The sequence below is a fragment of the Dyadobacter bucti genome (assembly GCF_005869225.1).
Taxonomy (GTDB): domain Bacteria; phylum Bacteroidota; class Bacteroidia; order Cytophagales; family Spirosomataceae; genus Dyadobacter; species Dyadobacter bucti.
The window spans coordinates 57,672-115,342 of the sequence record NZ_SWFP01000006.1 but is presented as its reverse complement, the minus strand read 5'-3'; the positions used below and the strand labels follow the sequence as shown (position 1 = coordinate 115,342).

The 57,671-nt window shown below is 46.0% G+C and carries 53 protein-coding genes and 1 pseudogene (2 of these 54 cut by a window edge); 29 read left to right on the top strand and 25 right to left on the bottom strand.

Annotation, left to right across the window (positions count from 1 at the left end):
* A protein-coding gene (locus FBF61_RS20250; RefSeq protein ID WP_138480730.1) for a cryptochrome/photolyase family protein crosses the window boundary here: on the top strand, positions 1-137 show its 3' end. Its footprint begins 1,192 nt before the window's first position; only the last 137 of its 1,329 coding nucleotides appear in the window; the start codon falls outside the window, past its left edge; it ends in the stop codon at positions 135-137.
* Between the two features lie 3 nt (positions 138-140).
* On the opposite strand, the gene FBF61_RS20245 is transcribed toward FBF61_RS20250, so the two are convergent.
* The 13 genes from FBF61_RS20245 to hisH all read right to left on the bottom strand — a co-directional run bounded on the left by FBF61_RS20245 (position 141) and on the right by hisH (position 11,971).
* A complete protein-coding gene (locus FBF61_RS20245) occupies positions 141-1,421 on the bottom strand; it encodes a M16 family metallopeptidase (protein WP_138480728.1) in 1,281 nt (426 codons plus the stop codon).
* A gap of 77 nt (positions 1,422-1,498) precedes the next feature.
* Positions 1,499-2,650 carry a type IX secretion system outer membrane channel protein PorV gene (gene porV / locus FBF61_RS20240; protein WP_138480726.1) on the bottom strand — a complete coding sequence of 384 codons (1,152 nt, stop codon included), beginning with the start codon at positions 2,648-2,650 and terminating at the stop codon, positions 1,499-1,501.
* Positions 2,651-2,748: 98 nt separating this feature from the next.
* The gene (gene porU / locus FBF61_RS20235) at positions 2,749-6,147 is read right to left on the bottom strand and encodes a type IX secretion system sortase PorU (protein ID WP_138480724.1); all 3,399 of its coding nucleotides are present in this window, start codon (positions 6,145-6,147) and stop codon (positions 2,749-2,751) included.
* On the bottom strand, positions 6,125-6,739 hold the full coding sequence (locus FBF61_RS20230) for a SprT family zinc-dependent metalloprotease (protein WP_138480722.1): 615 nt from the start codon (positions 6,737-6,739) through the stop codon (positions 6,125-6,127). The genes porU and FBF61_RS20230 overlap by 23 nt, the downstream gene beginning before the upstream one ends.
* Positions 6,740-6,808: 69 nt before the next feature.
* Positions 6,809-6,988 carry a hypothetical protein gene (locus tag FBF61_RS20225; RefSeq protein ID WP_138480720.1) on the bottom strand — a complete coding sequence of 60 codons (180 nt, stop codon included), beginning with the start codon at positions 6,986-6,988 and terminating at the stop codon, positions 6,809-6,811.
* 151 nt (positions 6,989-7,139) lie between these two features.
* The gene (locus tag FBF61_RS20220; RefSeq protein WP_138480718.1) at positions 7,140-7,913 is read right to left on the bottom strand and encodes a phosphoglycerol geranylgeranyltransferase; all 774 of its coding nucleotides are present in this window, start codon (positions 7,911-7,913) and stop codon (positions 7,140-7,142) included.
* Positions 7,910-8,320 carry a hypothetical protein gene (locus FBF61_RS20215; RefSeq protein ID WP_138480716.1) on the bottom strand — a complete coding sequence of 137 codons (411 nt, stop codon included), beginning with the start codon at positions 8,318-8,320 and terminating at the stop codon, positions 7,910-7,912. Before FBF61_RS20215 ends, FBF61_RS20220 begins: the two co-directional genes overlap by 4 nt.
* 95 nt (positions 8,321-8,415) lie before the next feature.
* Positions 8,416-8,754: a phage holin family protein gene (locus FBF61_RS20210; RefSeq protein WP_138480714.1), complete on the bottom strand. Its 339-nt coding sequence runs from the start codon at positions 8,752-8,754 to the stop codon at positions 8,416-8,418.
* Positions 8,755-8,817: 63 nt separating this feature from the next.
* Entirely contained in the window at positions 8,818-9,153 is a 336-nt protein-coding gene (locus tag FBF61_RS20205) for a phage holin family protein (RefSeq protein ID WP_138480712.1), read from the bottom strand.
* 13 nt (positions 9,154-9,166) lie between these two features.
* Positions 9,167-9,796, bottom strand: coding sequence for a bifunctional phosphoribosyl-AMP cyclohydrolase/phosphoribosyl-ATP diphosphatase HisIE (gene hisIE, locus FBF61_RS20200; RefSeq protein ID WP_138480710.1), 630 nt, complete (start codon positions 9,794-9,796; stop codon positions 9,167-9,169).
* A gap of 75 nt (positions 9,797-9,871) precedes the next feature.
* On the bottom strand, positions 9,872-10,645 hold the full coding sequence (gene hisF, locus FBF61_RS20195; protein WP_138480708.1) for an imidazole glycerol phosphate synthase subunit HisF: 774 nt from the start codon (positions 10,643-10,645) through the stop codon (positions 9,872-9,874).
* 2 nt (positions 10,646-10,647) lie between these two features.
* Positions 10,648-11,370 (bottom strand): 1-(5-phosphoribosyl)-5-[(5-phosphoribosylamino)methylideneamino]imidazole-4-carboxamide isomerase, encoded by a 723-nt coding sequence (hisA, locus tag FBF61_RS20190; RefSeq protein ID WP_138480706.1) that lies wholly within the window; start codon positions 11,368-11,370, stop codon positions 10,648-10,650.
* A 13-nt stretch (positions 11,371-11,383) separates the two neighbouring features.
* Positions 11,384-11,971 (bottom strand): imidazole glycerol phosphate synthase subunit HisH, encoded by a 588-nt coding sequence (hisH, locus tag FBF61_RS20185; protein ID WP_138480704.1) that lies wholly within the window; start codon positions 11,969-11,971, stop codon positions 11,384-11,386.
* A gap of 378 nt (positions 11,972-12,349) precedes the next feature.
* On the opposite strand from hisH, the gene FBF61_RS20180 reads away from it, so the two are divergent.
* The 13 genes from FBF61_RS20180 to FBF61_RS20120 all read left to right on the top strand — a co-directional run bounded on the left by FBF61_RS20180 (position 12,350) and on the right by FBF61_RS20120 (position 36,420).
* Positions 12,350-13,837, top strand: coding sequence for a M14 family zinc carboxypeptidase (locus FBF61_RS20180; protein ID WP_138480702.1), 1,488 nt, complete (start codon positions 12,350-12,352; stop codon positions 13,835-13,837).
* Positions 13,838-13,968: 131 nt separating this feature from the next.
* Positions 13,969-16,851, top strand: coding sequence for a TonB-dependent receptor (locus FBF61_RS20175; protein ID WP_138480700.1), 2,883 nt, complete (start codon positions 13,969-13,971; stop codon positions 16,849-16,851).
* A gap of 70 nt (positions 16,852-16,921) precedes the next feature.
* Entirely contained in the window at positions 16,922-18,613 is a 1,692-nt protein-coding gene (locus tag FBF61_RS20170) for a beta-helix domain-containing protein (protein ID WP_138480698.1), read from the top strand.
* A gap of 224 nt (positions 18,614-18,837) precedes the next feature.
* A complete protein-coding gene (locus tag FBF61_RS20165) occupies positions 18,838-19,461 on the top strand; it encodes a HupE/UreJ family protein (protein WP_138480696.1) in 624 nt (207 codons plus the stop codon).
* 31 nt (positions 19,462-19,492) lie between these two features.
* Positions 19,493-21,874, top strand: a complete 2,382-nt coding sequence (locus tag FBF61_RS20160) for a M1 family metallopeptidase (protein ID WP_138480694.1) — start codon at positions 19,493-19,495, stop codon at positions 21,872-21,874.
* Positions 21,875-22,273: 399 nt separating this feature from the next.
* On the top strand, positions 22,274-23,251 hold the full coding sequence (locus FBF61_RS20155) for a 3-keto-disaccharide hydrolase (protein ID WP_138480692.1): 978 nt from the start codon (positions 22,274-22,276) through the stop codon (positions 23,249-23,251).
* A gap of 161 nt (positions 23,252-23,412) precedes the next feature.
* Positions 23,413-24,027, top strand: coding sequence for an RNA polymerase sigma factor (locus FBF61_RS20150; protein WP_138480690.1), 615 nt, complete (start codon positions 23,413-23,415; stop codon positions 24,025-24,027).
* A 71-nt stretch (positions 24,028-24,098) separates the two neighbouring features.
* Entirely contained in the window at positions 24,099-25,193 is a 1,095-nt protein-coding gene (locus FBF61_RS20145) for a FecR family protein (RefSeq protein WP_138480688.1), read from the top strand.
* A 164-nt stretch (positions 25,194-25,357) separates the two neighbouring features.
* Positions 25,358-28,726 carry a TonB-dependent receptor gene (locus FBF61_RS20140; protein WP_138480686.1) on the top strand — a complete coding sequence of 1,123 codons (3,369 nt, stop codon included), beginning with the start codon at positions 25,358-25,360 and terminating at the stop codon, positions 28,724-28,726.
* 33 nt (positions 28,727-28,759) lie between these two features.
* A complete protein-coding gene (locus FBF61_RS20135; protein WP_138480684.1) occupies positions 28,760-30,250 on the top strand; it encodes a RagB/SusD family nutrient uptake outer membrane protein in 1,491 nt (496 codons plus the stop codon).
* A gap of 55 nt (positions 30,251-30,305) precedes the next feature.
* Positions 30,306-31,445 (top strand): FG-GAP repeat domain-containing protein, encoded by a 1,140-nt coding sequence (locus tag FBF61_RS20130; RefSeq protein WP_138480682.1) that lies wholly within the window; start codon positions 30,306-30,308, stop codon positions 31,443-31,445.
* Positions 31,446-31,629: 184 nt separating this feature from the next.
* Positions 31,630-32,853, top strand: coding sequence for a GDSL-type esterase/lipase family protein (locus tag FBF61_RS20125; RefSeq protein WP_138480680.1), 1,224 nt, complete (start codon positions 31,630-31,632; stop codon positions 32,851-32,853).
* Between the two features lie 111 nt (positions 32,854-32,964).
* The gene (locus tag FBF61_RS20120) at positions 32,965-36,420 is read left to right on the top strand and encodes a PVC-type heme-binding CxxCH protein (RefSeq protein WP_138480678.1); all 3,456 of its coding nucleotides are present in this window, start codon (positions 32,965-32,967) and stop codon (positions 36,418-36,420) included.
* 191 nt (positions 36,421-36,611) lie between these two features.
* Here FBF61_RS20120 and FBF61_RS34675 read toward each other — a convergent pair whose 3' ends face one another.
* On the bottom strand, positions 36,612-36,785 hold the full coding sequence (locus tag FBF61_RS34675; protein ID WP_166444575.1) for a hypothetical protein: 174 nt from the start codon (positions 36,783-36,785) through the stop codon (positions 36,612-36,614).
* A gap of 76 nt (positions 36,786-36,861) precedes the next feature.
* Positions 36,862-37,755 carry an NmrA family NAD(P)-binding protein gene (locus FBF61_RS20115; RefSeq protein WP_138480676.1) on the bottom strand — a complete coding sequence of 298 codons (894 nt, stop codon included), beginning with the start codon at positions 37,753-37,755 and terminating at the stop codon, positions 36,862-36,864.
* 79 nt (positions 37,756-37,834) lie between these two features.
* On the opposite strand from FBF61_RS20115, the gene FBF61_RS20110 reads away from it, so the two are divergent.
* The 5 genes from FBF61_RS20110 (at position 37,835) to FBF61_RS20090 (ending at position 45,220) form a co-directional block, all read left to right on the top strand.
* The gene (locus FBF61_RS20110; RefSeq protein ID WP_138480674.1) at positions 37,835-38,206 is read left to right on the top strand and encodes a winged helix-turn-helix transcriptional regulator; all 372 of its coding nucleotides are present in this window, start codon (positions 37,835-37,837) and stop codon (positions 38,204-38,206) included.
* A 344-nt stretch (positions 38,207-38,550) separates the two neighbouring features.
* A complete protein-coding gene (locus FBF61_RS20105; protein ID WP_229215141.1) occupies positions 38,551-41,754 on the top strand; it encodes a SusC/RagA family TonB-linked outer membrane protein in 3,204 nt (1,067 codons plus the stop codon).
* A gap of 38 nt (positions 41,755-41,792) precedes the next feature.
* Entirely contained in the window at positions 41,793-43,562 is a 1,770-nt protein-coding gene (locus FBF61_RS20100) for a RagB/SusD family nutrient uptake outer membrane protein (protein WP_138480672.1), read from the top strand.
* 90 nt (positions 43,563-43,652) lie between these two features.
* A complete protein-coding gene (locus FBF61_RS20095; protein WP_166444574.1) occupies positions 43,653-44,966 on the top strand; it encodes a BNR-4 repeat-containing protein in 1,314 nt (437 codons plus the stop codon).
* Between the two features lie 50 nt (positions 44,967-45,016).
* Positions 45,017-45,220 carry a hypothetical protein gene (locus FBF61_RS20090; protein WP_138480662.1) on the top strand — a complete coding sequence of 68 codons (204 nt, stop codon included), beginning with the start codon at positions 45,017-45,019 and terminating at the stop codon, positions 45,218-45,220.
* Here the strand turns inward: FBF61_RS20090 and FBF61_RS20085 are convergent, their stop codons facing one another.
* Positions 45,221-45,946 (bottom strand): tRNA threonylcarbamoyladenosine dehydratase, encoded by a 726-nt coding sequence (locus FBF61_RS20085; RefSeq protein ID WP_138480660.1) that lies wholly within the window; start codon positions 45,944-45,946, stop codon positions 45,221-45,223.
* A 3-nt stretch (positions 45,947-45,949) separates the two neighbouring features.
* Positions 45,950-46,594 (bottom strand): TatD family hydrolase, encoded by a 645-nt coding sequence (locus tag FBF61_RS20080; protein WP_138480658.1) that lies wholly within the window; start codon positions 46,592-46,594, stop codon positions 45,950-45,952.
* Positions 46,595-46,771: 177 nt separating this feature from the next.
* Here FBF61_RS20080 and FBF61_RS20075 point away from each other — a divergent pair, with 177 nt between their 5' ends.
* Positions 46,772-47,518 carry a ThuA domain-containing protein gene (locus tag FBF61_RS20075; protein WP_138480656.1) on the top strand — a complete coding sequence of 249 codons (747 nt, stop codon included), beginning with the start codon at positions 46,772-46,774 and terminating at the stop codon, positions 47,516-47,518.
* Positions 47,519-47,583: 65 nt separating this feature from the next.
* Here the strand turns inward: FBF61_RS20075 and bla are convergent, their stop codons facing one another.
* Complete coding sequence (bla, locus tag FBF61_RS20070) at positions 47,584-48,327, bottom strand: subclass B1 metallo-beta-lactamase (protein WP_138480654.1); 744 nt, start codon at positions 48,325-48,327, stop codon at positions 47,584-47,586.
* Positions 48,328-48,482: 155 nt separating this feature from the next.
* Between bla and FBF61_RS20065 the strand changes: the two genes are divergently transcribed.
* The 6 genes and pseudogenes from FBF61_RS20065 to FBF61_RS20045 all read left to right on the top strand — a co-directional run bounded on the left by FBF61_RS20065 (position 48,483) and on the right by FBF61_RS20045 (position 49,917).
* Positions 48,483-48,677 carry a hypothetical protein gene (locus tag FBF61_RS20065; RefSeq protein WP_138480652.1) on the top strand — a complete coding sequence of 65 codons (195 nt, stop codon included), beginning with the start codon at positions 48,483-48,485 and terminating at the stop codon, positions 48,675-48,677.
* Entirely contained in the window at positions 48,674-48,808 is a 135-nt protein-coding gene (locus FBF61_RS35290; RefSeq protein ID WP_262712824.1) for a type II toxin-antitoxin system RelE family toxin, read from the top strand. Before FBF61_RS20065 ends, FBF61_RS35290 begins: the two co-directional genes overlap by 4 nt.
* 17 nt (positions 48,809-48,825) lie before the next feature.
* Positions 48,826-48,930, top strand: a pseudogene (locus tag FBF61_RS35630) (type II toxin-antitoxin system RelE family toxin); the annotation flags it as partial.
* Between the two features lie 41 nt (positions 48,931-48,971).
* On the top strand, positions 48,972-49,337 hold the full coding sequence (locus FBF61_RS20055) for a DUF1304 domain-containing protein (RefSeq protein WP_138480650.1): 366 nt from the start codon (positions 48,972-48,974) through the stop codon (positions 49,335-49,337).
* Between the two features lie 36 nt (positions 49,338-49,373).
* The gene (locus FBF61_RS20050) at positions 49,374-49,604 is read left to right on the top strand and encodes a DUF2281 domain-containing protein (RefSeq protein WP_138480648.1); all 231 of its coding nucleotides are present in this window, start codon (positions 49,374-49,376) and stop codon (positions 49,602-49,604) included.
* A complete protein-coding gene (locus FBF61_RS20045) occupies positions 49,597-49,917 on the top strand; it encodes a type II toxin-antitoxin system PemK/MazF family toxin (RefSeq protein ID WP_138480646.1) in 321 nt (106 codons plus the stop codon). Before FBF61_RS20050 ends, FBF61_RS20045 begins: the two co-directional genes overlap by 8 nt.
* A gap of 110 nt (positions 49,918-50,027) precedes the next feature.
* On the opposite strand, the gene FBF61_RS20040 is transcribed toward FBF61_RS20045, so the two are convergent.
* Entirely contained in the window at positions 50,028-50,399 is a 372-nt protein-coding gene (locus tag FBF61_RS20040; protein WP_138480643.1) for a hypothetical protein, read from the bottom strand.
* Positions 50,400-50,859: 460 nt separating this feature from the next.
* Between FBF61_RS20040 and FBF61_RS20035 the strand changes: the two genes are divergently transcribed.
* Positions 50,860-52,113 (top strand): AAA family ATPase, encoded by a 1,254-nt coding sequence (locus tag FBF61_RS20035; RefSeq protein WP_138480641.1) that lies wholly within the window; start codon positions 50,860-50,862, stop codon positions 52,111-52,113.
* Positions 52,110-52,595 (top strand): hypothetical protein, encoded by a 486-nt coding sequence (locus FBF61_RS20030; protein WP_138480639.1) that lies wholly within the window; start codon positions 52,110-52,112, stop codon positions 52,593-52,595. Before FBF61_RS20035 ends, FBF61_RS20030 begins: the two co-directional genes overlap by 4 nt.
* Before the next feature lie 17 nt (positions 52,596-52,612).
* Here the strand turns inward: FBF61_RS20030 and FBF61_RS20025 are convergent, their stop codons facing one another.
* The 4 genes from FBF61_RS20025 to FBF61_RS20010 all read right to left on the bottom strand — a co-directional run bounded on the left by FBF61_RS20025 (position 52,613) and on the right by FBF61_RS20010 (position 55,373).
* Positions 52,613-53,473, bottom strand: coding sequence for a reverse transcriptase family protein (locus tag FBF61_RS20025; RefSeq protein WP_138480633.1), 861 nt, complete (start codon positions 53,471-53,473; stop codon positions 52,613-52,615).
* A complete protein-coding gene (locus tag FBF61_RS20020; protein WP_138480631.1) occupies positions 53,445-53,744 on the bottom strand; it encodes a helix-turn-helix domain-containing protein in 300 nt (99 codons plus the stop codon). The genes FBF61_RS20025 and FBF61_RS20020 overlap by 29 nt, the downstream gene beginning before the upstream one ends.
* A 697-nt stretch (positions 53,745-54,441) precedes the next feature.
* The gene (locus tag FBF61_RS20015) at positions 54,442-54,894 is read right to left on the bottom strand and encodes a HEPN domain-containing protein (RefSeq protein ID WP_166444573.1); all 453 of its coding nucleotides are present in this window, start codon (positions 54,892-54,894) and stop codon (positions 54,442-54,444) included.
* Positions 54,895-54,905: 11 nt separating this feature from the next.
* On the bottom strand, positions 54,906-55,373 hold the full coding sequence (locus FBF61_RS20010; protein WP_138480619.1) for a hypothetical protein: 468 nt from the start codon (positions 55,371-55,373) through the stop codon (positions 54,906-54,908).
* Between the two features lie 380 nt (positions 55,374-55,753).
* Here FBF61_RS20010 and FBF61_RS20005 point away from each other — a divergent pair, with 380 nt between their 5' ends.
* Positions 55,754-56,026 (top strand): SymE family type I addiction module toxin, encoded by a 273-nt coding sequence (locus FBF61_RS20005; protein ID WP_138480616.1) that lies wholly within the window; start codon positions 55,754-55,756, stop codon positions 56,024-56,026.
* Between the two features lie 896 nt (positions 56,027-56,922).
* Here FBF61_RS20005 and FBF61_RS20000 read toward each other — a convergent pair.
* Positions 56,923-57,522: a helix-turn-helix domain-containing protein gene (locus FBF61_RS20000; protein ID WP_138480614.1), complete on the bottom strand. Its 600-nt coding sequence runs from the start codon at positions 57,520-57,522 to the stop codon at positions 56,923-56,925.
* Positions 57,523-57,630: 108 nt separating this feature from the next.
* On the bottom strand, positions 57,631-57,671 hold the end of the coding sequence (locus FBF61_RS19995; protein ID WP_138480612.1) for a hypothetical protein. The gene runs 490 nt beyond the window's last position; only the last 41 of its 531 coding nucleotides appear in the window; its start codon lies off the right edge, out of view; its stop codon occupies positions 57,631-57,633.

Sequence of the window (57,671 nt, the reverse complement as noted above, 5' to 3'; positions counted from 1 at the left end):
CGCAAGGCGTGTACATCAAAAAATGGGTTCCGGAAATCGGTACTGACCAATATCCTGAACCCATTGTAGATCATAAAATAGCCCGGGAGCGCTGCCTCCTGGTATACAAGGAAGCGCTAAACCAGGACGAAAAATAAAATTTATTTTCCCCCGGCTATGATGGTAATCATGTCCTCAGTGCGTAAATACCGGTTCGCCATCTCCAGTACATCCTCACTGGTTGTAGCGTGGATCTGGTTAATGTAGCGGTTGAAAAAATCAGGAGCCAGACCATCGAGCAGCAAAATTTTCTGCCTGTCGGCTACTTCGAAAGCCGTATTCAGAGAACCGGCAAATTCTCCCGCCATAAAGTTTTTAACGGTCTGCAATTCATCGCTGCCTACCAGCTCTGTTTGCAAACGGTTGATCTCTTTTTTTATCTCGTCAATCGTCTGCTGCGTAAATTCTTTCTTCACGTCAGTGCCAATCATGAAATATCCCTCCTGCTTTAATGTTACCAAATGAGAAGAAATGCCATAGGTAAGCCCCTTTTCTTCTCGGATATTCTTCATAAGCCTCGACCCGAAATACCCGCCTAATATTTCATTGGTAACCAAGAATTTGAAATAATCAGGATGATGACGGTTGAAAAGAATCCTGCCCATACGAATGGACGACTGAACACTTTCCGGCCTTTCGACCACTACTTCCTTTTCTTTGTAATCTTCGGAAGGCGTATACGAAATTGCAGGGCAATGCTCTCCGCCCCGTTCCTGCCCAAGAAACTGGTTTACATAACTGATATGCTCGTCCTCTACCTTTCCGGCCAGCACAACGGTGTATTTGCCATTTTTAATAAACTGATCGTAGTGGGATACAATCGCGTCCAGGGGTAATTTGGCTATGTTGGCCTCCTCCTGGCTTTGCCCGTAAGGATGTCCACTACCGAATAGCTCTGCCCTGAATTTGGTAGTGGCCAGGTACGCAGTTTTCTCCTTATTGACCTTCAAATTCTGAATGGTTATATTCCTTAAATCCTGAAGCTCTTTTTCCGGAAAAACCGCCTTTTGAATAAGCCCGTTTACCATCGGTAAAACGTCCGGCAAAAAACGGGACAGACAGTACACTACTATTCCTATACGATCAGACGTATGCGTCATCTCCGTGAAAGCTCCGAGCCTGTCAAATGCTTCGCTTATCTCCTGGGATGTGAGATCGCTTGTTCCTTCGGAAAGCATTTTAATTGCAAAGAACGAAGCGCCAATTTCCTTTTCCAACCAGCTGCCTGCCTCAAAAATACATTCCAGCCTGATCACCGGCTGGTCACCAATATTGATGACATGGAGATCGGTTCCATTATCGAGTGTAAAAGTTTTGGGCTCGGGTAGATTTACGGCGTTGACAACCTTGAAATCAGGTGCTGTGGAACGGTCGATTAACATGTGCAGATTGAATAAAAAAAACGAATGACGTTGCAATAACGCCATTCGTTCTGTAAAAATTAAATTTCTTGTCTCAGTTAGTTCTCTGCATCGCCTACATCGAGTTTTTCAGCTTTGTTCAAACCCACAGAAAGTGTAATTCTCAACGTCTGCGCCAGCGGACTGCCTTGAGTTACAGGGAACAAATAGGCAAAGTCGACTGCATATTTATCCATAAAACGGGCACCCGCACCGGCAGTAAAGAATTTACGATTTCCCTTGTTTTTATTTTCACCGTAATATCCTGCGCGGAGTGCGAAAATATCGTTGTACCAATATTCCGCTCCTACTGCTAATGCTATTTCCTGCATTTCTTCTTTGAATCCGTCAGGAGCGTCCGAGAACGACCCGAAAACACCTTTCAGCAACGGATACTGGTTAAACTGTTTGGTAGAGTCGGGAGTTGGGACCATTAGTTTACTGGCATCTACAATGAAATTGAACCGGTTACGACCATCCGCAGTGAACGAAAGTCCACCACCCACTTTCAAGGTTGTCGGTATAAAATTCTCTGTGTCAGTTCCCGAACCGTAATTGATCTTACCACCAAGATTTGAAAGAACCGCCCCGAGAGACCAGGTCAGCTCGCTTCCTGTATCCTCGTTTTTTAAATCTTTTTTGTAAAAAGCACTGATATCCCCGGCGGCAACCCTGGCAGGATTCAATGAAACACCACTAATAACAGCTGTTCCGGCCAGGTTCGACGAAATGTATTTCAAAGTCAGGCCCATAGAGAAGTTCTTGCCGAGCTGGCGGGAATAGGTTCCGTTAATTGCCAGTTCCCTTGACGTGAAGTAACCATTTTGTGCACCTGTAGAAGTACGCAGGTCTAATTCACCATTATTGAAATAGTTGACCGATAAACCTACTGCCTGCCTGTCACCAAGTTTCTTATACGCAGTAAGATAACCCAGCCACATATCGTCAACAAGATTTCTCAGCCATGGCGTGTACGATGCCGAAGCTCCAAAGTCTTTTGTGTTATAGGGCAATTTAGCAGCATTCCAGTAGGTGGAGTTAGCATCGGGGCTAAGTGCAACTCCCGCTTCTCCCATGGCGGCACTCCGCGCGTCAGGAGCAAATGTTAAAAATGATAGTGGTGAGGACGGTATTCTCTGCGCAGATTGGGCAAATAGGGTGCCTGATGTCAAAAATACTGCAGAGAATAATGTAACAAAAAAAAGTCTCATAGAAATTGGATTTGCGATACTGCTTTAAATCAGCCTTTTTAAAGGGTCAAAAATACAAGAAAGATAGTTATTACTAAATAAATGATTGTTTTATTATACTACGGAGAACGTGCAAGCTGACCGGAACGCCGGTCAGTGGAATTGTCTTTTAGCGACCGTATCTGGATCTGATAAACAAACAAGCTTCCCTTCGAAAACCAGTGCCCCGGTCGTAAAGCCGTCATCGACTCCTGAATGGTTGGTTCACTGTTATAATATTGTTTTTTGAAAGTACCCAAGAGCTGCCCATTATTAAGCAATATATTAAAAACTATTTCTACATCTTCATTTACTCTGTTGTGGCTGAGTTCAAATGAAAGATCTTTATCAAATGGGTTAGGATAAATTTTAAGGGCGTTGAGTTTGATCCCGATTTCTGCACCTACTAGAAACCCGAACGCTATTTCAGAAAAGTTAGTATATGTATCCCATACTTTTACCCGAACTACATATTTCCCGGCGGGTAAATTATGAAAAGGAAACGTAATGGTTCCTGACCTGTAGTCGTCCATATCGGCGGTATAGTAATCATTCAATAAGACAGTCATCGTGTCATTGACCGTCATCGTGATGTCATGCCCGATTCCAGCCCTGGATATGCTTATTCCGTTTTCATCGCCGACTTTTACGAACAATACCGACGAGCCCGAAACAACATCACCATCCTGAAATGAAATTTCATTCAGATAGGCCGAAAGCCTTGGCGGTGTATTGTCCTCCCCCTGCGCCGCGCTTCCTCCCACAATAACATCCAATTGAGATGCTGCATCAATAAGACTGTCAGAACTTACAGCAAATACATTCGCCCTGCCAACTTCTATCCTATAATCGATATCCTTCGGGACAACAAATTCGCTTTTAAACTTCCCATCAACTACCGTTGCGCTACCATCAAACAATTTGCTCCTGTATTCCAGATAACTTTCCCGCGCGTCTTCACTTCCCAGTGTCTGGAAAGCCAGCTGCTTGTCGTAAACAGCAAGTTTAACAACACCAGCAAAGATACTGTCTCGTTTACCACTTATCTTGTCATAAACTTCACCTTCCAGCCTGACTTTTTGCAGTGCCCGGAGCGTATCCAGGGTCTGGGTCCATCTAATTCCCTTCTGCGGCCTGGCGAGCTTCATGGAAGGATCAGCCAAAAGCGTAAAATTCCGGTTGAAACTACCAACAAGTGATTTGTTTTTAGTTGCACGAAAAATATCCCCCATCCTACTTTCCGGACCCGCTTTTATCAAAGATTCATAAAAAGCTTTGCTAAGCGTAAAATTGGTACTGGAATAAACGGGACGGGTTGTACTGATAGCCCCTATTGCAGCGCCGCGCCGGCTTAAAACCATGAGCTCCGCTCCGGAAACCAAGGTGGGATCATCATACCTGCCAAAATCGCAAGTTGCCGTAAAGAGAAGCGGGAGGTTGTCCATTCCCCGCACCGACTGCATATCCTCCAATGTAAGTACCTGTTCTTCCGCCCAACCACTGACCCCACCATGCCCGGTATAATTAAGTATCAGCGTACCGCCATCAATGCTGTTCCGTATAGCCGCATTCACAGCAGGAACCTTTTGTCCGTTTGCAGTGGTCGTTTGAGGAAAAGCGTCAAGGAATATCCTGGAAGGCAAAAAATCCTTCTGGATCAACTGAGAAAGTTGATCGGCGTGCTGCTGATGCACATTATCATCTCCATCGTCGGCTACAAAATGAACTGTATTTCGCCAGTTACCAAAAGTCCGGGTTGAGGATGCATACCAGATCAGTTTGTCAACTACGACGCTCGCTTCGGACAGTGATTTTACCGGAAGTCTACCGACGCCAATATCCAGTGTGTGGTCGCCGGCGGTCGACTCCGTCCACACACCTTCTCCGGCTTCCATAAATCCGAAGTAATCATCAGAAGAATAAGTGTACACAGGGTTCAATGATTCACGGCTTTCATATACCGGAACCCAATTCAAATGCTGCGAAACAGACTGATTCTGAGACAAGTTTTTATAATCGAAGGCGGCATCTCCGAACAGCAGCAGGTACTTCAGCTTTCCGGGTGTTTTTGAAAAAAGATTACGGACAAAATCACGTATTGCGGAGACATCCGGTCTTCCGGAAGCATATTCATTGTAAATTTTTTGTGTTGTGACCACCAGCGTTTCCAGCCCGTCGTTGCTCTCCCGAAATGCTGCGAGTCGCGTCGCCTCACTTTCCCAGGCGTCTGGCGTTATAATGAGCAAATCAGGTGTCTCACTTTTGGCAATATCCTGGTTACCCACAAGCTGCCAGGAGAGTGGTGCGTAACTCTGCGAAAGCATGAATCCGACATACTGTTGCATTCTTTTGCCGGACGTGGTCGTTAAATTTACAGCAGAAACGCTGGCACCATTTTCAAAAACAGAAACAGGTTTAAATCGGTCCGTCACATTCCAGAGATGCCAGCCGGCAGAAATTTCCTGAAACCGGAAAGACAGCGTATCCGAAACATCGGGCAACAACCGGTATATCTGCTGATTATCATAAGCTTTTAATTGCCGCCTGACCTGCAAAGCGACGTAATTCAGATAAGCCTGCGCGGAGCTCTGCCCATTTTTATTATAGGAAATCCCGATGGATAACAGCGGGCCGGGAACAGCATCAGCTGTAAGATTATAGACAGCATCGGCACGTAATCCTTTGATGTCATACGTATTTGTCGAAACGGTTCCAATAGAAGATTCCCCTGCTGGTTTCCCATTGAGTTGCCAGGCGAACCTGGTAGGTACCTGGGCCGCTCCTATGGCTGAGGTTTTCAGTTTGATGCCGGAAGATGGTACTACTCCCGGAATATTTGCTTCTATATTTAATGCTGTCGATCCACCCAGAAATTCTCCCCACCATTCCCTGCCGGATTTCAACATATTGGATGTTTCCTGTTCGTGAAACCAGTAATCACTGAACTCACTTATCACTTTACCATTGACCCCGTTCAGAATTTCCCGGTTTTTGATCCTGAGTCCTTCCTTTTGCCCAAAATTCAGAAAATAGTAGCTGGTATCAGTGTAGGAATTCATCTGATGGGTCAATTCCAACTTTAGCGAATCATAAGTGACGCTATGCGGGCCTTCTGCGTAAAAGTAGACCGCATCATTATTATCAAATTTTCCATCTTCCTCTCCCTGTACCCAAATTGCGTTTTCAATTAAAGCATTGGTATAGCCGGCATTATTGGCCTGAGGAAGCATGCCGCCTCCATTGCCAAAAATCCTGATCTGATCCGGCGCAAGGCCATTGAGGTCAACACCCATTTCACGAAAAAGGCTGGCATCAATCCGGTACACCCCTGTCTGGTTAACAGCCAATTTATACCAAATTCCTGTTGATAACACAGAAGACTGCTGACCCAAAGAAGCAAAACTAAGGAGAAGTCCCCCGCAGCAGACTACCGAGAGAATAAGGAAATTTCGAAGTTCAACATGCTTCAACCAATGCATGGGCTGGGATGGTATAAAGACGTTGCGAGGCTTTGTCGGTACACAGAACACGCGTCCGTCTTAACGTACCGCGGACAAACTGTCTGTTCTGAAAAACAAAATTGGATCCTTCATTCAATTGCATAAGCGCAATTCTGCCGGAATTCAAAGCCTGGTCGTCGTACTTTCTGATCGCATTAAAAAGAATCTGATCTCCTCCTGTGGAAGCAGTGGGGTTTCTAGCATAACGTATTAATGCGCTCAGAATGTCTTCCGGGAAAATACTTTCGTTCAGAACAGGTTGTAACAATTCTCCAAACTCGCGTTTCCACTCCACTCCATGAGGCGCCACACGTTTCCTGCCACGACCTTTGTATTTATAATGTACCACGCAATGCGCTACTTCATGAATATAGGTAATCAGAAAGTTGTAGGGATTTAAATTAACGTTGACGGTAATTCTGGGTATGATGCCTGGTTTTACTGTGAAATCCCCGAGGCGGGTGCGGCGGGGCCGGGAAAGAAAGAAAGCGAATGTATTAGCCTGATACAATTGTTCGCAATAGGCAACGGCTGCCGGAGGAACATGCTGCTCAAAGGATATTTTTTTCATTCATTAAATAAAAAAGAAAAAGCCCTATTTTCATAGGGCTTTTTCAAGAATTTCGACTTGTAAGTCTGATTACTGAACTGAATCAGCAGCAGCTGTATCAGCAGCAGCAGTGTCAACTACAGTTGTATCAACTGCAGGAGTTTCAACTGTAACTGCAGTAGTATCAGCAGATTCGTCAGCAGGTTTGCTAGTACAAGCAGCGAAAGCTACCATCCCGGCAACAAACGCAAGTGCAAATATTTTTTTCATTTCTTGGGTGTAATTAAGGTTCGATACAAATGTAACAGGTTTAATTTAAATAATCCTAACCTTTGCGATTGTATTTTTCCAAGAACTTAAAATTTCCTTAGAAAACACCCAAATCCCTTTATTTTGTCCAATAAAATCTACGGTTGATATATTAAACACTTTCCGTTTTCCTATTGAACGCTTTCACACAGGCTGCGACCTCTGGTAACAGATCAGGGTTTTGTTCTATTCCGTTACCAACGACGATCACATCTGCTCCGGCATTCAATGCGATATCCGCTTTCTCGTACGAATCGATTCCGCCACCCACTATGATAGGTGTATCCACAGTAGCGCGTACGGCAGCAATCGTTTCGGCTGTAACGGGAAATTGAGCACCGCTTCCCGCGTCCAGAAAAATATGTTTTAGTCCAAGGTATTCTCCTGCCAGAGCGGTGCACGCCACAATACCAGGCTTGTCCCTTGGCAGCGGCGTCGTGTTGCTAATATATGAAACCGTGGTAAGCTTGCCACTTTCAATAAGAAGGTATCCCGTAGGCAATACCTCAATTCCGCTTCTTTTGAGCAGCGGCGCCGCAATTACATGCTGACCGATCAGCAACTCGGCATTGCGTCCTGAGATCAGTGAAAGCAACAAAATTGCGTCAGCAGACGGATCTATATGAAGGCTGCTCCCCGGAAAGAGGATCGCAGGTATTTTAGTATATTGGTGGATGGCCGCGATGAGCTGATCTATTGCGTAATTGGTAATGAGGCTGCCTCCTACAAAAAAGAAGTCAACGCCATGCGCCACCGCATATTCAAGGAATTTCGGAAATGTAGAAAAATTAACTTTATCCGGATCTAAGAGAACAGCAAACGATTTCCTTTTTTCTTGTCTTCTTTCTGAAAGGAGGTCTGCGATTTTATGATTCGCTGTTTTCATTCGGTTTTTTGGTCATCTGCAATTAAATGTTTTAGCTTTTGGCGTGCCCATCCCACTGCCAACGTCCAGGCTAAACTTTGAACAGCTTGTCCCACGGCAAACTGGGCTTTCTTTTTTGAACTCTTCTTTTTTTCAACCCGGATCTCAGGTTCTTCTTCAACGGTCTTTTTACCCTTTTTATAATCAGGGAGAACCGCGTTCATGATCACATAGGTGGTGGCTATCACGCCGCCTATGACCAGAGCTTGCTTGCCATAATTGGTAGCATCATGCTTAAGATCGCTCCATTGAAGCTCTAGTTTATCCCTGTAGAGTTCAGCATCCTGTTGCAAATCCCTCTTATCCAGGTCAGTATCTGAAGAAAATGGCTTGGTAAGCTTTACGGAAGAATCTATTGAAGAACTCATTTTGTTACCGTTTAATAGTGCCGTGAAATATTTTCAAAAGCAATTCAAAAATAGCAATTTGAGCCAAATAAACTCAAAATACCATTTCAAAAGCATTATTCGTCTTTTTCTTTGAGAATATTAACAATGCTCTTCCGTATAAACCGGATCAATTTTTCTTTCAGAGCGATGCATATAATCAGTTTGAGTACAAAAACTCCAAGCAGTATCAGATACCCCAGGTAATCGCTGTCAAGCCATTTGTTCAAAAATGTTCCCAACAAAATAACAACGAGTATCAGTATTGTTAACGCCAGGCATAGCAACACTGTTGCGTATACCGCCACGACTACTGCACGTTCTATTTTATCTCTTGTCTCTATCTTAAATAAATCGATCCTTGTTTCGAAATATTTAAATAGCGTTTCCTTAATTTCCTCGAGTTGACTCAACATAAGCGGTAGTTATCCAAATCATGTGTACACATTTTACCAGTTCATGCAGAACTGTATCTTACACTAATCCAAAAACATACCAAGTATTGCAGATACGACAGAAACTACCAAGCCAAATAGCAGGGCAGAGATAAATCCATTTATATAAAAACCCTCAACCAGATAACTTGCAAGGTAAATGATAAAGACATTGACCACGAAATAGAAGAGGCCCAGGGTAATAATTGTGATCGGGAGTGCAAGGATTTGCAACACCGGCTTCAGAAAAGTGTTTAGAATCCCCAATACAATGGCGACAATAATAGCGGTAGCTGTACCGTTCACCTCAACTCCCGGGACGAGATTTGCGGCAACAAGAACAGCCAAAGTACTGATTACAAGGCGTAAGAGTAATTTCATGCTGTATCCGTATTTATTTGTGACGGCTACGAAGTACGCTAATTACCTCATCTAAGTCAATGTTTTTTTGCTCCAAAAGAATCAAAAGGTGAAAAAGCAAGTCGGAAACCTCGTTCTTAAAAAGAGTATCGTCGGTATCCTTGGCTTCGATCACAACTTCCACAGCCTCCTCGCCAACCTTCTGCGCGATCTTGTTGATACCTCTTTTGAACAGGCTGCTTGTATAAGATTCTTCAGAAGGATTTAATTTTCTTTCCCGGATCACCTCTTTCTGAAGATAGTTGAGAAACGACGCCTCCCCGATTGGTGCAGGCTGGCTATTTTTTTCCCCAAAACAGGTGTCCGATCCGGTATGGCATGTGGGACCGGCAGGAGTAGCTTTGATCAGGATCGTGTCCCCGTCACAATCGGCTGCTATTTCATTTACGAAAAGGAAATTACCCGAAGTTTCACCTTTCGTCCACAAACGTTGTTTGCTCCGGCTGAAAAAAGTCACTGTCCCGTTTTTTTTGGTTTCCAGAAGTGCTTCCGCATTCATATAACCCAGCATCAGTACCTTGCTTGTATGCACATCCTGAATGATCGCCGGAACCAGGCCGTCCGAAGACTTATCAAAATCAATAGTTGAAAATGTATCGCTCATTGTAAATATTTATCGTGTGGACAAAGTTGTGTTCTTTCCGGCTAAATTCATTCTATCGCTAACCGGTACCCTCATTTATCTGGTCATGCGTATCGGCAGATGTTTATCGTTCAGATAATCTTTCAGGTCGGGAATATCTATTTCACGAAAATGAAAAATGCTCGCTGCAAGCCCGGCATCTGCTTTCCCGGCCGTAAAAACATCATAAAAATGTTCCATACTACCGGCACCCCCGGAAGCTATGACAGGGATATTGGCGTTACCCGACACAGTCGCGGTCAGTTCCAGCGCAAATCCGTTTTTGGTACCATCGGTATCCATGGAGGTCAGCAATATCTCGCCTGCCCCCCGCTCTTCGACCTCCCGCGCCCAGGGTATTGTCCTCAGTTCAGTCGGTTTTCTGCCCCCGTGGGTATGAACGATATGCTCGTAACCATTTTCAGTTTCAATATAACGTGTGTCAATAGCCACCACAATACACTGGCTTCCAAATTCCAGGGATAGCTCATTGATCAGGTCAGGATTTTTTACTGCCGCGGAATTGATGGACACTTTATCCGCACCTGCATGCAGCAAAGCCGAAACATCAGCAATAGATGAGATACCGCCACCTACCGTAAAAGGGATATTAATGGTATGCGCTACCCGCCGAACCAGATCGATAAAAGTTGATCTACCGTCGATGGTTGCTGTAATATCAAGATAAACCAGCTCATCGGCGCCCTGAGCAGCATATAATGCGCCTAATTCGACGGCATCGCCCGCATCTCTCAGGTTCACAAAATTGACCCCTTTGACGGTCCGGCCCTCTTTGACATCCAGACAGGGAATTATTCGTTTCGTAAGCATCTTTAAACTATAAAACGTTGCAAATCCGTAAGGCTTATCCGGTTCTCATAAATTGCTTTCCCGATGATCACGCCGTAAATATTCATTTCAGCAAGCTTTTCAACGTCTTCTAATCCGCTCACTCCGCCGCTGGCAATTATTTTCAGGTCAGGGCATTTATCCTGAAGATTTTTGTAAAGATCAAATGACGGGCCCTGCAGCAGCCCGTCTTTTGCTACATCCGTGCTGATCGCATACTTAACGCCTTTCTCTACATATTCTTCCACAAAATCATACACCCATATCTGCGTCCCTTCCTCCCAGCCGCTGACCGCTATTTTTTCATTTTTTGCATCCGCACCCAAAATGATTTTTTCACCCCCATAAACCGACAGCCAATGCTGAAAAAGTTCAGGCTGTTTTACCGCGATACTGCCTCCGGTCACCTGCTTCGCACCGCTCTCAAACACAACCCGCAAATCGTCCTCCGACTGCACGCCGCCGCCAAAATCGATATACAATTTGGTTTTGGAAGCAATTCTTTCCAGTACCTTCCAGTTGATCACCTTCTTTGCCTTGGCACCATCCAGATCTACCAAATGCAAGCGTTTCAGGCCTGCGTCCTCAAACTCCATCGCCACGTCCAGCGGGTTTTCGTTGTAAATGGTTTTCTGACCGTAGTCGCCCTGGGTAAGCCGCACACATTTGCCTTCAATAAGATCTATGGCAGGTATAATCTCAATCATTTTTGTAATTCAATTATATCTTCAAAAAATTTTCAATAATCTGCTGTCCCGCGTTTCCGCTGATCTCGCAGTGAAACTGTGCAGCATAAAAGTTATCCTTCTGGAGCATTGCACTGAACGGATGGATATATTCGCAGCTGGCTACCGTAAATTCGCAAACCGGCGCAGCATAGCTATGCACGAAATACATATAGGCATTGTCTGTCAGGTCCTTGGCAAGATCAGTTTGGTAACCTGAAATATTGTTCCAGCCCATGTGAGGCACCTTAAAACCGGGCGTAGCAGGAAACCTTTTCACATCCACATCAAAGATCCCCATACATTCCGTATTGTTTTCCTCGGAAAACCTGCACATCAGCTGCATCCCGATGCAAGTCCCGAAAACAGGCTGTGTCAAAGATGGTATCAGCTTATCCAAACCTGTTTTCCGCAGGTAATTCATGGTTGTACTCGCCTCTCCCACACCCGGGAAGATCACCTTGTCGGCGGAGCGTATTTCATCTGCATCGTCTGTATACAGATATCCTGCCCCAATGCGGTCGAGCGCATACATAACTGACTGAACATTCCCTGCATTGTACTTGATAATTACCGTTTTCATCTAAACCTGCTTGATATTGGCGCTACTGGATTTAAACATAAAAAAAGCCCGATTTACTGAAAAATCGGGCTTCTGGGATACTATGTATTCAACCTTATTACAACACTACTTGCAAAAACACATCACCCAAGACGTCCGAAGGCCAGATGACCTTGATGAAAACGATGATTTGTTTCAGCTTTAAACATGTCACAAATGTAATTAACTTTTCGGAAAGCGGAAAACCGGATTCTAAATAATTCATTAAAATTTGCTTAGAAAATCTACTACAAATCCGGATGCACGAAACCGTGCATCCGTTCATTTCAACCCAAGTCTTTTTAAACCCAAACATTCTCTTTGTACATTGCGATTTCATTGAGGATTTTTGAAAAAATCATGAGGATCTTTGTTTCAAAATTATTTTTCTTCTGTATTACCTTGACTACCGTTTCATCCATCGCGCAGTCCGATGAACTGGCAAAACGCCTTTTCGAAGTACATAAAACTTACCGGGAAGGATCGCTGAACCAGCGCCGTTTCAAACAAAAAGACATTCTTCCGCTCATTGCCCGACGTCAGGGCAACCCACTTTACAAAATTGAAAGCGTGGGCGAATCCTTTGAAGGCCGCACGATCCAGATGATCAAAGTTGGTAACGGCAAGAAAAAGGTGCTGCTTTGGACACAAATGCATGGCGACGAACCTACGGCCACCATGGCCAGTTTTGATATCTTCAATTTTATGGAAGGCAAAAACGATGGTTTCGACGATTACCGCAAAAAACTTCTTGAAAATACTACCTTGTACTTTGTCCCTATGCTCAATCCAGACGGGGCCGAGCGCTACCAGCGGAGGACAATGCAGGGTATTGATATGAACCGCGACGCCGCTTCCCGCCAGACGCCCGAAGCAGTGATATTGAAAGGACTTGTGGACAGGCTGAAACCCGACTTCGGTTTTAACCTCCATGATCAAATGCGCTACTCAGCCGGCCGCAGCCCGAAAGTAGCCACCATATCATTTCTGGCTACTTCTTATGACTACGAGCTTTCGATTAATCCCGTCCGCGAACGATCTATGCAGCTGATCGTCGGCATGAACAAGATTTTACAAAAATACATCCCCGGCCAGGTAGCTCGGTACGCCGACGACCATGAACCGCGCGGGTTTGGTGATAACGTTCAAAAATGGGGGACAACGCTTGTACTCATTGAATCGGGAGTGTATGTGGGAGATCCAGAAAAGCAGTTTATCCGCCAGCTTAATTTCATGGCCATTTTATCCGCACTGGACAAGATTTCCGATAATTCGCTGACCAAAGAGAAACGGGATGAATATTACGATATCCCCGAAAACGGTCGCTGGGTTTACGACCTGGTGGTACGCAATGCAACCGTCAGGCAATCGGGCAAATCGTTCCTGGCCGACCTGGGAATCAACCGGACCGAGGTCAATTATGCCAATGCCACCAAGTTTTTCTATTACAGCAAAATTGAAGATTTCGGGGATTTGCATCCTCAGTACGGCAGCGAGGAAATCGACGCAACCGGCCTTACCATTGAAAAAGGAAAGGTATATCCAACAACCTACAAGAACGTCAGCGAAGTAAGCAAGCTGAATGCACTGAATCTCCTCAGAGAAGGTTATACGTATGTTCGCCTCGCAACTGATAGCAACACCCGCGCGCTCGGACTTTACTTCACTACCTCACCCTTGCACATTTTGCGCGGAGGCCAGCCTGCACCTTCCGGAACACCCGGGTTAGGCAATACGGCAACTTTTATTCTGAAGAAGGCTGGAAAAGTAAAATATGCAGTCATAAACGGCTTCGTGTATGACCTCGACAATTTTAACGGCGGGAAGGGTCAAGGAATCATAGAATAGGTTTTTAAAATGACGCAAGTGCCTGATTTTTAATAAAAAACATCATTCCGAAATAACCAAGCCATAATATAGGCTTAACATTGGGGTAACATTGCCGGTCTACTTTTGTGTCGAAAATTTGACACCTAAGTATGAAAACCAATCTATTTACAATTCTCTTCTTCCTCTCCGCTATTACCTCAGCGTTTGCCGATCCCGGCATCATCAGGGGTTCCATCAAAGACGCAAAATCAAAAGAAGCGCTGATCGGCGCTTCCGTCATGATCGAAGGCACGCAGATAGGCGCCGCAGCCGATGTCGACGGAAACTTCGTGCTGACCAATGTTCCGGTCGGCAGTCACAAGGTCATTATCTCTTTTGTATCATACCAAACCAAAGAAATCCCCAACGTCAGAGTCGAGTCCGGCAACACTACGGTGATCGACACAGAATTGGACGAAGAAGGGAAAGCGCTTCAGGAAGTAGTAGTGCGTGGGGCACGTGCAACCAATACCGAGGTAGCGGTGATCAGCGAGATCAAACAGCTGAAACCGATCGCAGTAGGTATATCGGCGCAGCAAATCCAGAAGTCGCAGGACCGCGACGCCGCAGCGGCTATCCGCCGGGTACCTGGTGTTAGTATTGTTGATAACCGTTTCGTAATGATCCGCGGGTTAGGTTCACGCTACAACGCAGTACTGATCAACGATGTGATCACACCTTCCAGCGAAGTGGATACCCGTTCGTTCTCTTTTGATCTCGTTCCAAGTAATATCATCGACCGGATGATTGTATACAAATCCGGTTCTGCAGAATCACCTGGCGATTTTGCCGGTGGTATCATCAAGATTTACACCAAACGCCGCCCGGACCAGAACTTCACGGAAGGTGCTGCCACAATCGGCTATCGTGCCAATACAACTTTTCAAAACTTACAAACGCACACCCGCAGCGGCGCAAACTGGCTGGGGTTGTGGGGAGCAGATCAGCAGCTTTCTAGCGCATTCCCAAAAAGATCGGCCGACTTCAACATACTGAGTGCTCCTGAAAGGGCATCTTATGCACAGTTATTGCCCAATACATGGGCTTTAAAGGAGGTCACTGCGAATCCTGATATGCGTTTTGCCCTGAATATGGGAAGACGTTTTGACATCGGAAATGTGAATGTCAGCAATCTTACCAATGTCAACTATTCATTAACGAACCAATATGCAGAGGTTGGCCTGAAATTGTACCAGAACGGACTAACTGCAAACGATGTTTTTGAAAACTACACAGACAAGAACTATCAGCGTCAGTCACGGATCGGTGTATTGCACAACTGGACATTCCATTTCTCGCCGGTTTTCAACCTGGAGTGGAAAACTTTGTTCAACCAGCTTGGGAATACCGAAACCGTTGTTCGTGAAGGACAAAGAGTGATCGATGAATACGATGTCCGCAATTATTCGCAACGTTTTGAAAACCGCACCATTGTCACCACTCAGGTTGCGGGTGACCACAAATTTGGGGATCTTACCAAGCTGAACTGGATCGCTGGCTACGGTTACACCGGCCGCTGGGAGCCCGACTGGAAACGCATCCGTTTCCAACGCTCAACGCCAACAGGAAGCGATGAACCTGCACCTTTTCAGATCGTAGCACCTACCGACCCTAACCCGATCGACCTGGGACGTTTTTTCTCTAAATTGAACGAACAGGTACTGACCCTTTCGGTAAACGGCGAACATGCACTGGGTAATCCAACCGACCGTGAGCCTAACAAAATCCGGTTCGGCGTGTACGGCGAACGCAAGGACCGCGATTACTCTGCACGTTTTTATGGATATAACAGCGTTGGAAATGCTTCAGCTGTACTCCGCAGCGAATTAGGATCCGTTTTTACGCCTGAAAATTTAACGGGACGCACCGGCGGGCTGACAATCAAAGACGGTACCAAGGACCTGGATTCATACCAGGGTATCAATAACTACTATGCTGCTTACCTGAGCGGTGATGTGAATTTCGGATCAAAAGCAATTCTGACGGTAGGTTTCAGAGGTGAATACAATAACCAACAACTTCATTCTTATGTTGTAAACGAAAGAAAAGAGCTTGTTAACAATAAATTGTTCATCCCGCTTCCTTCGCTGAACTTCACATATAAGGTCTCCGAAAAACAAAACCTGAGGCTCGCGTTCTCTTCCACACTCAACAGAGCGGAATTCCGGGAACTTGCACCGTTCACTTATTTTGACTTCAATCTGCAGGCTGACATCCGCGGAAATACTGCACTTAAAACAGCTAAAATTCAGAACATCGATGCAAAATGGGAATTTTACCCAAGCACAAATGAGCTGATCTCGGTAACTGGTTTTTACAAGTATTTCAAAAACCCGATCGAAACGTTCCTGCTTCCAACCGGTAATGGTCTTGCTTATACTTTTATCAATGCCGACAACTCCACCAACTACGGGGTTGAACTTGAAATCCGTAAAGGCTTCCAGGAAGCTGCAAGTCCATTCCTGCAGAACCTGACATTGGTTGGAAATGCTTCTTTTATCAAAAGTACTGTAAACCTTGGCCAGTTTGTGGAAGGCCCTGACCTGAGCGGCGCAAATGTAAAATACGACCTCACAGGTATTGCAGACACAAAACGTCCAATGGCAAACCAGTCCCCATACCTGATCAACACAGGGGTTTACTATGCGGCACCATCAGGATGGCAGTGGAACATTCTTTACAACATCTTCGGCCAGCGGATCTTCGCGGTCGGTAATATCGAAAATCCGACGGTTTATGAAATGCCCCGCAACGTACTTGATCTGAATATCAGCAAGAAATTCAAGAACAACCTTGAAATCCGTCTGGGTATCCAGGACATCCTGAACCAGCCGGTAAGATTCTCACAAGACTTTAACCGCGATGGGAAGATAGGCAGCGACGTAACTTCAAAATCAGCCTCCGCCGACCAGGATATCCGCAGGTTCAAAAGAGGCAGCTATTACACGATCACCGCCGCCTACACCTTTGGCAAAAGAACGGTTATACCATAAACAGAACCTGGCAAGCTTCACCAACAAGTAAAACCCAATTGTTTTTATTACAAACCAAATGAAGTCCACTATGAATATTTTAAAAACAAGACAGAATCTATTTCTCCTGGTATTATGTCTTTTTGCGGCACTATCAGGGTGCAAAAATGACGAAGAGCCAACGCCCGTTCCCGAGGTACTTTCAGTATCCTCATTTGCGCCATCATCCGGCCTAGCAGGGACGAAGATTGTAATAACAGGGACAAAATTTGATCCAACTCCTGCAAACAATAAAGTTTTATTTAATACAACTCCTGCCACAGTCACTGCCGCCACCACCAACAGTCTGGAAGTAACAGTTCCTGCGGGTGCAACAACTGGTGCAATTTCTGTCACAGTAGGTACTACAACTGTAAAAAGCACCGCAAGCTTCACCGTTTCGGACCGTGCATCGGTTGATGTTACAGGTGAAATTACGGCAAACACTACCTGGACTTCGGATAAGATATATGTACTGAAAGGTTTTGTATATGTAACAGCAGGCAACACGCTTACTATTCAGCCTGGTACGATCATCAAAGGTGCTGGAAAAGAGGCCGATCCTACCGCATCGGGCAAAGGTGGTTCTTTGATCATTGAAGCCGGTGCCAAGATTATGGCTGTGGGTACAGCTGAACAGCCAATCGTATTTACTTCTATGAAAGAGCCTGGCGAGCGTTACTATGGCGACTGGGGCGGCGTAGTGCTGATCGGAAAAGCTCCGCACAATCAGGCCAGCAGCAAAGGAGCAGAAGGCGGTATCCGTACAGGAGTAGGCAATGCCGGTTTGGGAACAGACAATATCGCTGACGATAACTCCGGTACATTGAAATACGTTCGCATCGAATTTGCAGGTATCGCCCTGAGCAACACAGCAAATAGTGAAATCAATGGTCTTACACTCTATGCTGTTGGATCAGGAACTACGATCGACCACGTACAGGTTTCGTACAGCGGTGATGATTCGTTCGAATGGTTTGGAGGAACTGTGAATGCAAAAAATCTGATCGCCTTCCGTGGTTGGGACGACGATTGGGATACCGACTGGGGCTTTACGGGTAAAGTACAGTATGCACTATCACTGCGCGATCCTGAATTTGCAGATCAATCAGGTTCTAACGGGTTTGAATCAGATAACTTTGCAGGCGCTGGCGAACCGGCTACCGCACCTAACAACGGCCTGCCTTTTACAGCACCCGTATTTGCCAATGTAAGTAACTTCGTTTTCAGTGGAACGCCAAGCACGGCCACGCAGTCAGGTTCAGGTGGTTACCAGTCAGCTATGCACTTGCGTCGTAATACAGACATCAGCATTTTCAACTCCCTGTTTGCCGGATATCCTGAGGGACTTCGTCTGGATGGTGCTAACACCCTTTCACATGCTACTGCCGGAACGTTGGATCTGAAAGGAATTATCCTTGCCAACACGACCATCCCTGTACGCGGTGACCGCGCCGCAACCGGTGTATCCGATGAGCAGGCGCTGGCTTACTTTAGCGCAGCTACCCGTAAGAATACAATTCTTGCTGACGCTTCCACATTGCTGTTCAACGCCGCTAATTTCAATCTGGCCGCGCCGGCATTCTTGCCACAGGCAACTTCACCTTTGTTGAAAGATGCAGTTTGGGAAGGCAAAGGGGCCGATGCGTTTTTTACCAAAGAAACTTTCAGAGGTGCTTTCGGTACCGAGGACTGGACCAAAACATGGGCCAACTTCGATCCGCAAAACACGATCTACAAATAATCTGATATAAAAATCTTATATAATTGGTGTCAGAATTTAAAAAGGCCGGGAGCACATGCTTCCGGTCTTTTTTGTTTCCGGAAACGACGACAGAATTATCTGCTGATTTTCTCCCGTTTTCATCAGCAATCTTGTAATACTGCCTCGAAAACAATATCTTCGGATTCCCTATTAACCTCCGATAATCAGTTGTTTTTTCTAGCCAATTAACCTAAAATACCTTAATGTCCGAATTCCAGGCTTACCTCCAGTTAGGTTTTAATCACATTACAGATTCAAACGGCTACGACCATATTCTATTCATCATGGCGCTTTGTACTGTTTACACTTTAATAGACTGGAAAAGGGTCGTCATCCTCGTTACGGCTTTTACAATCGGGCATTCTATTACATTGGCCCTGGCCACCACAGGTGTAGTAACCGTTAACCCCGACTGGATCGAACTGCTTATTCCGGTTACCATTGTTGTTACTGCTTTTCTCAATTTTTTTTACAAACCACCCAAAAGCCTTTTCAGTCAAAAAGAAAAGACTTCTTCTTTCAGATATCCGCTTGCATTGTTTTTTGGACTGATCCATGGACTCGGGTTTTCCAATTACCTTCGCGCACTCCTGGGCAAGGAAGCGGAGATTTTCAATCCCCTCCTCGGCTTTAATATCGGTCTCGAACTCGGCCAGCTTATCATTGTTTTTATCATTCTTTCCATCGCATTTGTGATGATAGAATTACTACGGATACAACGAATGACCTGGATCAATATCCTTTCAGGGATCATCGTAGGGATGTCTCTTTCGTTGATCATCAACAATGAGTTTTTTAAAAGTCTTTTGAATACATCGCCAAACTAACTGCGAATAACCAACAAGGATCACCAATTTCATGAAAAAGGTATTACTCCCGTTACTGGCAGCATTGACGTCTGTTTTTTCGCAGGCGCAAAAGCTTCCCACATCTCCCAATTACCAGGCCAACGACCGTTTTGAACAATTGGGAACAGTGCTTCCAACTCCTAATCCGTACAGGGCCGCATCCGGGGCGCCGGGACGCGACTACTGGCAGCAACGCGCAGATTATGATATCAAAGTCGAGCTGGACGATGATAACCGCCGGATCATCGGTTCGGAAACCGTTACATTTTTTAACAACTCTCCGGACGAACTGAAATACATCTGGCTGCAGCTTGACCAGAACCTTTTCAAAAAGGACGGTATCGGTGCTACTTCCCGCACAGGCACTGTTAATGAAAAAGGGATGAACACCGCCCAGCTTCAGGAAATGAATAATGCAAGAGGCGCTACCCTCGACCCAAAAATTGAATACGGTTACAAGATCGGGGCTGTCAAAGACAAGGCCGGAAAGCCATTATCCTATAAGATCAACGGCACCATGATGCGGATCGACCTGCCCACGGCCATGAAACCAGGAACCAATTTTGTTTTCGGCGTGGAATGGAGTTATAACATTACCGAATATTACGGCCGCAGCGGCTACGAATATTTCCCAAAAGATGGTAACGCCAATTATTTCATCGCACACTGGTTCCCGCGCCTGGCGCCCTACGATGATGTAAATGGCTGGAACCACAAACAGTTTCTCGGGCAAGGTGAATTTGCGTTGATATTTGGTAACTATAAAGTAGCTATCACGGTACCTGCCGACCACGTGGTGGCAGCCAGCGGCGAGTGCCAGAATTATGCACAAGTACTGACTCCGGCCCAAAAACAGCGCCTCAAACAAGCTGAAACTGCAAAAACGCCGGTATTGATCGTCACACAGGCCGAAGCCGAAAAAGCAGAGAAACGCGAAAACAAGGCGCCCGGAAAGAAAACATGGATATACAAAGCCGATAACGTCCGGGACTTTGCCTTCGCCAGCAGCCGTAAGTTCATCTGGGATGCTATGCAAAGCGATGTTTACAAAGACGGCCGCAAGATCTGGTGCATGTCTATTTATCCAAAAGAAGGCAATCCCTTATGGGAACAATACTCAACCCGCGCGATTGCCCATACTTTAAAATCTTATGGTGCCCGCACTTTTGAATACCCGTATCCTGTTGCGATTTCATGCCATGGCGTTGCCGGCGGAGGTATGGAATACCCGATGATCAGCTTCAACGGTGGTCGCCCGGAAGAGGACGGAACATATAGTGAATCCACAAAATATGGTATGATCGGGGTGATCATCCACGAAGTCGGGCATAACTTCTTCCCGATGATCGTGAATTCCGACGAACGTCAGTGGGCCTGGATGGATGAAGGACTGAATACTTTCTGTCAGTACCTGGCCGAAAAAGAATGGGACTACAATTTCCCTACCCGCCGCGGCGAGCCCAACCAGATAACAGACTATATGTCTTCCGACAAATCAATGCTGTCCCCGATCATGTCGTCGGCAGAAAATGTGATCGGTCTGGGGCCTAATGCCTATGCAAAACCTGCCACCGCATTGAATATCCTGCGCGAAACAGTAATGGGTCGTGAGCTTTTCGATCATGCATTCAAGGAATATGCAACCCGCTGGAAATTCAAAAGCCCTACTCCTTCTGACTTTTTCCGTACCATGGAAGACGCCTCGGGTGTAGATCTGGACTGGTTCTGGAAAGGGTGGTTTTATGGAACAGAACCTGTTGACCAGGATATTGTGAGTGTGGACTGGTTCAGCGTCGATACGCAAAACCCTGAAATTGAAAAAGAGATTGCCCGGAAGGAAGCCGCCCGAAAACAGGGTACGATCAGCAAGATGCGTGACGAAAAAACCAAAGGCGAAACGGTAGTCGGCCAGGATTCTACCATGGCTGATTTTTACAATCGCTATGACCCGTTCAAAGTAACAGAAGCTGACCGCCAGAGGTACCAGCAGTATCTTGCAGGATTGTCGGAAAGTGAAAGGGAAATTGTGCAGGGCAACCCCAATTTTTACACGCTTTCATTAAAAAATAAAGGTGGCTTGCCAATGCCGGTGATCGTTAAAATGGATTTTGAAGACGGTACAGATTCGGTAGCTGTGTTCCCGGCCGAAATCTGGCGTTTCAATGACCAGCAGATCAACAAGGTCATTACGACAAGCAAGAAAGTGACCCAATGGACGCTGGACCCTTATTTTCAGATTGCCGATATCGACACCGAAAATAACTCGTTTCCCCGCGTTGCCAAACCAACCCGCTTTCAGATTTTCAAACAGCAGCAGCTAAGACGTACCCCTAACCCGATGCAGCTGGAAGGAGCCGGCGCCGGGAAGATCGGCAGCGACCCCAAGAATTAGATATCATTTCTTAAATTCAAAAAACCTCCCGGACGATGCTCCGGGAGGTTTTTTGTTATACATTTCCGAAGCACATTCACGTTTCGAACATACCCGTGCGTCATGCCACCCCTCCGGGGCTCCCCAATCCATTTCCATAACATTTTTGCTAGTAATATGTGGCCCCCAAGGGGCCGCGCCGCCATTCCAAAAATGCTCCGTAGGAGCTACCCATTACTAGCCCGTGGAGCGGGCGGCGGATGTAAAAAATGCTCCGTAGGAGCTACCCATTACTAGCCCGTGGAGCGGGCGGCGGATGTAAAAAATGCTCCGTAGGAGCTACCTGTTGATTACAAGGGCAGACAATTAAACATTTATTGTTTTTTATGGTAAATTGACGCCTTCAAGATCAAAACAATTATGAAAAGACCATCCCAGACCAACCTAGATTATTTTTCACGGCTCTTTGTGATTTCCGCCGTAACATTATTATCCGCTCTTTTTGCTGTCGCAGCAAACGGAAATACCGCCAAACCCCTGGCTTCCCCCCTCGAAGGCCGGTGGGACATTACGGTTGATGTAAACGGCAAACCTGCCCCGTCGTGGCTGGAAGTAAGACATTCCGGGACCAAGACCTTGGTAGGTGCGTTTGTCAGCGTCTCAGGAAGTGCCCGCCCTATTTCTGTAGTAAACTTCAAAGACGGCAAATTCAGTTTCGCAATACCGCCGCAGTGGGAACAAGGCGACAAGGATTTCACCGTAGAAGGAACACTTGCCGGTGATAAGATCAGTGGTACACTCACAACCCCCGAGGGCAAAACCCATAATTGGACGGGAGTTCGCGCACCAGCCTTAAGAAGACAGACTCCGCCAGTGTGGGGAAAACCTATCAAGTTGACCGAAGGAAATGAAATGAAAGGCTGGCACGCAGAAGGCCCCAATCAATGGATTGCAGAAAACGGTATTTTACGCAGCCCGAAATCGGGTGCTAACCTCGTTACAGATCAGAAATTCACCGACTTCAAACTGCATGCTGAATTCCGTATACCGAAAGGAAGCAACAGCGGCGTATATCTGCGGGGAAGATATGAAGTACAGGTGACCGACGCCAAAGGAATGGAGCCTTCGCTGGATCAGCTGGGCGCTATCTACGGATTTCTTACACCCAGCGAGATGGTGGCAAAAGAAGCCGGAGAGTGGAATTCATTCGACGTTACACTTGTCGGAAGAATGATCACTGTTGCTGTGAACGGCAAAACCGTGATCACCAATCAGGAAATTCCCGGCATAACCGGCGGCGCCATCGACAGCAACGAAGCCGAACCCGGACCGCTGCTGATCCAGGGCGACCACGGCCCGGTGGAATACCGCAACCTGGTTATTACGCCGGCAAAATAACATACGTAAAAAGGCGCTGGGTGACAGCGCCTTTTTTATGCTTAGACAATCCGTTCCCGCTTTTCCCGCACAAGCACTTCCCCAAATAATTCTAAGAATTAGAAAAAACTTAACATCTATTTGTAACTTACGATTTGTTTTAAATAGTAAATGCGTTTCTGATGCTTGCAAAACCTTATTTGGATGAGTCGGATCTTTGGGATTCATTACAAAATGGTAGTGAAGAAGCACTTACTGAACTGATGAAACGGTACAGCAAAGCGCTGGCTTACTATGGCAGGAAAATGGTCAGGGACGACAGCCTGATCCAGGATTGCATTCAGGAAACATTTATCCAGCTCTGGCAATACAGGACCGGGCTAAGGAAAGTAACAGAGATACGGCCGTATCTTTTTACCTGCCTGAGAAGAAAAATCATTTATTCCATAAAAAACCGTCCAAATTTCGAAACCACGGACGCAGATACCGATTCAATTTTCTATATCGATTTTTCAATTGAAGAAACACTGATCGAAAATGAGAACGAAGCCATCCGGATAAGAACGCTGAACAGGCTCATTAACAACCTCCCTAAACGTCAGAAAGAAGCCGTTTATCTCAAATTTTACGAAAACCTGGGAAACAATGAAATCGCCCTGGTAATGGGTATCCGCTACCAGACAGCCACCAACCTGATCCACGAAGCGCTTTCCTCATTGCGCGAATGGCTGCCTTCCCAGTCCCTCACTTTTATAAATATCCTGTTGTCTTTTTGGGCTGCGAAAATAGTACACTAAAAAAATTTACAAAAAACCAGTATATAGTCCTGAATAACCTGCTACTGTCCATGTAAGCAATATGTTATTCCATGAAAGACTTTTCTGAGTACGAAGTTGATGATTATCTGGGTGATCCTTCTTTCAGGGAATGGGTTTCAAATGGCGGGTTCCGGCAGCAGCAGGCAGTATGGACCAAGCGGCTGCAAAATAACCCCGAACAAAAAGAGATTGCCACGCAGGCCCGCCAACTATTAATTGCTACCGCCGTAAAGGAGGCCGATTTGCCGGAAAGGTTTGTTGAAAACATTATAGACAACACTCTTTATGAGATCCGCAACCCGCGCGAAGAACAGCCGGTGTATCCATTGAGGTCATTCAGGCCTGTCTGGGCAGCCGCATCTGTTGTTTTGCTGATCCTGGCAGGTTTGTGGTTTTTCAGACAAAACGACACGCCCCGGAAAGACTTGCTGGCAGATAGAAAAGCGGTACCCGCCAATGTAGCAATGGTGGAGAAAAACAACCTTACTGCGCATGTGATCCCTGTGGCGCTGCCCGACGGAAGCACCGTTTTGCTGCAGCCCGCCAGCAGGATCAGCTTTCCGGAAGCGTTCGGCGACGAAAAGCGGGACGTATACCTCTCCGGGCAGGCGTTTTTTGAAGTAACCAAAGATCCGCAACGGCCTTTTTATGTGTTTGCCAATGAAATGGTGACGCGGGTATTGGGTACCAGTTTTACAGTAAGCGCCTTCGACGACCGTTCCAGTTTTACAGTCATTGTAAAAACCGGGAAGGTCAATGTTTCTTCCAGCAACAAAGGAAAAGGACAAAAAACGGCTCCGGCCATCGACCTGACCCCTAATCAGCAGGTTACTTTTCACCGGAAGGAATTATCACTGGTACGCTCAGATGTCAAAATATCAGCAGCCCCCGTCCCTGCCACAGAAAATTTTTATGCATTTAATGATGCTCCCGTTACGGAGATTTTTAAAAAGCTCAGCAAAGAGTACGATGTCAATATCCAGATTGAAGAAAAACTACTAGCTGACTGCGCCCTGACCACGACACTGATGGATGAACCGCTTTTTGTGAAACTGAAGATTATCTGTGAAGCAATAGGGCCGGGAACCAACTTTAGTGTATTGAATGACACGATTATTATCAATTCAAAAGGCTGTAACCAATAACCATTTCAACCATGTAAATACTCCGGCTGTTTCCTAAACCCATGAAAAAAGGCCAATTATGCTGCAAACATAATTGGCCTCAAAAAACCCGCTTGCCGTCAAACAAGGTGCACATTGTGCACACGGGGATGTTCTGCTTTCCAAATCACAAAACCTTTAAATTTATGAAAAAAAATCAAAATGCCGCCAGTCGCTGGCGAACCATTATGAAAATCACCACCGTTCAGATTTTGATCACACTCCTGCTGTCAGGCGTTTCCTGGGCACATTCCTCGGCGCAGGAAATGCTCAACAAACGTCTCAGTGTTGCTTTGGAGAAAACGGATTTACGAACAGCGCTTAATCAGATCAGCAAGACCGCCCAGGTACGCATAACCTTTAATTCTCAGGTTATTCCAAAAGGCAGGCCTGTTAACGTCAATTTTAAAAATGAACGGCTGTCGGATATACTCGATCAGCTGCTGACACCTCTTCAGGTTTCCTACCTCGTCCTCGACCAGCAGATTATCCTGCGCAAATCAGAGATCCCCGCAGAAGAAAAAACCACCATACCTGCGGCTCCGGCCAACCCTCTGCCTGATAAGCGTATAGAGGGTTCCGTTAAGGACGAAAAAGGTGATAACCTGCCTGGCGTGAGCGTCATTTTGAAAGGTACCCAGAAAGGTACTATCACGGATATAGAAGGAAAATTCTCGATAGAACTCCCCGAAGAGTCATCTTCACTGATCTTCTCTTTTGTAGGCTACCTGCCTCAGGAAGTGTTTGTGGGCGCCCAGACTTCGCTGGATATTGTGCTCAAACCCGATACCAAATCCCTGGATGAAATAGTGGTCGTCGGTTATGGAAAACAATCCACCCGCCAACTTTCCAGCTCCGTTTCAACGGTTAATTCCAAAGACTTTGCTGACCTTCCGGTATCCCAGTTTTCCCAGAAATTACAAGGTAAGCTGGCTGGTGTGCAAATTTCCCAGACCACAGGTACGCCAGGGAGCGGAATGAAAGTGAGGATCAGAGGCGCCGCGTCGATCACGGCTGGCGCTGACCCGCTTTACGTTGTAGACGGTAACCCGATCGTGGGAGGTATCAGCAATATCAACCCCAATGAAATTGAAAGCATAAGCGTACTCAAAGATGCATCCGCAACTGCATTATACGGTTCCAGGGCGGCTAACGGGGTTGTTTTGATTGAAACCAAAAAGGCGGTGCCCGGCAAAACCCGCGTCGATTACAGCACTTACTTCGGAATACAGCAAGTTCCCCAGCGAGGACGTCCCGACATGATGAATGCACGTGAGTTTGCCACATGGCGCAAGGAAATGGCCGAGGAAAGAGGCTTGCCTGTAGATCCGGTTTATCAGAACCCGGAACAATATGGAGAGAGTACCAACTGGTATGATGCCATTACCCGCACAGCGCCCATGACCGACCACAGCCTTTCGCTGAGTACAGGTTCCGAGAAATTCAGCACGACTGCAACGGCTGGTTTTTTGAGCCAGGATGGGGTGATAGTTGGCTCGGGGTACAAAAGATATTCTTTGAGGGTTAACACGAATTTCCGGCCGCACGAAAAAGTGAACATCGGCCTGAATGTAGCGCCTACCTACTCCACGAATACCAATAGCGGTGTCGACGGCGTGGGAAGTGTCATCAATGAAACCCTGCAGACTTCCCCCCTCGCGCCTTTGAGAAACCCCGACGGCAGCCTGACGCTCACGGCTACCTCCCCCGGAATGTTTCCGACACCCAACTACGTGAGAACGCAGACCGACCGCGTGGTGGATAACAGCGACACAAGAATCCTGGCCAACATGTTCCTGGAATACCAGATCATCGACGGTCTTTATTTCAAAACTTCCGGCAACATCGATAAAGGAAATCTGCGGAACTTCAATTTCAACGGTACTACCACAGGTACCCGCGGGACAGGTCTTTATAAAACCCCTTTTTCACAGCTTGATCAGGACTCATATCTTTCGTGGGTCAATGAAAATATATTGAGCTACCAAAAAACAGCGGGAAACCATAATTTCGACGCGGTACTTGGTTTCACGGCACAAAAATTCCACCAGGACCGGAGCACTGTAAGAGGAAGTAATTATCCCGATGACAAGGTACAAACCATCAGTGCTGCCGGTACTATTACTGCAACCAGTGAGGTTCAGGAATGGAGCCTGCTGTCCTATCTTGCCCGGTTGAATTACAATTACAAAGGCAAGTACCTGATTTCCGCCTCCATACGCCGTGACGGATCTTCCCGGTTTGGCGTCGAAAACAGATGGGGTAACTTTCCATCCGTTTCTCTGGGCTGGATCGTGTCCGAGGAAAGCTTCCTGGCGAACATAAAAACCATATCTTTCCTTAAACTCAGGGCCAGCTACGGGATCACAGGGAATTTCAATATTGGTAACTATACGCACATTCCTACGATTTCGACCGCCAATTATGTTTTTGGTAAAAACATTGCTGCCGGAAGAAGGGTCGATAATCTCGCCGACAGAGGTATCGGCTGGGAGTCCAATGAACAATATAACCTCGGGCTGGACCTGAACCTGTTGAACGACCGCATCAATTTTACTTATAACTTTTACCGCAAAAATACGAGCGACCTGCTGTTCAATGTCAATGTGCCCCGCGCTTCCGGATATTCCAATATCCAGACCAATATCGGCAGCCTGAAATTCTGGGGACATGAATTCTCGGTGAGCACGGCCAACATCCGCAAGAGCGATTTCAAATGGAATACCGATTTCAATATTTCATTTGACCGCAACCGGGTTGTCTCGATGGGTACCAAAACATCGCGCCTCATTACCCCGCCAAGTACGCTCCTCGGAGGTTCGCACGTCACTACTGTGGGTCAGCCGATCGGCATGCTTTACGGTATGGACCATCTCGGCGTATACAAAGACCAGGCCGATTTCGACAGTTCTCCGAAGCATACCACCTCGCAGGTCGGTACGGCAAAGTTCCGGGACGTGAACAATGACGGCATCATTACAGTGGATGACGCCACCATCATCGGTAACCCGCATCCGGATTTCATTTTTGGTATGACCAACACGATTCAGTATAAAAACTTCGATTTCTCCGCCACTTTTTCAGGGACTTTTGGAAATGATATCGTTCGCGGTGCCGAGCAGACATTAACCAACCTGGACGGGGTGTTTAACGTTCTTGCCAATGTTAAGGACAGATGGAGATCTCCGGAAAATCCAGGCAACGGACGCTACGGCAGCCTGGCAGCAGGTACGACCTACCTCGAACGCGACTGGTGGGGCAGCCAGATGCTGTATGATGCAAGCCATCTTTCCATCAATAACGTGACCCTCGGCTACGCGATTCCTCTGAAAAGCAGCAGTGTTATCAAAAGACTAAGGGCGTATGCGAGCGTTCAGCAGCTTTACACAATTACAAGCTATCCCGGGGCCAATCCGCAGGTAGGTGTAAGCCAGGCCTCCACTGAGCTGGGGATAGACGGCGGCTCTTACCCGGTACCGCGCACCTTCACATTGGGCGTAAATGTTGGATTTTAATATTTAGACTAAAATTTAAATCAATATAAGGTCATGAGAATTAAGACCGTATTAGCAATCATTATATCAGGCGCACTGGGATCGTGCAGCGATTTTCTGGACGTCGCGCCAAAGAATGCAGTAGTTCCTTCCAATTTTTTCCAGTCGGAATCTGACTTCAGGCAGGCCGTTGATGGTACGTATGCACCTTTGCAGGGATTATACAATGCAGAAGGAAGCTGGGCTATGGGCGAAATGCGCTCAGACAACACGCACTTTTTCTATAACACTGATTACCGCTCCCCAAACCCGGAAGAAATCGATGAGTTTGTGAACGGATCTGAAAATCCAGTGACAGCCGGCCGCTACTTTTCCGATTTCGATATCATTGCCCGGGCTAATCAGGTGATCGCGGAAATTGACAAGGTCACATTGGAAAAGACCGTAGGCGACAATCTCAAAGGTCAGGCGCTTTTTCTACGGGCCCTCGCCTATTTTGACCTTGTCCGTTATTTCGGAGGGGTACCGCTTCCGCTGGTACCGGCTGTTGATCTGGGCTCCGCTTCGCTTCCCCGGTCCACTGCAGAGCAGGTTTATGCGCAGATCATCGCAGATGCTACACTTGCGGCAAGCATTTTGCCTGGGAAAGCTACCCAGGAAGCAGGACGCGCAACATCAGGAGCCGCCTGGATGCTATTGGGCGACGTATACCTGACCCAGAAAAAATGGCCCGAAGCAGAAAGCGCACTGGCCAAAGTAACGGGTTACTCACTCATGAGCGATTATGCCGCGGTTTTTAATCCCAATAACAAAAATAACCAGGAGTCCGTTTTTGAAGTCCAGTACCTGGAAGGCACTTCATTAAACCTGCACAGCGTTTTTCCATACTTTTTTATTCCGCTTACGACCAACCATGCGCAATATACCCTCGGGCCGACAGGCTCTCAAAATGCGCCAAGAGCCGGATGGAATATCCCTACCCAGGATTTGTTGACTGCCTATGAAGACCGGGTGAAAGACAAACGCTTTGCTGCTTCTATCGGATTTGTTAATGGGCCTTCGCTGGTTTCAGACACAACTTATGTGAATTTACCTTACATCAAAAAGTACCAGTACCCTCACTCGGTTTTTGAGCAGACCAATGAAAATTTCCCCATTTACAGATATGCAGAAACATTGCTGATGCTGGCCGAAGCTGCCAACGAGCAGGGAAAAGTAGCCGACGCGCAACGCTACCTCGATCAGGTGAGGACCAGGGCAGGATTGGCGAATTCGACAGCCACGTCGCAAACAGCCCTCCGAACCGCCATTTTGCAGGAACGCAGGATAGAGCTCGCTTTTGAAAACAAACGCTGGCTGGATCTCGTCCGCACGGGCAATGCAATTACTGTAATGAATGCGCACGGTGCAAAATTGAAAGCGGATCCGGCTTACTATTATCTTACTCCGGCCACGTACAGCCTTGAACAGAAGCACCTGCTGTTCCCGATCCCATTCCTGGAAATACAGGTCAACCCCGATCTTCAGCAGAACACAGGATATTGATAAATTCAGGATAAATGGCTGAGATACTAAAATAAAAACCTCTAAAAACGCGGGAATGAACAAATTAGCAGCACCACTGATCTTGATAATATTGTCAACGGAGCTCATCGCACAACCTTTAAAACAGCTCACCTTTCGGAAACAGATGATCGCTTCGGAAAGCGCCGAATCAGTGGGAGTATTTGATGTCAATGGTGACAAACAACTTGATATCGTTTCGGGAAGTTACTGGTATGAAGGCCCTGGATTCAAAAAACGGCATCTGATCGGTCAGGGCAAACGTGTGAATGAGTATTTCGATGATTTTTCCACGATACCCATGGATGTGAACGGGGATGGAAAAATGGACTACATTACCGGCGGGTGGTTTAATAAAAAACTGCTCTGGCGGGAAAATCCCGGAACCAACGGAGAATGGAAAGAGCACGAGTGGGCCGAGACCGGTAATATTGAAACGACGCGCGCCTGGGATGTGGACGGTGACGGGTTCCTCGAAATTGTGCCCAATACCCCCAGCCTGCCTTTGGTATATTATACATTGCAAAGAGACCAGGCTGGCAAACCGAACGGACAGATCATTGGTACCAAAGTAGCCGAAAAACACGGGCACGGACTTGGATTCGGAGATATCAACGGCGACGGCCGGGGCGATTTCATTACCACCGACGGCTGGCTCGAAGCGCCGCAAGACCGTAAAAACACGCCCTGGAAACTGCACCCGGATTTCAAATTCGACCACGGTAGCGTCCCGGTTATCGTGGCGGATGTGAATAAGGATGGATTAAATGATCTGATCGTGGGCCAGGGACATGATTATGGCCTTAATTGGTTCGAACAAAATCGCACGGGCAAAACGATCACTTTCGTCAAACATCCGATCGATCCTTTTCAGTCGCAGTACCATACCATGGAATGGGTGGACATTGATAACGACGGAGAAATGGAACTGGTTACGGGCAAACGTTTCCGGGCCCACAACGATGGAGACCCGGGTGCCTACGATCCGTCTGGCCTGTACTATTTCAAATGGAACGGAGAATCTTTTACCAAAAACTTCATCAGCTACGGACCGTACGGTGAAGGGAAAGGTGCAGGTATTTTCTTCTCCGTCGCCGACCTGCTGAACTCGGGTAAAAAAGATATTATCGTGGCCGGCAAAGACGGACTGGCGATTTTCTTTAACGAAGGACATTGATAATCAGCAAATAATGTATGCAAAAAAGAGTAACCCGACAGCTATTTTGTTTTTAACCGACACCACAGGTTAATTTATTCAATAATTGTCCTTTTATTTAAATCGGAATTAATGGCAGTAAATGTGGCGCCGGAGATCGGACATTTGCTGCCATTTTTCCCAAAATTACCTAAACCCAAAATGCATGAGAAAGATCAGAGCACTGACCACTCTTGGTTACTTTTTATTATTCTTCATTACCCTATCGGCAGGAACTGTCAGCGCGCAGGGAGCCGGCAGCTTTTCGCTGAAAGACGGTGACCGCGTTGTTTTTCTTGGCAATTCGATCTTCGAGAACGACTTTCAGTTTGGCTATCTCGAACTGGCCCTTACCACCCGCTTCGCCGACAAAGGCATCACCTTCCGCAACCTTGGCTGGACAGGCGATAATGTGTGGGGAGAAGGACGCAGCACATACACCAATCCGCCTACTCCCTACGAGCACCTGATGGAAGACATTACCAAAACCCAGCCGACGGTTGTTTTTCTGGGTTACGGAGGAGTGGAGGCACAGGACGGGCAGGCCGGTTTGCCTCATTTCAAAGAAGGGCTGAACAAATTGCTGGACAAGCTAGATGAACTCGGTGCCAAAACGGTTTTATTATCCACCATACCCGTCGTTTCTACCGACACCGCCCAGCGTATCAGTCAGCGCAACGCTGATCTTGAATTGTATTCCAAAGCCATTTCGGAAGTAGCCGGGCAGCGTAAGAAGCAGTTTATCGACATTTACAACCCGATATTGGCCGCCACGAAGAAAGAGGAGATCATTGAAAATACCGTTCATTTGAACGAAGCCGGCTATTATTACCTCGCTAAAATCCTCGAAAAAGCCCTTGGCCTGGAAACCAGCCCGAAAACCACCACCATTACTGTATCCAAAACCGGTGCGCAGGCGGACAATGCCCGCATATTACCGGCAGGACAGGAAAAAACACTTGCAAAATTCATCATTGACGAAAAATACCTGCCGCTACCAGCACCCCGCAAAAGCGGCCAGATTGCCGAAAACGCACAGATCATCAAGGCATCAGGTTTGAAAAAAGGATTTTACTCGCTGACTGCCGACAACGCTGAAGTAGTAACTGCCTCCGCTGCCGAATGGGCGAAAGGTGTTGCTATCACGCAGGGCCCGCAATTCACGCAGGCAGAAGAAATACGCACCATGATCCTGAAAAAGAACGAACTGCACTTTTTTCAGTACCGCCCGCTCAACCAGACTTATATCATCGGTTTCCGCAGATACGAACAAGGCCGTCATGTGAAGGGGCTGGAAGAGCAGAATATCCTGATCAAATGGCTGGAAGGACAGATCATACTGAACAGCGAACCGAAGGAAGTAGTATATGAGCTGAAAAAGCTGGAATGAGGGCTGTCGGCCTCGGCAACCCTCTCTGAAAACAAAAGAACATCACTTAGTCAGTTACTATAAACGGCCTACCACTATCGAATGCCGATAGCCGACAGCCGACAGCCAACTATGAAAGCATCAAAGTTACTATACGGAGCAATTCTCCTTCCTATCATATTCCTGACCACCTCCTCCACCAAAACGGAGATGGTGAAAGAAGACCCGGATCCCGATGTCCAGAAAGAGCTGGCATCCTTCAAAGTTGCCGAGGGATTTGAGGTAACCCTTTTTGCAGCCGATCCGATGGTCGCCAAGCCGATCCAGATGAACTGGGACGCGGAAGGTCGTCTGTGGGTGGTCAGCAGCACGGTATACCCACATTTGAAAACCGGCGAATCGGCCAATGACAAGATATTTGTTTTGGAAGATACAGACGGCGACGGCAAGGCAGACAAGTCTACGGTATTTGCCGAAGGATTAATCCAGCCAACCGGTATTTTGCCGGGTGACGGCGGGGTATATGTAGCCAATTCCACGGAGATCCTGCATTTTTCCGACACCGACGGCGACGGCAAAGCGGACAAAAAACGCCGCGTGCTGAACGGTTTCGGAACCGGCGATACCCACCATTTGATCCATACTTTCCGCTGGGGGCCGGAGGGAAGGATGTACTTCAACCAGTCTATCTACATTTACAGTCACGTAGAAACACCTTTTGGGATCAAACGCCTCGAAGGTGGCGGTGTGTGGGCATTGAATACGCGTAACCTCGACATGGATGTATATGCCAAAGGTTTGGTCAACCCATGGGGACTGCAGTTTGACCGCTGGGGACAATCGTTCCTGACAGATGGTGCCGGCGGCGAGGGTATCAACTACGCATTTCCGGGAGCCACTTTTGTAACGGCTCCTGGCGCAGCGCGCATTATGCGCGGACTGAACCCCGGCCAGCCGAAACATAGCGGTCTGGATGTGGTATCAGGAAAACATTTGCCGGATGCATGGCAGGGACGGATGATCACCAACGATTTCCGCGCGAACCGGATCAACAGTTTCAAACTTGAAGAACAAGGTGCAGGCTATGCTTCCAAGCAGGCCGATGACCTGATGTGGACGGATAATGTAGCTTTCCGCCCGGTGGATATCAATGTAGGGCCCGATGGAGCAATATATGTTGCAGACTGGTACAATCCGATCATCCAGCACGGGGAAGTGGATTTTCACGATCCCCGCCGCGACCAGCAGCACGGACGGATCTGGCGTATCGTTGCTAAAAACCGTCCGCTCGTTAAAAAACCGCAACTGGCCAAAGCCAGTACCAGCGAACTGCTCGAATCCCTGAAACTTCCGGAGGAATGGACACGTCTTCAGGCCAAGCAGGTTTTGAAAGCGAAAGGCGCCAAAGAAGTAATTCCAGCCCTTGAAAAATGGGTGCAGGCCCTTGACAAAAACGATGCAGGATATGAACATAATCTGCTCGAAGCATTATGGGTTTATCAAACTTTAGAAACCGTAAATGAGCCGATATTGCTGAACCTGCTTTCTGCGAAAAGCCATAATGCCCGTGCGGCCGCTTTGCGTGCGCTGGAATTGTGGTATCCAAAAATAGGGAACGTTCCAGCGCTGCTGGCCAAAGCGGTAAAAGATGAGCATGCACAGGTTCGCCTTGAAGGAGTGATCGCGCTACGTAAAACGAAAACAGCCGAAGCTGCACGCACTGCATTAAACGTATTGGATGCCCAGATGGACGAATTCCTGGATTTCGCATTATGGCAAACTGTACGCGAACTGGAACCGGTCTGGCTGGCAAAACTGAAATCCGAACCGGGATTTTTGGGTGATGCTAAAAAAACTGCCTATGCCTTGAAATCAGCTACGAGTCCGCAGGCTGCCTCATTATTAATTGCGCTTTATCAAAAAGGACAGGTTCCCGACGAATACCAGAAAGATGTACTGAGCAGCATCTCAGCCCTCGGACAGACCGCCGATCTGAACATGCTGCTGGATCTGGCAGTTCAGAACAAGGATAAAAATCTGGCGGGACAGCTTTCCGCTTTGGAGAGTGCCGCCAGCCAACGCCATGTACAGCCAGATAAAAACCCGGAGCGTATTGCTTCTCTGATCACCAATGAAGAAGATCCGGCTAGTTTGAGCGCTATCCGACTTGCAGGCCTGTGGAAACTTGGCCAGCTCAACGACCGTCTTACCACCCTGATCCAGACCGGAAACCCCAATACTAAAAAAGCAGCACTCGCGTCACTGGCGACCATCGACAAGCAGAAGGCGCTGAAACTCATGACGGAAATGACCGGCCCGAAAAATGAGCCCGAAGTACGCGTCATTGCGGCCGCTCAGTTGGCCTCACTGGATGCCAGAGAAGCTGCGCGCATAGGATCTGAATTGATGCGTACTTTGCCTGCCGATACCGATATGTCAGAGCTTTTCCTTGCATTTATCCCTACCAATCCAGGTGCAGCAGCCCTGGCCGAAGCCATCGCCGCCAAAAAAATACCGGCACCGATTGCGAAAGTCGGGCGTCAGCTTGTACAGCAACGCGCCGGCTGGACACGTCAGAATCTCGACGAAGTACTTGCCTTGAAAAAAGCATTGGAAGCATCGGGCGGCTCTTTGCCTACGCAGAAAATGCCGCAGGATTTGAGCGATGAAAACATTGCCAGTCTCGCCAAACTGGTAAGCCAAAAAGCTGATCCTGTAAAAGGAGAGCAGATTTTCCGGAGAGCAGAAGCCAGTTGTACAACTTGCCACGCGATTGGCGGTGCAGGCGGATTAATCGGCCCCGACCTGAGCAGCCTGGGTACCAGTTCACCGGCGGAAACCATTATCCGTTCGATACTATACCCTAACCTTTCCATCAAGGAAGGGTATGACCTGAAACGTGTTGTGAAAAAAGACGGTTCGGAAATGCTTGGTTACCTGGCCAGCGACGGCGCTACCGAAGTGGTGATCCGTGATGTAACGGGTAAAGAAGTATCTATAGCGAAAAGCCAGGTACAGGTAATGGAAAAAGTACCGGGCTCACTCATGCCTCCTGGCCTCACCGCCAGCCTCGACCAGACCGAATTCATTAACCTGATCGGATTCCTGACGAAACTCGGCGAATCAGGCGACTTCCGCGTTCCGAATACACGGTTTGTAAGACGTTGGGAAAGTGTCACAGGTGATAAACAAGCCGCGGCCAAAATGTCCGAAGGATCATTCCTCGTAGCGAAAGGTCAGAAAATCATTGCCCAGCCGGTTTACAGCAAAGTATCCGGAGAATTGCCGATTGACGAACTCTCCGAAATGGAAAGTGGCGCCAAGCAATTCAGTGTTGTAAGATTTGAAATTGAGGTACTTACAAAAGGAAATGTAACCCTGGCACTGAATACCCCAAGCGGAGTTACTGCCTACGCAGGTGGCAAACCACTCAAAATAACAGATGGCAGCATCACCACAGCATTACCGCAGGGAATCCAGCCGATCACACTCATGATCGACCGGAAAGTGGTAAAAGACGGTGGCCTGAAAGTAGAACTTAAAGACGCCGAAGGCGGCGCCCAGACGAGGTTAAGAATGGGACGATAGCCTACACAATATGTAACGCTCGTACGGAGCTTCTCGTTGCCACACGGGACGCTCCGCAGGAGCGTTACAAATGGGTAGTCCCTCTGGACTATTCACTCGCAGCCCAAGCGGGGCTACCTATTCCTAGAAAAAAAACGCGTATTGGGAATCGGATGCTCCGTAGGAGCTACCCATTATCGGGATAACCGCTATTATCTGGAAAAAATCGTGTAGCCTAGAATGAGCGAAAATTTGGTATAATCGGCATCAATATTCATAAAAGACGATTCGACATTCCTCTTCAGATAATACCGGGCTTCCACGCTGAGCTTGCCTGCCGCAAAACCTGCACCGAAAGCTGCGTTGGAACCTGTGCCGATTTCCATCGAAAAAACTACACCTATCTAATAAGTACGACAAAGAGCCGGCTCTCATTGAACCAGCTCTTTCTGCTTTTTAATCTCAGCTATGTTGATACACCGCCGCGAAATCCTTCGCGAAGTTTTCCAGCTTATAATTCCCCAGCGTTTCCGGGCGGTTTTTCCAATAATCCTCCTGAAGTTTGCCGCTGCGGATTGCCTGTCCCATCGCCAGGTACATAGAGGCGAAACTTTGGTTCAGACCTGCACCCAACATTCCTTCCAATGCCTGCTCATCAGAAAAAGTGATCCAGGGAGTATTTTCCTTTTCAACTGCATTTCCTAAAACCGTTGCAATTTCATTCGGATGAACTTCGTCACTTGCTATATAAGTTATACTGTTACCTGTAAACGAAAGGCTCAGCAAGTTTTCAATTGCGACTGTTGCGATGTCATCTGTATGCACCAGCACCAGTTTTTCGTCGGTATCCCCAAAATTATTTCCCGCAATACCGGCATGTTTGATCATCCCAGCAAGGCTGTACAGGTTGGTAAAGAAATAAGACGGACGAAGGAATTTCAGATGGAGCCCAGGCAACGTTAGCAACCTTTCTTCCAGATATCCCAGCGCATCGATCGGCCCCGCCCCTTTCCGCAAATGTGCGCCTACGCTGCTCAGCAACACTACATGTTTGATGTTGCTTCCCTCCAAAGCCTGAATGTAATTGTCGGCTACTTCCTGCTGGAATTTACCATAATCCGGAATCGAAAAACTGCTCGGGATCATCAGATAGGCCACATCGGCGTCTTTGAATGTTTCTTTCAGAAACGTTGCGTCGGTGGCCGAACCTATGGCTGCATGTGCGCCCAGCGATTCGATCTCCGCCTTTTTGTCCTGGCTGCTGCTGATAACGGTAACGTCATGACCGGCTCCCGTCAATGCTTTGGTCACGGGTAAGCTTATATTTCCCAATGAACCTGTGATGATATATTTCATAGTTGTAAGTTGTTTTTGTTGGGTACAAAGCTATATTTGCACTTACTTTTAGGCAAGTACTTACCCCAAAGTATGTATCATGACAAAGATTAAAGAAAGCTCGACTTACAATGCCAACCGGGAGATCGTCATGCAGGAATGCCCGGTAACTTACGTGATGAACAAGATCGGCGGACACTGGAAACCCATTATCCTTTACCACCTCCTGGCAGGCAGCAAGCGGTATTCCGAGATCAAAAAGTCGATGCCGCACATTACGGAAAAAATGCTGATCCAACATCTTAAACAGCTCGAAGGAGATAACTTGCTTGTACGCGAAGCCAGGCCGGTCGTGCCGCCTTATGTTACTTACACTTTAACAGAAGCGGGCCGCGACCTCGAAACGGTGATCAACGCCATGGCAGCCTGGGCGTACAAGGATATGGATAGGAAAACACAAATTATTCCATAGCAAATTGCTGCAATGTTCCTTTCTTAAAAATTTTATTCTAGTAAAGTCCATATTTACAGAAATAACATTTTTATATTAAAAGTTGATGTTTATATTTACGGGTACGTACACATTTTAAAGTTTCATCGCGGTAACGTAACCGGAAATTAGGTTTGAAAAAATAGCAAAGACGAAACGTATACATCAATACGTAATGGTTTTTTATTGTCATAGTCTAAACTTTAACCCGCTTTTTTAACCAAAACAATTGCCTGATAAACCCTGAGAATCCCCCTTCGCAATGCATCTGTACGCATCGTTGAAAGGCTTTCTTTTTCCCACTAAAACCAAACCACTTTACCTACATGGCAATACAACTTTTATTAAACCCTATTGCGCCCCACCTCAGCAAATCCCTGAAACAGATCCGAAAGGTGATAGGATTTTCGATGGTACTCACGGGCGCCGCCTGCTTGCCAATACTCGCCCACGCCGGGCCTGCAGCACGTTTTGGTACTCACGTGAGCACCAGGGCCGCTATCAATGTTACCGGAAAAGTTACCGATGAAAAAGGCGAAGGATTGCCGGGAGTAAGCATTATGATCAAAGGGACCCAGACGGGAACCTTGACCGACGCCGAAGGAAAATATTCGCTGGAAGTGGCAGACGGAAAGGCGGTTCTCCTGTTTTCTTATGTCGGCTACAAGCCTAGTGAAGTGATGCTGAACGAACGGTCGATCCTGGATGTGCAGCTTGAGTCAGACTCGAAAGCGCTGGACGAACTCGTGGTGGTGGGCTACGGTACTGCCAAAAAAAGCGACCTTACGGGTTCTGTGGCACGGATCAGCGCCAATACCTTCAAAAGCCAGTCGGTTACCCAGCTCACTGATGTGCTGGCTGGTACGGTTGCCGGATTTCAGGCTAACCAGGGTACTTCGGCAGCCGGCGGAAGCTCGATGGAGATCAGGGGTTCCAACTCCCTGAACGCCGCCACTTCACCGATGATCATTCTGGACGGTGTGATTTTTAATGGCGAACTAAGGGATATCAACTCTTCCGATATCGAAACGATGGACATCCTGAAAGATGCCAGCTCCTCGGCGATTTATGGTGCCAGGGCCGCGAATGGTGTCATTCTGATCACAACGACAAAAGGCAAGTCAGGAAAGCCGACGATCAATTTTTCTACCAAGCTCGGGATTTCCGAGGCACTCAACAAAAATTTCGGTGCACGCGGGCCGCAGGGTTACCTGGACTTCCGCAGGGATTTTTTCCGTACACTCGGCCAGACCCAGCCTGACTTTTACTGGTTCAACCCAAACCAGCTTCCGCAAGGTGTGACACTCGACCAATGGAGAGCCGCAGCCAACAATCCCAATGCCGATAATACCCGGGAATGGCTCGCCAGGCTGAATTTTTTCCCAACTGAAATAGAAAGTTATGTGGCCGGCCAGCCCGTGGATTGGGCCAATGAGTTTTTTCAAAAAGGCAAAAGACAGGAATATGATCTCAGCATAGGCGGAGGTACCGACAATGTTTCGTACTACTGGTCGCTGGGCTATCTGGATAACACCGGTATTATCCTGGGCGACAAATTTTCGGCGATCCGGTCGAGGCTCAATGTGGATTTCAAAGTCACGAACTGGCTTAATACGGGTATCAATGCACAATATACCAACCGGGACGAAAGCGCAGTTCCTGCCAACATCAATGGACTGTACACCGTCAGCCCTTATGCCCGTATATACAATACCGATGGCACCATGGCCTGGTTTCCCCATGGATATCCGGGAGGGGAAAACCCGTTGATCAACCCGTACGGACAAGACCGTTCCAAGGTGGTGAACAGTGTTTTCGCATCGATTTATGCGGAATTGAAATTACCGCTCGGCATCACTTACCGCATTTCTTACCAACCGCGTATAGAGACCTTCCGTGACCTTAATTTCTGGTCGCCGCTCACACTTGTGGGAGGCAACGCCCGCAGCGGAGGCTACGCGACCCGCCAGAACAAAACCACGTCGGAGTGGATGGTCGACAATCTTTTGAAATGGAACAAGAAAGTAGGAATCCACAGCTTTGACGTGACCCTTCTTTACAACGCCGAGCGTTTCAAATCATGGGACGAAACCAATACGAATGAAGCATTTGCCCCAAGCTATGTGCTCGGCTACCACGGTATGCAGTTCGGCGGCAAACCTACCCTGACCAGTAATGATCTCCGTTATTCAGGCGACGGTCTGATGGGACGGATCAATTATTCGTTGATGGACAAATACCTTCTTACTGCTTCCGTGAGAAGGGATGGTTTCAGTGCATTCGGACAGGAAAACCCACGGGCTATTTTCCCCGCAGCGGCGTTTGCCTGGAAAATCTCGAACGAAAAGTTTTTTAAATCTGAAAAAATAAACGAAATGAAACTCCGGGTGAGCTGGGGTAAAAACGGTAACCGTGACATCGGCCCGTACGCCGCTTTCTCTCAGATGAATTCCGTCCAGTATTATAACGGCTCTGCAACCCAGATCGGGGTTTTCACTTCCACGCTTTCCAACCCTTCGCTTAAATGGGAAGAAACGGAATCGCTCAATGCCGGTATAGATCTGGGACTATTCGGGAACAGAGTTACCGTTACCATGGACGCTTACGACGCCACCACCCGCAACCTGCTGGTGCGCCGGTCGCTGCCAAGAGTTACCGGATTCGAATATGTAACCACCAACATCGGGGCATTGGGTAACCGTGGTTTTGAATTTACGCTCGGCTCGACGAACGTCCGTAACTCCAATATTACATGGAGATCCAACGTCAATTTCTCGCTGAACAGAAACAGGATCAAAACTTTGTTCGGGCAAACCGGCAGCTATACCCTCGAAGGAAGGCAGCAGCAGGGTGAAGTTCCTGACTTTTCGAACGGATGGTTTATCGGACAGCCGATTGATGTGGTATGGAATTACGATATCCAGGGAACGTGGCAGGTTGAAGAGGCGGAACAGGCCAAACGTTATAACCTGAAACCTGGTGACCTGAAGGCCGCTGACCTGGACGATAATGGCGCTTACGAAGCTTTGCAGGACAAAAAATTCATCGGTTATTCCGAGCCGAGATTCAATGTGGGCTTCCGCAACGAAGTGGAATTCCTGAAAAATTTCACGGCGTCCATCTTTCTCCGTGCAGATCTTGGCCACATCCGCGATTTCCCTGAATCTGTCACCGGCTGGTCGACATTCGACAGAAACAGCACTGCCAATTATCCATACTGGACACCCGATAACCGCAACAACGAATTTCCGAGGCTCAACAACAACGTAGCTCCTTTCGGTGGCGGGATCATGCCTTATAAGTCTGTTTCATTCCTTCGTGTCCAGGATGTGTCGCTTTCGTACAATGTACCATCAGCCATTGCAAGTATAGCAAAACTCAACAGCGTACGTGTTTTTGCAGCGGTTCGTAACCTTGCCACTTTCACCAAATGGCCGGGATGGGATCCTGAAACCAGCCTCGACCGCACCAGGCCGAGCCTGGATCCGATGCCAAGAACTTTCACATTCGGCCTGAACGTGTCTTTGTAACGAACCGATTTTAATCCAAAATTCCAACCAATAGCAATATGGAAATCAAAAAGAAACTAAGCTGGGTCCTGTGTATCGGGCTGGCATTTATGTTCTCCTGCTCCGAAAAATTCCTGGAACCCAGGCCGGAGTCGTTTTTTACGCCTGAAAATATTTTCGTCAATGAAGGTGGGTACCAGTCTTTGCTGGTAACGATGCGAAAAGATCTCACCCGTGAGCAAACGGCGCAAAAGAACTTCATGGCGCACCAGTGGGCTGCCTCCGAGGCCGGAGTTCCCTGGCTGCAAATGGACTATCGCGCCCTGACGCCCAACTCGGACCAGTATCAGCAGTTTGTAAATCAGATCAATGATATTTTTCAGATGGTCAAAAATGCGAATACGATCATCAGCCGCATTGATGAAATCAAATGGAGCAGCGAGGAAAACCGTAACAAAGTGCTGGGCGAAGCCCTCTGGCACCGCTCCTACTGGTATTACCGTCTGATCGGGAATTATGGGGATCTTCCTTTTATCAAGGAAGAATTGAAAGGTGCAAAACTGGATTTCAATACCCACAGCCGCTGGGCGATTTTAAACCAGATCCAGAAAGATGCGGAATTTTCGGCCGAGTGGCTTCCGGTTGTGACAAGTGCTGGTGTTCCTTCCAAAGGTGCGGCAAACCACTTGCTGACCAAAATTTACCTGGCCAATCTTCAGTTCGACAAAGCCGTAGCAACTGCTACCAAAGTGATCGAAGGACCATACAAACTGATGACCAATCGTTTCGGACAGGATGCGAACGATCCGAGAAAAAATGTGATCTGGGATCTGCACCGCCCCGATAACAAAAACATTGCCGCCAATACCGAAACGATCCTTGCTTTTGTCGATCGCTGGGAAGCGCCGGTAACGGCACGTTCGGCGGGTTTGTTTACGATGCGTGTGTACCATTGTGCCTATTATAACAGCGTGAGCGCCAAAGACCGCGAAGGGAAACTCGGCATGATCGACAGCGGTCCGTTATATGATTCATTAGGCCGTGGTAACCCCGACGTGGCGCTTAGCGACTGGCATAGCTACCGCATCTGGGAAGAAGGAACTTATAACTACAAAACCACTTCCGACCTGAGAAGAGCCAACATCAACTGGTATGACCGGGAGGAGCTGTTTTATAACAATCCGGCGTCCGTTCAGTACCGCCAGCCTTTTGACCCCAAAAATATGGATGTTCCCGGTGAATACTGGGCGCGTATTTTTCCTATGCCTTTTTACAAAACCTACTCGCCTAAAAAGCCTGACCAGACCGGACAGCCGCTGGGCAGCAATGGCGACTGGTATATTTTCCGTCTGGCCGAAACCTACCTCCTGAGAGCTGAGGCTTATTACTGGCTGGGACAAATGGACAATGCCGCTGCGGACATCAACGTGGTACGTGCGAGGGCCAAAGCCACGCCGATCACCGGCGCCAATGTTACAATCGATTATATTTTTGATGAAAGCGCAAGGGAGCTTTTTGCAGAGCAGCCACGCCAGAACGAGCTGAACCGCGTTTCATATATCCTTGCAAAACGTGGCGAAATGGGGTACAGCCTGACCAATATTCATGAGAAAAACTTCTTCTATGACAGGGTTTTCAAACTGAACGATTTTTATCGCCGGTCGGGTGAGGTGAGGCAGCTTGGACAAAGTCCGAATATACAGCCTTACCACTTTCAATGGCCGATCAGCGACCCTATTATCACTGCCAATACCCTCGGACGCATCAATCAGAACCTGGGTTATGTGGGCGCTCAGAATAATAAGCCCCCTTTGGAAACGATAGAATAACCTGCCGTTGATCTTATTGATACATTCCCCAACATCAGGCGCGGCTTTCCGTGAATCCTGATGTTGGGGGTTTTTAACTTTAATACCACGATGCGAACCTGCTTTTTTATACTCTTTTTGCTGGGCATTGCGCCTACCCTTTCTGCCCAAACGGCTAATACACTTACCGACGATGGTGCCTGGTGCTGGTTCAGCGATCCGAGGGCGATTTATACCCATCAAAAAAACGGTTCTGTGGTGACGGGCTGGGTTACAAAATCAGGTGACATCATAGCGGCTTCGCTGGATCTGAAATCAGGGAAAACGCAGCAAAAAAGGTTGTATACCAAACTGGAAATTGACGATCATGATAACCCCGCTTTTCTGGAACTGCCCGATAACCGCATTCTGACCCAATATACCTGGCACGGCGGCAGCAAAGACGGTATGGGGGTTATTCAAAATACGACTTTGCAGCAACTCGATGTCTCCACTTTTTCGGATTCACTTGTTTTCAAGCCCCAGACGCCAGAGCTGCTGGAAAAGTTCAAAAGAGAGACTTATACGTATGCCAATCCGTTTATGCTCAGCAATGAAAACAATAAGGTTTACAGCTTCGGACGCTGGGTAGGGTTTAAACCTAACCTGATCACTTCCACCGACAACGGTAAAACCTGGTCTGATCCGGTGGTAGTCATTACTTCCAAAGAACTGAATACCAATAACCGGCCGTATGTAAAGTACTACTCCGACGGCAAGTCGAAAATCCATCTCATATTCACCGACGGGCATCCCAATGCCGAACCGCTCAATTCTGTCTATTACTGTTATTATGAAAAAGATGCTTTCTGGCGGGCTGATGGGTCAAAAATTGCTGATATGAGCCAATTGCCTTTCCATCCTTCCGATGCTACTATGGTGTATAAAGCTACGCCCGAGACCGGTAAAGCATGGATATTTGATATTGTGGTCGATAAAAAAGGAAGACCGGTAATTGCCTATACACGTTACCCTACCAATGAGCAGCACCAATATTATTATGCTGTGTATGACGGCAAAAAATGGAATGATCACCACCTGATCGATTCCGGCAAGTGGTTTCCGCAAACGCCCGAGGGTAAAAAAGAACGGGAAGAAAACTACTCCGGCGGCCTTACCATTGACCCGCTCGATCCTTCGGTCGTTTACTTTTCACACGAGATCAATAAGGTTTTCGAGATATCAAAAGGTGAAACAAGGGATTTGGGAAAAACGTGGAAAATCACGCCCGTTACCCGGAATTCAGAACTAGACAACGTCCGGCCGGTGATCCCGCGATACAAAAAGAAGGGTGATAAAAACATCCTGCTATGGATGCAGAATCGCAAGTACGTTCATTATACCGAGTATGATACGAGTATTAAATGGATTATGCTGGGTAGGTGAATCGGGTTATGATCGGTGATAGTTTTGAAGGTCGGCCGTTTTTGTTAAATATGAACACGATGCGAATCAACATATTGAATCCCAAAGCCACAAGGCTTCTCAAAGATCTGGCCGATCTGAACCTGATCGAGATTCAGCATACTCCAAAAAATGGTTTCGCATCTGTACTAAAAAAACTTCGCTCAAAATCCTCTTCAGCTCCAACGTTAGATGAAATTACTTCGGAAGTAGAGTTGGTTCGAGCGAAGAGGTGATTAGTGCTCTATCAAATCGCGAATTACAACCGACGAGCAAACAGCCCCGAAAGTAGCGGGAAGATAGGACATCGTACCGTAAGCCGACTTTTTGTAGTTGGTACCATCGGTCAGCACCAGCGATTCTTTCAGTTGTTCTTCGGTTGAGAAGACCGCTTTGATCCCTTTATAAATACCCTCTTTTTTCAGGTTTTTCCTGATCTGCTGAGCGAAATTGCAGTTATAGGTTTTCGAAATATCCACTACTTTCAGCATCGTCGGGTCCATACGTCCTCCGGCACCCATGGAACTGACTATGCGCAATTTGCGGTGAAAGGCTTCTTTCAGAAAAGTAATTTTAGGCGTGACACTGTCGATCGCATCGACGATATAATCATACGAATCCGCCGAGAGAATTTCAGCCACTGCATCGGGATTGATGAATGTTTTGATTACGTGCAAGTTTAACTCCGGATTAATGGCTTTCAGGCGCTCGGCCATGATATCCGCTTTGCTTTGTCCGTGATTGGTAGCGAGCGCCGGCAGCTGCCTGTTCCTGTTGGTAGGGTCTACGGTATCGCCGTCGACGATCGTCATGGTACCAACGCCGCCCCGGCAAATGAACTCCGCGGCAAAAGACCCAACCCCGCCCAACCCGATCACCAGTACATGCGCCTTGCTGAGCTTCACCAGTTTTTCTTTTCCAATCAGCAATTCCGTTCTGGACAGCCAGCTAAAATCCTCCATTCTCTAGTGAAATACATTTAAAAAGTTTTTTTCAACCTGCAAAACAATCTCTTTTTCAGGTAAATTTTTAATCCTTGCCGCCGATTTATAAATTTCCCTGATATCGGTATCCGAATCATCGGTCTCCAATAAAACCTTGTCCAAAGGCGCAGCATTGAAAGTATGAAGAATATAATCCTTAGGATTAAGCAGGGATTTCCCAAAAGAAAGGTAATGTCCCGCATCGGTAACAGGCTGTACAAGACTTATTTTGTTATTAATCCCGTGAAAAATAACCGGAACTTTCACCCCTTTGAGCTCCGCCAGCACTTCGCCAAATGCCCGGACACAATGAATGATCAACGGCTTGTCCAGTTCCTGCGCCAGCAAAATATGTTGCCGAAAAACGCTCAATTGTAGCGGCCAGTCGGTATTGGTTACTTTATCAAGTCCACATTCGCCGATAGCCAAAACCTCAGCCTTCTTCGCATTTTCCACCATACTCTCCCATTGTTCATCCAGATTTTGAGCATCCAGATACCAGGGATGCAGGCCCATGCTTACCTTCCGGCCAGTCAGGTCGCTAGCAAAATCCTTGTACCGGTTTTCGATATGCAACACGTCGGTTGCCGGGGGATGATAATGCGTGTGGACATTGTAATACATCATGAACGGATCTGTTGAAACTCAAAGTTGCAAAATGAAACAACGCGCCGGACAGAACAATCGAAAAGTATATTTCGCCAGACTTTTGTTTTACTATATTGTTGAACCGGCTAGTCCTGAATCAGGGTTTGAAGCCTTTCAACAATGTACATTTAAATCAACATTGCATTCAAAATCATTATGTTAAAGCAATTATTCACCTTGTTTATTGTCGTTGCCGGAGCGGTTTCCGCACATGCGCAGCAGTTTAAAGCGCTACTTTTTACAAAAACCGCCGGCTTCCACCATGTATCTATCCATGAGGGAGTTACTGGGATAAGAAACCTGGCATCCAGGCATAATTTTTCCGTAGACTGGCAGGAAAATGCAGACGTTTTTAATGAAAAAAGTCTTGCCAACTATCAGGTTGTTATTTTCCTGAACACCACCGGTGATATCCTGAACGATGCCCAGCAGGCTGCATTTGAAAAATATATCAAAAGCGGAAAAGGATGGGTCGGAATCCACTCAGCAGCGGATACTGAATACGACTGGGCATGGTACGGGAAGTTGGTAGGTATGTATTTTAAAACGCACCCGGCGCAGCAAACTGCATTTCTGGACGTAAAAGACAACAATTTCCCCGGCCTGGAACGTTTCCCGAAACGCTTGCTATGGACCGACGAATGGTACGAATACAAAAAACCGTACAATGCCGACGATCTTAAAATCCTGATCAGTCTCGACGAAAAAACATACGATCCCAAAACCAGCCAGGGAACCGGGATGGGAGCAGAACATCCGATGGCCTGGTACCACAATTACGACGGCGGACGGGCATTTTACACCGGCCTGGGCCACATTGGTCTCGTATACTCCGATCAGTCATTTCTCGATCATCTGTACGGCGGGATTTTTTGGGCCGCGACAGGTAAAGGGGTGAAGTAATAAAATTTTGAAACAAAAATCCCGGCTGGATCGAAATCTGGCCGGGATTTTTTTGTCTTTGATAATTACTCCTGCTTTTTAACTTCAAACAAAGCCACCGTATAATCCAGCAAAGATGAATTGCCAATATCACCGTGGCCGGGGATTACGATTTGGGTATCGGGATATTTCATTTTGATTTTGGAGACCGTTTCTGACCAGACCTCCACGTTTGCATCGGCAAGGTTGCCTTTTGCTGCGTTGAGTTCTTTGATCAGGCATCCGCCGAACATTGCTTTTTCACTTGGAAAATAACCAATGATATTATCACGCGTATGTCCCTCTCCGTTAAACTCCGCGATGACACTCCGGTCGCCGACTTTCAGTTCCATCCGGTCCTTAAAACCCTTTTGCGGAACCGGGAACTTCGCTTTTTTGGCGGCCGCAATGGTTTTATTTGTAGCGTAAGACGGGATTGCGCGTTTGTGAAAAGAATGAAGCCCGGCCACGCAATCTTCATGAAAATGCGTAGCGATCACAGCTTTTACCTTACATTGCAGCGTGTTCTCCACCCAATCGATCACGGCCAGCGAAGTGGAATCGTCGACAGGCGTATCAAAAATAATGGCCTCGCCATTGTCATAAACGATCATTCCGTTGCAGGGTACCCGTCCGAAAGTTTCAGATTTAAAATAGCTTACATGCCTGAAAACGTGACTCTTGACTTTTTCAATGATAAGATTATCGGTTTTTAGGCCCTTGTCGGCATCCTGCGCAAAAGAGCCGCCCGAAATCATAAATAAAAAACAAAAAAGATACCGCCTGATCATAAATAGCTAGGAGTGATGAGTAATGAAGATAGCTGTAAATGTCAGATAAGTCAATTTTTTGTTTGCCTTTATCTCCGATTTTGTTGACACTAACTTGTTTCGTTTTTTTATCCTACCGAAAACCTTATTTTTGTTTTAAACAAAACACTATTTCCATGAAACTGGCAGGTATAAAAACCGAATACACACCCAAAGGCAAAGTGAAACGCATAACCATTAATGCCAACGCAAAAACCGAGCTCGTAGAAGATCTCATCGACACCATTCTCTATGAAGAACGTAAAGACGGTGAGTATCTTTCGCAAGAAGAAGCTATGGAGTTTTTACGGAAAAATGGCAAAATAAAATGACTTATACCGTCCGGTATGAGAAGCGCGCACTCAAAGAACTATCCAAGTTGCCTGCAACGGCAGTAAAGCAGATTCTCTCAAAAATCGATTCTCTATCCCAGGATCCCTACCAGGTTGGGATTAAAAACTAAAAGGATTTGATAACGTTTTTCGTGCAAAAGCCGGAAATTACAGGATTCTCTACGAAATAAATGACGGCAAATTGCTCATTATGATCGTAGCAATCGGAGATAGAAAAGATATTTATAATTGATTTCAGTATCAGCATATCACCTTAACTAAATCAAACAAAAAATGGAAATCCTCGGAAAAATCCTGGTAGGTCTCGTTGCCCTGGAACACCTCTATATCATGTATATCGAAATGTTTGCCTGGGAAACCAAAGGCAAGGAAACCTTCAAAGGCTCGCTGGCACCCGAATTATTCGCCCCCACCAAAACGCTGGCCGCAAACCAGGGTTTATACAACGGTTTCCTCGCAGCAGGATTGATCTGGACCTTTTTCATTGACGACCATCACTGGGCCTTTCACATCGCCATTTTCTTCCTTACCTGCATCGTCGTGGCCGGACTTTACGGTGCCGCGACAGCCAGCAAAAAGATATTTTTCGTGCAGGCGTTACCGGCGATTGTGGCGTTGGTGGTATTGCATATCAGGTGAAAGTGTGTGATATTTGAGTACACAAACTATCAAATCATGACAAAGCAAGCGATCATTGAACGGACGATAGAAGCTATCAGACAGCTTCCTGAGGATAAGGCGGAGGAAATTTCAGATTTTGCCGACTTTCTCAGAAAACGTTATGAAGAAAATCAACTTTCCCAGGGAATTCAAAAATTAGCTGCCGAAAGTGCTGCTTTTGAATTTCTGAACAACGAGGAAGAGTTATACTCTGTCGAGGATCTGAAGGTGGTTTATAATGGCTAAGGGAGATATTGTACTGATAACCTTTCCTTTTACAGATTTGAGCGGAAGTAAATTGAGGCCCGCTGTGATTTTAGCAGAAACCAAGTTTGATCTAACAGTTTGCTTCATCACATCGCAAACTGGCTTTCAAGAACAAAATGACGTTCAACTTATACCAAATGCTGGCAACGGACTCAGGAAACTATCACTGGTCCGCACAAGCAAAATTGCTACGCTTGACAGGTTACTAGCAAAAGGACTGTTAGGCAGCATCTCGGACTTAGAATTGACCGAGTTGAATGATAAGCTTAAAATTATGTTTCAGCTTTCGTAGCAAACAATACATTCCTGCCCGAAAAATCTGCGGAAGAAATAATAGCCGACCTAAAAGCAAGTCGCAACTTTCGTGAGAAGGACAGCAGCGCCCTTCTCACAAGTAGTGGCTTACGCAAAAAAACTAGCCCTACCCAGGAACCCTGGCTGCCAGCTGGAATCCCGGCGTCTCAATGCACGCGATACGGTAAGCGCCTCCTGCAACCTTTCTTCCGCGTCGCTCATTAAATCCTGGCTATGAAAATACTGCCCGATGATCTCCCACTCGAAAGAATCCGTTTTGGAATCGTATATCCCGATGGGTGTCCGGTTGCCGTCGGTCATAAGGGTGCCCAGCACATGCTGCGCCTCTTCTTCCGACGAGCAGCCAACGTGCTGATATTGGCCTTTCAATGTGTAAAGTACTGAGTAACGGTTAGGAGCAAACTCCTGAGACTGGCTTTTCGACTTGTCCTGTTTTGTGTGTTTTTGTATTTGTATCATGGTAATTTCTGTTTTCGATGCCCCGTGTGTTCGTCAGGGAATTTTACGTGATATTAAAATAGTTATGAAATGAGGGAAATATTTACAGTTTCTTAAATGCATCTAATTGCCTTCAATTCACTTAACGTAGATTGGTTGTCAATAGTTTACTAAAATTAGATGGATGGGTGAAGTTCTTCTGATAGGGAAGGTGTTTGGTGGAATAGTGCAATTTGACAAACTGTCAATAGCTCGTAATGAAAATCGATATGGAGCTGAATCAAATGGGAAGTTGAACGAGCGTCAATGTTTTGATAGAGCATATAGCGAGTTATAGTAACAATTGTTGTTGCTTAAAGTATAACATTATAGTCATAAACCGTAAATTGCAAGAAATCGGACAAGTAAACGCTAATCATCGCTCCTAAATACTTTATACACACGTCGTTATTAGAAATCTCATGAGTATTAATTGCGTAAAATGACTAGAATAAAAATAAGAAATTTTGGTCCAATTCAAGGTGGTCTTCAGGAAGACGATGGATGGATAGACGTAAAGAAAGTAACGGTTTTTATAGGTAATCAAGGTTCTGGTAAGAGTACTATTGCAAAACTAATATCAACTCTTATCTGGATTGAAAAAGCTTTGGTCAGGGGAGATTATAATAAAAAATGGTTTGAGAGGAAAAATCGATTCAAGAATCAATGCCTAGCTTACCACAGAATAGAAAATTATCTAAAAGACAAAGGAGATAATCATACAAGGATTGAATATTTGGGTGATGCATATGATATAAGCTATTTTCAGGGCCAGTTAAGCATTAAAGAGAGGGAAATTATATCCTATCCCTTGCCCCAAATCATGTATGTACCCGCGGAAAGGAATTTTATCACCTATGTTAAAACTCCGAAGGAATTAAAATTATCATCAGATTCTTTGAAGGAATTTCTTACCGAATTTGACAACGCAAAATCCGATATGCGGGGAATGCTTAGGCTCCCCATAAATGATGTCAATCTTGAATACGACCGGTTAAACGATGTATTAAATCTGCGGGGTGATGCTTATCGAGTTAGACTAACGGAAGCGTCAAGCGGTTTTCAATCACTTGTACCTCTATTTTTGGTTTCAGATTATTTAGGAAACTCTGTAAAAAGGCAAAGTGTATCACACAGAGAAACAATGACCACCGAAGAATTGGCCAGATTCAAAAGTGGTGTAGAAGATATTTTTACAAATGAAAGCCTTACTGACGAGCAAAAAAGGGCAGCAATTTCTATATTATCTTCTAAGTTCAATAAAACAGCTTTCATAAATATTGTTGAGGAACCGGAGCAGAATCTTTTTCCATCGTCTCAATGGCAGATGTTAGAAAGTCTTTTGAAAATTAATAACATGAATAATGGGAATAAGTTGATTCTAACAACTCATAGTCCTTATTTAATCATGTTTCTAAATTTGGCTATACAAGGTAATTACGTCAAAGATAAAATCATAGAAGCGAAGAAAATTGATAAGATTTTACCGAAACTTTCAAATGTACTTTCCATAGATGCACTAGTTAGCTCGGAGTCTGTCGTAGTATATCAATTGTTGGAAATTTCAGGTGAGATAAAGAAGCTCCCGGCTCCTTTCGGTATTCAGTCGGACAAAAATTTTCTTAATGAAATGCTTAGAGAAGGCAATAAAATGTTCGATTCACTATTAGAAATTGAAGAAGATTTAACTGTATGAATTTTTTTGATAAAGTCTGCCAAGAGCCCAGTCGTCTAGACAAATTTTTCGGTATATGCGATGATCAAGATGGGACAAAGGCATACACAGATATTGAAGATGAATCTAAATGGATTGCTACTGTAAAAAATGAAAATGAAGTAGAATTGATTTTTACCGCCATTGATGCGTGTGTTATCAAGGGAAATGAAGAAGAAGGTAGAAGGCGGTGCGATTGTATGCTGACCTCCAACGAGCATTTGTACTTCATTGAATTGAAAGATCAAAATAGAGCCTGGAAACAGGATGCTATTGAACAGTTGGAGTCGACTATACAGTTCTTCGAGCAATATCACGATAGCTCAGTTTTTAAACATAAAAAGGCCTTCGCATGCAACAAGCAGCAAGGATATTTTCAGGAGATTGATAATGAGCTAAATCTCCGAATGTTTAGAACTTATGGATTTCGCATTGATGCGCAAGCTGAGGTTGTAGTAGTCTAATACTTGAGGCCTATGATTCAGTCCGCGCGGCGTTTAGCAGAATTTGTGTTCTGGATTGCATTCAGGTAATTTGTGTAAGGTTTGAACTCTTTGTCAACTTCGAGTTTAGCAGCTTCTTTAATTTTTTCCGGTGCATCGATATAGTTGTTGAACACCCGTATTCCAGTAATCGTTTGATCGCCAGAATAAGTTGTCTTTCGATTGCTGATAGAAAAGCCGCCAGATTTAATGGTATGAAGTATTACAGGAAGAAGGTGACTGAAATCGGTCTGTGATGAAAGAGTAATGTCATCCACAAATCGTGAGTATGTGATTTTTTTCTCTGAAACTATTTGCATTATCTGCTCATCAGTCGGAAGAAAAATTAAGTTGGCAATATGGGTGCTTACAGGAATGCCTTGGGGTAAATGTCCTTTATAGGTGCAGAATCTGGTAAGGTAATGTGCTGCTTGCTTCGAATATCCTAAACAAATAAATAATCTATTTACCTGCTTGTTAGTAATGCGAGGAAAGAAGTCTTTAAGATCTGTCGTGAATTTATATTTCTTTCCCTGATGTAATTTTGCATTGCTAATGTTGCTCTTTCCCGTTGTGCCACCCTGGACATAGATGGGTAGGGGTATAGCATTCAAAATATTCTTTTTAATTGAGTTTTGAATGGCTTTCAAATCACCTTTCGAAGGTGTGATTATCCTTGTTTTGGGTGTCCCATCAGCGTATGTTTTTACCTGGCCGCTATTCTTATCAATTTTCTTCTCCGTCCATTCACTGTAGTACTTATCTATATTTTCACAAACAGTAGTGATAAGTTCAGGTGATGTTTTGAGTTTGGCCGCTAAATTTTTTAGCTCATTTCTCTGAAACTTTAAAGAATTCATCTACGAAAGCTTTAACAGACGGACTAATCATTTTATATGCCTCGCGTTTCTCTGTTTTTACATCGTCCTCTGATAAAGAGAGAAAGAATAAGAATGGAAGTGGCAGATCTAGTTTCTCACTAATAACTTTCAGCGTTGAAAGATTCGGCTCTTTCTGATTGTTTTCAATCTGAGATAAGTAGGTCTGAGTAATATCACAGCTGGCGGCAAACTCCTGCTGAGTAAGGCCTCTGTTTTTTCTTTGATCTTTTATAGCGGTACCTAAGTCCATAAAAATAACATTAAAAGAAATTAAGGAGCGTTCGGGTCGAAAGTTTCGTGATTTTCATAGTTCATATTTTTGTTTTTTAGTCTAAAAAAACTGTAATGATTCGCTCTACAACTTGTAAAATTTCCTCGTTAGTTTTTCCTTTCTTTTTCTTCAAAAACCTTAAATCATTTAACGCTTTCTCGAAGATATTTCTATCCCCCTCCGAAAGAGAACACCGGTTCATTAAGACATTCTCAATCCTACTGATGAGATTGTCAATGGTTCGAATTTGTTTTATTCTTGACATTTTATATAAATTAAGCAAAGGAACGACGTTGCCCTTTCCTCACTGCCAATATCGCCTTTGCTAAGAGTGTAAGCGATGTTCTCATTCACTCCTTAATTATTCCTTTCCTCATAAAATAAATTAATTGGAAATCTGGACTAGTCACTGCTACTGGTAATGACTGTTGCCCAAGGTTGACCCGTACGGGTTGCTCCGAAGAACTATAAAGAATCTCCTCTTAGCAATTGCATTCAAACCATATGTCAAAGAACTTATGCAAATATGCATGTTATTACTGATAGTTAATAATATGCACTATAATATTTTTTTGAATATCATGGTTTTCTATGAGTCGCGTGTAGACAACATGCTGATTTTTAATGAATAACAAATTTTATCGTAATTTAAAAAACCGTAACCCCTCTCCAGTACTCAACTCCCCACACTTATCCTAACCGAAGAAATCTGGGCGTTATACTGCCGATGATAAAACTCCAGGACCGTATTCAAATGCCGTAGTGCGCGGGCTTGGTGTTTGCAATAGGTAAGTTCGGCCTTTCCGGTGTCGACTACGCGGTTATTGGTTACCATCACCAGATAGCGGGATCGTCGGGAGAGGTTGTAAAGCATTTTATACGCTTTATAAGTATCCTCGCTGATTTTGCAGGGCGAAAGGCGATGTTCCGGATTTATTGCGTCGTCGACGTCGTGATGCGTTTTGTATTGCATCCCAAAATTCGCCAAATGCGCATTGATGAGATGGAGGGCAGTGTAAAAACATGTGGTAACCTGCCAGTCCAGTGAATCTGTGACGAGCTGATTGATGTTTTCAAGAAATTTTAAATTTCTGGTTGCCTGACGGAGGTGGTCTTCAATATGTGCCAATAGTGTGTTTATTATTTACCGAACAAAAAGTTATAGTGGCTTGGAACGGGAAGCATATCCGATTTTTCAACAATGGTCGTGGTCATATCAAAACCATGTTTATGATATTTTGCATTGATCTTCGCTTCTGCCATAATTAACTCTCCCTCAACATCTTCGGCATCATCTTCAATTTCGGCCCAGACGAGCAATTCAGAATTGTGAAAGCTTACCGCAAGTTTTAAAAATGGAGCTTCTTCAAATTTCTTCAACAGGTGAATATAATCGACGAGCATATTTTGAATATAATACTGCTGGGCGGTTTTCATCCCAGTGTCCATCATATCCTGAATATTACCATTGATGAGGGTTTCGTAAAGATGTTTTTGTTCTTCACTGGCAACGCCGGTTTCCAATGCTAGCTGGTCGACGCGGATGGAGGAAACGAAATCGTCGAACCAAAGGTCGGTTTTGTTCTTTTCTTCAGTGAGATCGTGCATGTGTAATTGTGTTTTTAATCTTAATTTATGATCGGAAGGGTTTGCGAATATACTAAGATTACCTAGCGATTTGAACAACGACGCTGGAGAAACCAACAACTCCCGAATATCAACGTTCAACAAAACAGAAATCTCATAACACGTTTCTCCATCGGCTGTCAGCAATCAAAACTGAAAAAAATTTAACCCGAAATCAAATATTTTTTTGCCCTTTGAACATAGCATCAAACTATAATTACTTGCTTTTTTATGTCAAGAAATAGGCGTTTTATGTAATACTTATATTTGATAAGCATTTAATTTACAGCTATTTGACCTTATTTATATTTTCTTTTTAATTTCTTTCTGTGCTATTATTGCAATGTAAAAACTACAACTATATGACACACGAAGAAAATCTCCAGCCTACCGATCAAAGGCAAGCAAAAATCCACCAAAAGTATATCCGGCGGGCTGATTACCGGGCGGTTGTTTTCCCCGAAATCCGGCTTTGCGGGAAGTGGCTGCATGAAATGGGATTTGAATGTGGGAAGGAGGTAACGGTAAAGGTTTTTAAAAATAAACTGGAGATTTCTTTGAATCCGGTAATTGTTTCCGAACCCGCGCCGGTTCGGAAGAGGCGGTATATTTCTTGTAAAGAAGTTTGTTCTTAAAGTTTTTGGTTGGTTGGTTGAATTCAGCGTTATGGATAATGGAGGCGCCTGCCTCCGGCGGTTGTTCTTTTGTCTTGACCGCGGCGGCGGACCGCACAAAAAGAACCAAAAGATCAAGGCGAAAAAAAGCTTCATGCGCTCAAATGCCTTACGCACCCCCGCTTTTTCGCCGAGGCCACCCGCGCACTGTGCTTAAAAACACCTTCACTAAAAGCATATTACACTATCCAAATCGTTGATCTAACAAAAGAAAATAAAAGCTAAAAAAACTAACATGCACAATGTGTGCGTTGGGCCGGCAAAAAAGCGGGGTGCGCATAGCTTCGTGCGCGGAAGCATTTTTTTGCCTTGACTTTTTTGGTTCTTTTTTGTGTCAAGACAAAAAGAACAATAACCGGAGGATGGAGCACAAACTCACATAATAAGCCGATTTAATAAACCAGAAGGAATATTGTGCCTCAAAAGCCTCACACACCCCCGCTTTTTCGCCGAGGCCACCCGCTCATTGTGCTTAAAAAAACCTTCACTAAAAGCATATTACACTATCCAAATCGTCGATCTAACAAAAGAAAATAAAAGCTAAAAAAACTAACATGCACAATGTGTGCGTTGGGCCGGCAAAAAAGCGGGGTGCGCATAGCTTCGTGCGCGGAAGCATTTTTTTGCCTTGACTTTTTTGGTTCTTTTTTGTGTCAAGACAAAAAGAACAATAACCGGAGGATGGAGCACAAACTTACATACTAAGCCGATTTAATAAACCAGAAGAAATATTGTGCCTCAGAAAGCCTCTTAGCAATAACCCGCCGAAGAGTGTGAGGCTATATTCTACTTTCGGCGGGACGATCCCGGCGATTTAGATACAAGGCCAAATAGCTGCAAATGTGAGGCTGCCTTTGTCACTGAATAATCTTAAAACCGAGTGGATAGACGTCTTCATCGCCACGGATTATTTTTTGGGTATTGATAAAAATGAAAACGGTATTGCCAAAATAGAGCAAGGCTATGACTGTGAGCATCATAAAAGGACTCTTGAAGAAAATCCCTGACATCCCGCCAAAACAAATAAAACCGTAAAAAATGATCGACCAGGTGATCTGGAAATTTAAAATACGTTTGCCCAGGTCCATTACCCCGGCGATTTCGTTCCTTTTAAAAATCCAGAGCACCAGCGGCGCGATGATGTTTCCGAAAGGGATAAACCAGAAAGACAAGGCCGACAAGTTCATCAGCCGGAGAAAACCCTGATCTTCGCGCATCAAACCCGACGGCTCGCCCACAGAAGCAAAGAGCTCTTCGGAGGCAGCGAGTTCTTCAACCGGAATATCCAGCGCCTGCGCCAGGAGCCGGAGCGTTTCGCCCCGAGGCACGACGCTCCCGCTTTCAATGCGTTGCAATGTCCGTAAATTAATCCCCGCATTTTCGGCCAGTAATTCCTGTGAAAGCCCTTTGCTTTTTCGTAGCGTACGGATTTGTTCGCCAATGGTTAGTTTGCTCATAAAGAAGTTATTTTAGACAAAACTATCAAGATAAATGCGTTTTTAATGACGGCATTTCTACGACATTTAGGAGTCAAATGTCTTTTCTCACGCAAATTGCCATGTGTATCAACCTAAAAAAGATATGGCCAAAATAGCCCACAAATTAA

Coding starts and splice junctions, on each gene's coding strand:
- FBF61_RS20160 (WP_138480694.1), top strand. CDS start 19,493: ATGAAAAAGGTATTACTCCCGTTACTGGCAGCATTGACGTCTGTTTTT.
- FBF61_RS20105 (WP_229215141.1), top strand. CDS start 38,551: ATGGCAATACAACTTTTATTAAACCCTATTGCGCCCCACCTCAGCAAA.
- FBF61_RS20090 (WP_138480662.1), top strand. CDS start 45,017: ATGAACACGATGCGAATCAACATATTGAATCCCAAAGCCACAAGGCTT.
- FBF61_RS20000 (WP_138480614.1), bottom strand. CDS start 57,522: ATGAGCAAACTAACCATTGGCGAACAAATCCGTACGCTACGAAAAAGC.
- FBF61_RS20180 (WP_138480702.1), top strand. CDS start 12,350: ATGAGGATCTTTGTTTCAAAATTATTTTTCTTCTGTATTACCTTGACT.
- FBF61_RS20075 (WP_138480656.1), top strand. CDS start 46,772: ATGTTAAAGCAATTATTCACCTTGTTTATTGTCGTTGCCGGAGCGGTT.
- FBF61_RS20005 (WP_138480616.1), top strand. CDS start 55,754: ATGACACACGAAGAAAATCTCCAGCCTACCGATCAAAGGCAAGCAAAA.
- FBF61_RS35290 (WP_262712824.1), top strand. CDS start 48,674: ATGACTTATACCGTCCGGTATGAGAAGCGCGCACTCAAAGAACTATCC.
- FBF61_RS20020 (WP_138480631.1), bottom strand. CDS start 53,744: ATGGACTTAGGTACCGCTATAAAAGATCAAAGAAAAAACAGAGGCCTT.
- hisA (WP_138480706.1), bottom strand. CDS start 11,370: ATGATTGAGATTATACCTGCCATAGATCTTATTGAAGGCAAATGTGTG.
- FBF61_RS20145 (WP_138480688.1), top strand. CDS start 24,099: ATGAAAGACTTTTCTGAGTACGAAGTTGATGATTATCTGGGTGATCCT.
- FBF61_RS20150 (WP_138480690.1), top strand. CDS start 23,413: ATGCTTGCAAAACCTTATTTGGATGAGTCGGATCTTTGGGATTCATTA.
- FBF61_RS20125 (WP_138480680.1), top strand. CDS start 31,630: ATGAGAAAGATCAGAGCACTGACCACTCTTGGTTACTTTTTATTATTC.
- FBF61_RS20165 (WP_138480696.1), top strand. CDS start 18,838: ATGTCCGAATTCCAGGCTTACCTCCAGTTAGGTTTTAATCACATTACA.
- FBF61_RS20085 (WP_138480660.1), bottom strand. CDS start 45,946: ATGGAGGATTTTAGCTGGCTGTCCAGAACGGAATTGCTGATTGGAAAA.
- FBF61_RS20230 (WP_138480722.1), bottom strand. CDS start 6,739: ATGAAAAAAATATCCTTTGAGCAGCATGTTCCTCCGGCAGCCGTTGCC.
- hisF (WP_138480708.1), bottom strand. CDS start 10,645: ATGCTTACGAAACGAATAATTCCCTGTCTGGATGTCAAAGAGGGCCGG.
- FBF61_RS20025 (WP_138480633.1), bottom strand. CDS start 53,473: ATGAATTCTTTAAAGTTTCAGAGAAATGAGCTAAAAAATTTAGCGGCC.
- hisIE (WP_138480710.1), bottom strand. CDS start 9,796: ATGAGCGATACATTTTCAACTATTGATTTTGATAAGTCTTCGGACGGC.
- FBF61_RS20010 (WP_138480619.1), bottom strand. CDS start 55,373: ATGCACGATCTCACTGAAGAAAAGAACAAAACCGACCTTTGGTTCGAC.
- FBF61_RS20100 (WP_138480672.1), top strand. CDS start 41,793: ATGGAAATCAAAAAGAAACTAAGCTGGGTCCTGTGTATCGGGCTGGCA.
- bla (WP_138480654.1), bottom strand. CDS start 48,327: ATGATCAGGCGGTATCTTTTTTGTTTTTTATTTATGATTTCGGGCGGC.
- FBF61_RS20110 (WP_138480674.1), top strand. CDS start 37,835: ATGACAAAGATTAAAGAAAGCTCGACTTACAATGCCAACCGGGAGATC.
- hisH (WP_138480704.1), bottom strand. CDS start 11,971: ATGAAAACGGTAATTATCAAGTACAATGCAGGGAATGTTCAGTCAGTT.
- FBF61_RS20155 (WP_138480692.1), top strand. CDS start 22,274: ATGAAAAGACCATCCCAGACCAACCTAGATTATTTTTCACGGCTCTTT.
- FBF61_RS20045 (WP_138480646.1), top strand. CDS start 49,597: ATGGCTAAGGGAGATATTGTACTGATAACCTTTCCTTTTACAGATTTG.
- porV (WP_138480726.1), bottom strand. CDS start 2,650: ATGAGACTTTTTTTTGTTACATTATTCTCTGCAGTATTTTTGACATCA.
- FBF61_RS20050 (WP_138480648.1), top strand. CDS start 49,374: ATGACAAAGCAAGCGATCATTGAACGGACGATAGAAGCTATCAGACAG.
- FBF61_RS20035 (WP_138480641.1), top strand. CDS start 50,860: ATGACTAGAATAAAAATAAGAAATTTTGGTCCAATTCAAGGTGGTCTT.
- FBF61_RS20040 (WP_138480643.1), bottom strand. CDS start 50,399: ATGATACAAATACAAAAACACACAAAACAGGACAAGTCGAAAAGCCAG.
- porU (WP_138480724.1), bottom strand. CDS start 6,147: ATGCATTGGTTGAAGCATGTTGAACTTCGAAATTTCCTTATTCTCTCG.
- FBF61_RS20220 (WP_138480718.1), bottom strand. CDS start 7,913: ATGAAAACAGCGAATCATAAAATCGCAGACCTCCTTTCAGAAAGAAGA.
- FBF61_RS20115 (WP_138480676.1), bottom strand. CDS start 37,755: ATGAAATATATCATCACAGGTTCATTGGGAAATATAAGCTTACCCGTG.
- FBF61_RS20065 (WP_138480652.1), top strand. CDS start 48,483: ATGAAACTGGCAGGTATAAAAACCGAATACACACCCAAAGGCAAAGTG.
- FBF61_RS20210 (WP_138480714.1), bottom strand. CDS start 8,754: ATGTTGAGTCAACTCGAGGAAATTAAGGAAACGCTATTTAAATATTTC.
- FBF61_RS20120 (WP_138480678.1), top strand. CDS start 32,965: ATGAAAGCATCAAAGTTACTATACGGAGCAATTCTCCTTCCTATCATA.
- FBF61_RS20175 (WP_138480700.1), top strand. CDS start 13,969: ATGAAAACCAATCTATTTACAATTCTCTTCTTCCTCTCCGCTATTACC.
- FBF61_RS20080 (WP_138480658.1), bottom strand. CDS start 46,594: ATGATGTATTACAATGTCCACACGCATTATCATCCCCCGGCAACCGAC.
- FBF61_RS20055 (WP_138480650.1), top strand. CDS start 48,972: ATGGAAATCCTCGGAAAAATCCTGGTAGGTCTCGTTGCCCTGGAACAC.
- FBF61_RS20095 (WP_166444574.1), top strand. CDS start 43,653: ATGCGAACCTGCTTTTTTATACTCTTTTTGCTGGGCATTGCGCCTACC.
- FBF61_RS20135 (WP_138480684.1), top strand. CDS start 28,760: ATGAGAATTAAGACCGTATTAGCAATCATTATATCAGGCGCACTGGGA.
- FBF61_RS20205 (WP_138480712.1), bottom strand. CDS start 9,153: ATGAAATTACTCTTACGCCTTGTAATCAGTACTTTGGCTGTTCTTGTT.
- FBF61_RS20030 (WP_138480639.1), top strand. CDS start 52,110: ATGAATTTTTTTGATAAAGTCTGCCAAGAGCCCAGTCGTCTAGACAAA.
- FBF61_RS34675 (WP_166444575.1), bottom strand. CDS start 36,785: ATGGAAATCGGCACAGGTTCCAACGCAGCTTTCGGTGCAGGTTTTGCG.
- FBF61_RS20130 (WP_138480682.1), top strand. CDS start 30,306: ATGAACAAATTAGCAGCACCACTGATCTTGATAATATTGTCAACGGAG.
- FBF61_RS20170 (WP_138480698.1), top strand. CDS start 16,922: ATGAATATTTTAAAAACAAGACAGAATCTATTTCTCCTGGTATTATGT.
- FBF61_RS20245 (WP_138480728.1), bottom strand. CDS start 1,421: ATGTTAATCGACCGTTCCACAGCACCTGATTTCAAGGTTGTCAACGCC.
- FBF61_RS20215 (WP_138480716.1), bottom strand. CDS start 8,320: ATGAGTTCTTCAATAGATTCTTCCGTAAAGCTTACCAAGCCATTTTCT.
- FBF61_RS20140 (WP_138480686.1), top strand. CDS start 25,358: ATGAAAAAAAATCAAAATGCCGCCAGTCGCTGGCGAACCATTATGAAA.
- FBF61_RS20225 (WP_138480720.1), bottom strand. CDS start 6,988: ATGAAAAAAATATTTGCACTTGCGTTTGTTGCCGGGATGGTAGCTTTC.